Below are 55206 nucleotides of genomic sequence, written 5' to 3'. Positions count from 1 at the left end.
AAGCGCTGGTCGAAAGCGCGCTCGACCATATCAAGCTGCTGCAGGACCAGGATTTCCACGAATATAAGGTCGCCGTGAAGGCGAGCGACGTGTTCCTGGCGGTCGCGGCCTATATGCAATTGGCCGATGCGGTCGATTGCCCGCTGCATCTGGGCATCACCGAAGCCGGCGGCCTGATCGGCGGCACGGTCAAGAGCGCGATCGGCATCGGCAATCTGCTCTGGGCCGGCATTGGCGACACGATCCGCGTCTCGCTTTCGGCCGAACCGGAAGAGGAAGTGCGGGTCGGCTATGAGATGCTCAAGACGCTCGGCATCCGCACCCGCGGCGTCAAGGTCATCTCCTGCCCCAGCTGCGCGCGGCAGGGCTTCGATGTGATCCGCACCGTCCAGGCGCTGGAGGAACGGCTGCAGCATATCAACACGCCGCTCTCGCTCTCGGTGCTGGGCTGCGTCGTCAACGGTCCGGGTGAAGCGCGCGAGACCGATATCGGCCTGACCGGCGGCGGCAATGGCAAGCATATGGTCTATCTGTCGGGCGTCACCGATCACACGATCCAGGATGCCGACATGGTCGACCATATCGTCAGGCTGGTCGAGGCCAAGGCGGCCGAGATCGAAGCCGCGGCAACCGACGCGGGACAGGTACAGGCGGCGGAATGACGGACAGCGCCGACCGGTCCGCCATCGCCCATGGCGCAGGCGCCACGGGTGCGCAGGCGGTCGGCGCGTCCGCTATTGGGACATTGGCTCTGGGCGCGATTGCATTGGGGGCAATAGCGGTTGGCGCCTTGGCCATCGGTCGCCTGCGCATCGGCAAGGCACGGATCACCCGGCTTCATATCGACGAATTGCATATCGGCAGGATCGTCGGCCCCGGTCGCGACTGATCCCGTCACCCGTCGATGGATCGTCCGCTTTCCTCTCCCCGCAGCCCGTCCGTGCTGCTGCCCTTCCTCATCTGCTGCCTTGGCGTCGCGCTCTTTTCGGTGATGGACGCGGCGATGAAGGGGCTCAGCCTCTCGATCGGCCTTTATAACGCGCTGCTCTGGCGCGCGATCACCGGCAGCCTGCTCGGGCTGGTCCTGATGCTCGCCACCCGCCAGCGCTGGCCCAACCGCTCCGTGCTGCGCCTGCATCTGCTGCGCGGCGTGGTGGTCGCGCTGATGGCCAGCTTCTTCTTCTGGGCGATCATGCGTCTGCCGCTCGCCGAAGCCATTGCCCTCTCCTTCATCGCTCCGCTGATCGCGCTCTATCTTGCGGCCTTGCTGCTCAAGGAACGGATCGGGCGGCAGGCGATTGGCGCCTCGCTGCTCGGCCTGGTCGGGGTAGGCGTGATCCTGTCGGGGCGGATGCGCGGCGACTATGATGGCGACGCGCTGATGGGGGCGGGCGCGGTGCTGCTCTCGGCGATGCTGTTCGCCTGGAACCTGATCCTCCAGCGCCAGCAGGCCCAGCTTGCCTCGCCGATCGAGGTCGCCTTCTTCCAGCATCTGGTCATGCTGGGCGTGTTTGCGATCGGCGCGCCGGCCTGGGCGATCGTGCCGACCGGAGCGGCGGTGCCGCTGGTGCTGCTGGCTGCCATCCTGGCCTTCACCTCTCTCGCCGCGCTCGCCTGGGCCTATGCGCGTGCGGAGGCCCAGCGGCTGATCCCGGTCGAATATACCGCCTTTGTCTGGGCCGCGATCTTCGGCTCGCTCGCCTTTGGCGAGCAACTGACGCTCACCACCCTTGCCGGTGCCTTGTTGATCGTCGCCGGCTGCCTTATCGCCGCGCGCACGAAACGGGCGGATATCGCCCATGTGGAAGCGGGAGCGGCATGAGCCAGGTCATCATCAGGGACGCGCAATCGACGGATATCGATGCAATCGCGAATTTCATCCTGGCGCTCGCCGATTATGAGAAGCTGGCCCATGAAGTGAAGGCCGACCGTGAGACGCTGGCCCGCTATCTGTTCGGACCCCGGCCGATGGCGGAGGTGCTGATCGCAGAGCATGATGGCGCGCCGATCGGCTTTGCCCTCTTCTTCCACAATTTTTCGACCTTCGAGGGGCGTCCGGGCCTCTATCTGGAGGATCTGTTCGTGCTGCCCGAAGCGCGGGGATTAGGCGCCGGCAAGGCGTTGCTCGCCCGTCTCGCCCAATTGGCGATCGCGCGCGACTGCGCCCGGCTCGAATGGTCGGTGCTCGACTGGAACGCGCCGGCCATAGCCTTCTACCGGGCGATTGGCGCCCGGCCGATGGACGAATGGACCGTGCAGCGCGTCGATGGCGACGCGCTCAGCGCCCTCGCATCGCATCCTGCAGGCTGACGCCCAGCAGCACGATCGCAAAGCTGCTCAGGGCAATCACGACAAAGGCGGGATAGAAAGAGGCGAACATGACGACATCTCCTTTCGCCGCCCATTTTGCGCCTGCGCCCCAGGCGCGCGACATACGCAATGTTGCGGATGGGGCGGGACGAGCCGAGGGGCCGCAGGCTTGACGAGGACTCCTGGCTCGGCGCATTGTGCCGGAACGGAACATTTGGGGGACATTTGACCATGGCTGTCAGCCGCGGAGCCAAGCGCGCGCCGGAATGGCGCGAAATGCTCAAGCGCAGCATCGTGCGCAGCGGCGCGCTGATCGGGGCGATCTCGCTGTTTCTGGCGACCCTGTTCCTGGCGCTGGCGCTGCTGAGCTATCAGCCCAGCGACCCGTCGATGAACACGGTGGCGGGCGATCATGTCGCCAATATCATGCGCGCGCCCGGCGCCATGGTGGCCGACATGCTGCTGCTGCTGTTCGGCGTGCCGATCGCGCTGCTGCTGCCGCTGATGGGGATCACCGCCCGTCGCCTGTGGGGCGATCATGAGATGATCGGGTGGAAGGCGCAGTTCGGCAAATGCCTGGTCGGCATCATCCTGATCGGCATCGCGCTCGCCCTGTTCCAGCCCGATCCGCTGGTCGGCCTGCCCTCCGGCTGGGGCGGCATGATCGGCCTTGTCACCGCCAAGGGGGTGATGAGCCTGACCGCCCAGGCGCCGGCTGCGCAGGGCTGGATCATCGGCATATTGGTGGTCGTGGCCATGCTGGCCGGCCTGTTCGTCTGGTATCGCAGCCTGGCGCTGGAAAAGCCGATCTTCACCATCCGCCGTCCGACCCTGCCCCGGCTCAGCCTGCCGCGCCCCTCGCTCGCCTTTGCGGGACAGGGAGGAGCGGCCGATCTGGACGAGGATGATGACGGCCCGGTCGAACGAGTGATCGCGCCGCGCAAGCAGGTGTCGAACGAGCCCAAGCCGCCGATCACCATCCAGGCGCCCAAGCCCGCCCCGGTGCAGCGCTCGACCGCGCCGGTGTCGCAGGATGATCTGTTCGGCCACAGCTCGCTGCCGTCCGCCGACCTGCTCAATCCGATTCCCGCCAATCAGGGGCAGAAGATCGACAAGGCGGCGCTGGAACGCAACGCCCGCCTGCTGGAGAGCGTGCTCGACGACTTCCATGTGAAGGGCAATATTGTCGAGGTTCGCCCCGGACCCGTCGTCACCATGTATGAGCTGGAGCCGGCACCGGGCATCAAGGCGAGCCGCGTGATCGCGCTGGCCGACGATATCGCTCGCAACATGTCGGCGCTGTCGGCGCGCGTCGCGACCATTCCCGGCCGTACCGTCATCGGCATCGAACTGCCCAACACCAATCGTGAGGGCGTGTCCTTCCGCGAACTCATCACCAGCGAGCAGTTCGGTGCGGAAGCGACCCTGCCGATCATCCTGGGCAAGAATATCTCAGGCGAGCCGATCATCGCCGATCTGGCGCCGATGCCGCATCTGCTGATCGCAGGCACCACCGGTTCGGGTAAGTCGGTCGGCCTCAACGCCATGATCCTGTCGCTGCTCTACCGCATGACGCCGGACCAGCTGCGCCTGATCATGATTGATCCCAAGATGCTGGAACTGTCGACCTATGACGACATTCCGCATCTGCTCGCCCCGGTCGTGACCGAGCCGAGCAAGGCGATCCGCGCGCTCAAATGGGCGGTCGAGCAGATGGAGGATCGCTATCGCATGATGGCGTCGATCTCTGTCCGCAACCTCGCCAACTACAACGAGAAGGTTCGCGCCGCCAAGGCCAAGGGCAAGCCGCTCGGCCGCCGTGTCCAGACCGGCTATGATCCCGAGAGCGGCAAGCCGATCTATGAGGAGGAGCAGCTGGATTTCCAGCCGCTGCCGCAGATCGTGGTGGTGGTCGACGAGCTGGCCGACCTCATGATGACGGCGGGCAAGGAAGTCGAATTCCTGATCCAGCGTCTGGCGCAGAAGGCGCGTGCTGCCGGCATCCACCTGATCCTAGCGACCCAGCGTCCCTCGGTCGACGTCATCACCGGCGTCATCAAGGCGAACCTGCCGACCCGCATCAGCTTCTTCGTGACCAGCAAGATCGACAGCCGCACCATCCTGGGCGAACAGGGCGCCGAACAGCTGCTGGGCAAGGGCGACATGCTCTACATGCATGGTGGCAAGGGCCTGATGCGCGTTCATGGTCCCTTCGTTTCGGACGATGAAGTGCGCGTGGTCGCCGACCATTGGCGGGCGCAGGGTTCGCCCGATTATATCCAGGCGGTCACGGAAGAGCCGGAAGAAGGCAGCTTCGCGCTCGACGGCGTGGACCTGGGCGATGACAGCCCGGACGCGCAGCTGTTCCGCAAGGCCTGTCAGCTGGTGTTCGAGAATCAGAAGGCCTCGACCAGCTGGCTGCAGCGCCAGCTGCGAGTCGGCTACAACAGTGCGGCACGCCTGATCGAACGGATGGAGGAAGAAGGACTGGTCGGCCCGCCCAACCATGTCGGCCGCCGTGAAGTGCTGCGTGACGAGAATGGTAATCCGCTCTGACGCTACGAAATGCTTGTTTTCCTTGAGCGATTGCGTTCCGTGCAACCATGCTTGCTGCCTTCGCATTTGTCGTGACAGGGGCTTTGGGACATTAGGAACAGGCCTTTCAGGCATCCTCTCCTAAAAACTTTTCAGGCTGATCTTCGGATCAGCCTTTTTTTTGTCCGCGAATCGGTCTAGGCAGGCGTCGCTGCTGCCGCGCCGATAAACATAATTGGAGCGGTGCCGCCGGTAAGACCGGCATGGCGAGGCGGGAGCACGGGGGATCGAGCCAGCCATTTCACGGCCGCTCTCCCCCGTCTGGTCTTTCCGATCGATCCTTTCCCTGCGATGGAACAGCAAGGTTCACAGCGGGTTCAAGCCCCACCCCCTATGCCCCCTTTTCCGAACAACCCGGAGATGATTGCATGAAGCGCATCCTCGCGCCTGTCGCCCTGTCCCTCGCCACCGCGCTGGTTGCGGTGCCGGCGGGCTATGCCCTTGCCCAGCAGGCGGCACCGTCCGACCTCAATCAGGTCAATGCCTATATCCGCGCCGTCACCACCCTGACCGCCGATTTCAGCCAGACCGACCGCAATGGTCAGGTGCTGACCGGCAAGCTGACCCTGAAACAGCCGGGCAAGATCCGTTTCCAATATGAAAAGGGCGTGCCGTTGCTGATCGTGGGCGATGGCAAGGCGCTGACCCTGATCGACTATGAAGTGCGCCAGGTGCAGCGCTGGCCGATCGGCAATTCGCCGCTGGCCGCGCTGATCGACCCGACCAAGGATCTGTCGAAATTCGGCACCGTCGTCCCCACCGGCGACCCGACCGTGCTGAGCGTGCAGGCAAAGGATCCCAAGCGGCCCGAATTCGGCACCATCACCATGATCTTCAAGCGCAAGCCTGCGTCGCCGGCCGGACTGGAGCTGTATGGCTGGGTCGCGCTCGACGCGCAGAATAATCGCACGGCGGTGCGCCTGTCGAACCAGCAATATGGCGTGCCGGTCGCCGATTCCGCCTTCCGCTGGACCGATCCGCGTCCGCGCGGCCGTCCAAACGGCTAGGGCGGGCCGCAGGAACGATGGGCTGAAAACTTTCTGCCATCGTTCATCTGCCGCTCATATCGGATCGCCTAGATAGAGATCACGGCGAGAGACGCAGACCGGGATTTCCCCCCTGTTACCCGGCACAACGCTCCCGTCGCAAAGCGCTTCAAGGGCGCGATCGAGACCCCCGTTCCACGCCCCCGGAGCGGGGGTCTTACTTGTCTGGCTCCCCTTGGGTCGCTTGCACAACGATCCGCGCCCTCCTAGGTGGCGGGACATGGCCGACATGCTTTCCATCTGCTCCTGGAACATCAACAGCGTCCGCGCGCGCATCGACATCGTCGAGCAATTGCTGCGCGAGGAAGCGCCCGACATTCTCTGCCTTCAGGAAACGAAGGTGGTGAACGACATCTTCCCGCGCGAGATGTTCCGTCGCATGGGCTATGTCCATCAGGTGCTGAACGGCCAGCGGATGCACCATGGCGTCGCGATCATGAGCAAGGTGCCGATCCATGAGGACGACCGCTTCGACTGGCAGGCGAATGGCGAGGCGCGGCATGTCGGCGTGCGGCTCGACAATGGGGTGCGGATCGAGAATGTCTATGTGCCGGCCGGCGGCGACGTGCCCGACCGCACGGTGAATCCGAAATTCGGGCAGAAGCTCGATTTCCTCGAACGCATGATCGAATGGTCCACCGCGCTCGACGACAAACCGACCATCCTCACCGGCGATTTCAACATCGCCCCGCTCGAATGCGATGTGTGGAGCCACAAGCAGCTGCTCGACGTCGTCAGCCATACCCCGGTGGAATGCGAGATATTGGGCCGGCTCCAGGCGTCGAACGACTGGGTCGATATCGGCCGCCATTTCCACCCCGCGCCCGCCCGCCTCTATACCTGGTGGAGCTATCGCGCGAAGGACTGGGCATTGTCGGATCGCGGCCGCCGGCTCGATCATATGTGGATGACGCGCGATGTCGCGGAAAAGGCGGTCAGCCATCGGGTCGTCGAACCCGCGCGCAGCTGGGGCAAGCCGTCGGACCATATCCCGATCATCACGCAGTTCGCCTTCTGATGACGGGGAAGGACGCCGCCCGCGCGATCGACGCGCTGCGCCGCGGCTGGGCGATCCGGCTGACCGCCGCCGATGGCGCGATCCGGCTGATGGCGATCGAAGGGGCGGACGCGGTGACGCTGGCCGGCTTCGATCCCGAAGGGCGCGCCGATATCCTGATTTCCGCCGCCCGCGCCGAGACGCTGAAGCTCGCCAACCAGCTCGCCGCCGCCGATCCCGACTGGCCGGTGCTGATCGCGCGCGCGCCCTGGATCGACGCTGACGTAGCGACCGCCATTTCCGATCCGGTGCTCGACCTCGCTTCCCCGCTCAAGGGACCGTTCCGCGCCCGGACGCTGCCCGCGCCACAGGCCGCCAAGGCGGCGCTGCGCCTCGCTCGGCTCGCCGGCATCCTGCCCGCCTATTTCCTGCTGGAGGGCGACGGCCCCGTCGAGGCGGAGGTCAGCGCCGATGCGATCGCTGCCTATGACGACGCCGTCCATCTCGCCATCGCGACCCGCGCGCGGTTGCCCGTATCGGCGAGCGAAAGCGCCGAGATCATCGCCTTCCGCAGCCCCGACGAGCCGCGCGAGCATGTCGCCCTTGTCGTAGGCCAGCGCGACGCCTCCCCGCCCGTCATCCGCATCCATAGCGAATGCCTGACCGGCGACGTGCTGGGCAGCCTCAAATGCGATTGCGGCCCGCAACTGCATCAGGCGCTGCACCAGATCGCGCAGGCGCGCTGGGGCATCCTCCTCTATCTGCGGCAGGAGGGGCGCGGCATCGGCCTCGTCAACAAGCTGCGCGCCTATGCGCTCCAGGATCAGGGGTTCGATACGGTCGACGCCAATGTGCGCCTGGGTTTCGCGATCGATGCGCGCGATTTCTCGGTCGCGGCGCGGATGCTCGACCTGCTGGGCGTCCGGTCGGTGCGCCTCCTCACCAACAACCCGAACAAGGTCGCGGGGCTGGAAGCAGCGGGCGTCACGGTGGTCGAGCGGCTGCCGATCATCCTGCCCGCCAACCCGCATAATGAACGCTATCTCGCCACCAAGCGCGACCGCACCGGCCACCAGCTATGAGCGTCGTCCGGGTGGAGAGCGCGGAAGGCCGGCTGCGCTTCGGCGCTCTCACCATGGCCTGTGCCATCGGCCGGGGCGGCGCCTGCTCCGCCGCCGACAAGCGCGAGGGCGACGGCTGCACGCCGCTTGGCGCCTGGCCGCTCCGCGCCGTGCTGCTGCGCCCCGGCAAGGTCTCGGCATCGGGGATAAAACTGCCGTGGCGGTGGATCAGGCCAGACGATGGCTGGTCCGACGATCCATCCGATCCCGCCTACAACCGCCCCGTCCGCCTGCCCCGCGCCTTCTCGGCCGAAAGCCTGATCCGCGCCGACGACGCCTATGACGTGATCGTGATTCTCGGCCACAATGACGCGCCGCCGGTCCCGGGCAAGGGCAGCGCCATCTTCTTCCACCTGTCCGAAGGCCGCCCGACCGCCGGCTGCGTCGCGGTGGCGCGCGCCGACATGCTGCGCCTGCTCCCGCTGCTCGCGCCGGGTGACATGATGGAAATCAAAGAACCCCGTTCGCCCTGAGCCTGTCGAAGGGCGCGCGCGCCCTTCGACAGGCTCAGGGCGAACGGGCCTTGGGTGTCCTAAGCCATCTCCAGCGCTTCGCCCACTTCGCCGCCGGCCGCTTCCAGCAACCGCCGCTCCAGCGTCTGGAGCCGCGCCTTGCTCTCGATCTTCCCGCCCAGCAAATCGGTGATGTAGAAGGTGTCGACTGCACGCTCGCCATAGGTGGCGACATGGGCGCTGTGGACCGTGACCTTCGACTGGAACAGCGCGTTGGCGAGGCTGAAGAGCAACGCCGGCCGGTCGCGGGCATTCACCTCGACCACGGTGAAGCGGTTCGACGCCTTGTTGTCGATCAGCACATTGGGTTCGATGCGGAACGCCTCGGCCCGGGTGCGCGTCAACGGCCGCGCCGACAGCTTGGTGATGAGGCGATGCCGGTTGGAGAGCGAATCCTCGATCGCGTTGCGGATGCGGGTCAGCTGCTCGGGGCTGTGGAACGCCCCGCCGAACGGATCCTGCACCAGGAAATTGTCGATCGCCACGCCATCGCGGGTCGTATGGATGCGCGCGTCGATGATGTTGCCGCCGGCAAGGTGGATCGCGCCCGCGATGCGGTAGAACAATCCCGGATGGTCGGCGGCATAGACCGTCACCAAAGTCGCGCCGCGCTGCGGATAATAGCGCGCCTCGATCGAGAGCGGCGCGTCGCCGGCGGCCAGGATATGCCGGGCATTGTCGAGCAAGATATCCTCGGGCTCGGCGATCCAGTAGCTTTCGGGCATCCGCCGGCTGAACGCCTCGAACGCGGCCATATCCAGCCCCAGCGCCTGCCGCAGCGCCTCCTGCTTGGCGATCACGCGCTCGCCCCGGCCCTTCTGCTTGTGGCCCAGCCGCAGCACCTCTTCGGCGGAATCGTAGAGGTCGCCCAGCAGCTGCCGCTTCCAGCTGTTCCATACCCCCGGTCCCACCGCGCGAATGTCCACCACCGTCAGGCACAGCAGCAGCCGCAGCCGTTCCGGGCTTTGCACCACGTCCACGAAATCGAGGATGGTCTTGTAATCGGCCAGATCGCGCTTGAAGGCGGTGGCCGACATCAGCAGGTGATAGCGCACCAGCCAAGCGACCGTCTCGGTTTCTGCCGGCGTCAGGCCAAGGCGCGGGCAGAGATGCTCGGCCACTTCCGCGCCCAATATGCTGTGGTCGCCGCCGCGCCCCTTCGCGATATCGTGCAGCAGCACCGCGACATAGAGAACCCGCCGCGACAACAGCTTGCCCATCAGCTCGGTCGCGAGCGGATGGTCGGTGCCAAGCTCGCCCTTCTCGATCCGCGCCAGCAGCCCGACCGCGCGGATGGTGTGCTCGTCGACCGTATAATGATGATACATGTCGAACTGCATCTGCGCGACGACGCGGCGGAAATCGGGCACGAAGCGGCCGAATACGGTCGATTCGTTCATCCAGCGCAGCACCGTTTCGGGATCGCGCGGGGATGTCAGCACCTCCATGAAGGCGGCGTTGGCGCGTGGATCGCGGCGCACCTTGGCCGAAATCAGCGCTGCGTCGCGGCTCGCCGCGCGCATCGCGCTGGGGTGGATCTGCAAGCCATGCTTGTCCGCCACGGCGAAGATTTCCAGCAGCCGCACCGGATCGGCCTGAAAGAAATCGTCGCTCGGCAGGCTCAGCCGTCCTCGGTCCAGCACGAAACCGTCGAGCTTCTTGGGCCGGCGGAAGATGGCGGGAATGTAGCGCCGCCCCTTCGGCCCCATCTGGTCATCGAGATGCGCCAGGAACACGGCGGTCAGGTCGCCCACCGTCTTTGCATTGAGGAAATAATAGCGCATGAAGCGCTCGACCCCCGACCGGCCGGCGCGCGCGATGAAGTGCATCCGCGTCGCCGTTTCGAGCTGAAGGTCGAAGGTCAGCCGGTCCTCGGCGCGCCCGGTGATGCTGTGCAGGTGACAGCGCACCGCCCACAGGAAATCCTCGGCCTTCTGGAACTGGCGCAGCTCCGCCTGCGTCAGCAGCCCGACATCGACCAGCTCGGCGACCGACCGCACCCGGTTCACATATTTGCCGATCCAGAACAAAGTATGGAGGTCGCGCAGGCCGCCCTTGCCTTCCTTGACATTGGGCTCGACGACATAGCGGCTGTCGCCCATCCGCTTGTGCCGCTCTTCGCGCTCCTCCAGCTTCTCGGTGACGAAGGCGCGGGCATTGCCCTGCATCACCTCGGCGTCGAAGCGGGCGGAGGTTTCCTCGTAAAGCGCCCGGTCGCCCCAGATATAGCGCGCCTCCAGCAGGGCGGTGCGGACCGTCAGGTCGCTCTTCGCCATCCGCATCGTCTCGTCGACCGACCGGCTGCTATGGCCGACCTTCAGGCCCAGATCCCACAGCGAATAGAGCATGGATTCGATCACCTGCTCGGTCCAGCCGGTCGGCTTCCAGGGAGTGATGAAGCCGATGTCGACGTCGCTGTGCGGCGCCATCTCGCCCCGGCCATAGCCGCCGACGGCGATCAGCACGATCCGCTCGCCGGTGCTGCGGTTGCCCGAAGGGTAGAGATGGTGCGTCGTCGCGTCGTAGAGCAGCCGCAAAATCTGGTCGATCAGGAAGGCGAAGGCGGTCACCGCCTCGCGCCCGCGCGTCGGCCGCGCCTCCAGCCGCCGCGCGACCTCCGCCCGGCCCTGCTCCAGCGCCGCCTTCAATTCCTTGACGATCAGCCCGCGCAGCCGCACGCCGTCGCCCTCATGCGTCTGCGCAAGGGCGTCGATCGTGTCGGAAATAGCGCGCCGGTCGATGATCGCGCGGCGCGATCCCAGCGCGGGGAACTGCATGACCATGGCTGCTATCTAGTCATGGCGGCGCTGCGCGGCCAGTTGTTTCAGCCGATATATGTGATCGAGTGCTTCCCTTGGGGACAGGGCATCGGCGTCGATCGCCTCGATCGCGGTCAGCAGCGGGTCGGGCGCGGCCTCCTCCTGCGCCATGGCGGCGGCGAACAAAGGCAGATCGTCGAGGCCCGCCGCGATGCCGCCGGTCCTGGCCTTGCCCGCCTCCAGCCTCGCCAGCACGTCCTTGGCGCGCTTGAGCACGGCGGGCGGCAAACCGGCAAGCCGCGCGACGGCCAGGCCATAGCTGCGATCGGCCGGCCCTTCGGCGAGTTCGTGCAGCAGGATGAGGTCGCCCTTCCATTCGCGCGCGCGGACATGGTGAAGCGACAGCGACGGCAGCGTCTCGGCGAGCCGGGTCAGCTCATGATAATGGGTCGCGAACAGGCAGCGGCAGCGATTGACCTCATGCACCGCCTCCACCACCGCCCAGGCGAGCGCGAGCCCGTCATAGGTGGAGGTGCCACGGCCCACTTCGTCCAGGATCACGAAGCTGCGCTCGGTCGCCTGCGCCAGGATGGCGGCGGTCTCGACCATCTCCACCATGAAGGTGGAGCGCCCCTTGGCGAGATTGTCCGACGCGCCGACCCGGCTGAACAGCCGATCGACCAAGGTCAGCGTCGCGCTTCGCGCGGGCACATAGCCGCCCGCCTGCGCCAGGATGACGATCAGCGCATTCTGCCGCAGGAAGGTCGACTTGCCGCCCATATTGGGGCCGGTCACGAGCCACAGCCGGTCGCTTTGCGACAGGCGGCAGTCATTGGCGACGAAGGGCTGCCCCTCGCGCCGCAGCGCATCCTCCACCACCGGATGCCGCCCGCCGACGATGTCCAGGCACTGGCCCGCGCCATCGGCGGGTACGAAATGCGGCCGCTGCCAGCCGCCCTCCGCCGCGCGTTCGGCCAGCGCCGCCGCGACATCGAGCCGGGCGAGCGCATCGGCTGCCCGCGCAATGTCGCCCTTGCGGTCCAGCACCGCCTCGATCAATCCTTCCAGATGTGCGGCTTCGGCCACCAGCGCGTGCGCGCCGGCCTGTGCGACGCGCCCGGCCTCTTCATGCAGGTCGATCGAGTTGAAGCGCACCACGCCGGCCAGCGTCTGCCGGTGGGTGAAGCCGCTCTCGGGCTGCATCAGCGCGTCGGCGACCCGCGCGGGCACCTCGACATGATAGCCGAGAACGCCATTGTGCCGGATCTTGAGCGCGGAAATGCCGGTCTGGTCGCGATATTTCGCCTCCAGCGCCGCGATCGCCCGCCGCCCGTCGCCCGCCATGCGCCGCAGTTCGTCCAGCGCCGCGTCATAGCCATCGGCGATATAGCCGCCGCTGGCCGTCTCGGTCGGCGGCGCAGGCACCAGCGCGCGCGACAGGGCATCGACCAGCTCGCCATGCCCGTCGAGCGCGGGCAGGAGTTGCGCCAGCAGCGGCGGCATGTCGCTGAGCCGCCCCAACCGCTCACGCAGCAGCCGCGCTTCGCCCAGGCCATCGCGCAGCTGCCCCAGGTCGCGCGGACTGCCCCGCCCCACCGCCACGCGCCCCAGCGCCCGGCCGATATCGGGCAAGGCCCGCAGCGCACCGCGCAGCTGGTCGCGCAGCCCCGGATCATCATGGAACAGCTGCACGAGGCCGAGCCGCGCCTCAATAGCGAAGAGGTCCATCAGCGGCGCGGAGAGATCCTGCGCCAGCAACCGCGCGCCCGCGCCCGTCACCGTGCGGTCGATCGCATGGAGCAGGCTCCCCGCGCGCGTGCCGGCGGTCGTCGCCACGATCTCCAGGCTCTCGCGCGTCGCCGCGTCGATCGCGACATGCGCGCCGGTCGCCTTGCGCAGCGGCGGCGCGAGGAAGGGCAGCGTGCCCTTGCCCGCATGGTCGAGATAGGCGACGAGCCCGCCCATCGCCGCCAGTTCCGCCCGGCCGAACTGCCCGAAGCCGTCGAGCGTCGCCACGCCGAACAGGCGTTTGAGCGCCTCCTCCGCCCGCGTGCTCGAAAAGGCCGCGCGGTCGAACATATGGCAATCGGCGACGTCCAGCGCCGATCCCTCCGCCACCACCGTCTCGCTCGGCCGCAGCCGCGCCAGCTCGGCGGGCAGGTCGCCGATCGGGCAGGTCATCGTCTCGAACCGGCCGGTCGAAATATCGGCGGCGGCGATCCCGATCTCGCCGGATGCTTCCCCGCCCAGCTGCGCCAGCGCGACCAGCATATTGTCGCGCCGGCTGTCGAGCAACGTCTCCTCGGTCAGCGTGCCCGCCGTCACATAGCGGACGATCGCGCGCGCGACCAAAGCCTTGCCGCCCCGCGCTTTCGCCTGCGCCGGGGTCTCGGTCTGCTCCGCTATGGCGACCCGGTGCCCCGCCTTGATGAGCCGCGCGAGATAGCCCTCGGCGCTGTGCACCGGCACGCCGCACATCGGGATCGGCGCGCCGCCATGCTCGCCCCGGCTGGTGAGCGCGATATCGAGCGTCGCGGCGGCCATCTTCGCGTCGTCGAAGAACAGCTCGAAAAAGTCGCCCATGCGGTAAAAAAGCAGGCAATCGCGCGCTTCGGCCTTCAGCGCCAGATATTGCGCCATCATCGGCGTGGCCTGCGCGCCGCTGTCGGTGGGGGACGTCATGCCAGCAGCCGATAGCCCGAAGTCGCGTCCGGGGCCAGAGTGTCGCAACGACCCATTGGCGTCACAGACATATCTGATATGGTTGCGCTATCCAAATGGCGCGGGATCGATTCCGCGCGCTCTTCGTAATGACAGCGGAACGAACAGGGAGGACAACATGCCGTCGGATCATGTCACGCGGCGGGGCATATTGCGCGGGGCGGCGCTCGCCGCCGCGGCAGGACCGGCCCTGTCTCCCGCCCATGCGGCCGAGCCAGCCAAAGCCAGCAAAGGAACGCCGATGACCCCTGTCGAACTCACCGTCAACGGGCGAGAGGTGCATCTTCAGCTCGATCCGCGCACCAGCCTGCTCGATGCGCTGCGCGAACATCTGCACCTGACCGGCACCAAGAAGGGCTGCGATCACGGCCAGTGCGGCGCCTGCACCGTGATCGTGGAGGGGCGGCGCATCAACAGCTGCCTGACGCTGGCGGTGATGCACGATGGCGAAAGCGTCACGACGATCGAGGGGCTGGGCACGCCCGACCGGCTGCACCCGATGCAGAAGGCGTTCATCGTCCATGACGGCTATCAGTGCGGCTATTGCACGCCCGGCCAGATCTGCTCGGCCGTCGCGGTGCTGGACGAGATCAAGGCGGGCGTCCCCAGCCATGTCACCCCCGACCTCGATGAGGTTGCACTGAGCGACGCCGAACTGCGCGAGCGGATGAGCGGCAATATCTGCCGCTGCGCCGCCTATCCCAACATCATCGCCGCGATGAAGGATGTCGCGGGGGAGGCCAAGGCATGAGACCCTTCACCTACGAACGCGCGACCAGCGTGGAAGGCGCGGCGAAGGCGGCCGCCTCGGTCCAGGGCGCGCGCTTCATCGCCGGCGGCACCAACCTGCTTGACCTGATGAAGCTCCAGATCGAAACCCCGACCCATCTGATCGACGTCAATCATCTGGGCCTCGACCGGATCGAAATAACGCCCGAAGGCGGCCTTCGTATCGGCGCGCTGGTCCGCAATACCGATCTTGCCGCCGACAAGGCGGTGCGGCGCGACTATGCGGTGCTGAGCCGCGCGCTGGTGTCGGGCGCGTCGGGCCAGCTCCGCAACAAGGCGACGACCGGCGGCAACCTGCTCCAGCGCACCCGCTGCCCCTATTTCTACGACACGCGGATGCCCTGCAACAAGCGCCAGCCGGGCAGCGGCTGCGGCGCGATCGGCGGCATCAGCCGGGGGCTGGCGATCCTCGGCGTCAGCGACGCCTGCATCGCCCAGCATCCGAGCGACATGGCGGTGGCGATGCGGCTGCTCGACGCGCAGGTCGATACGGTAGACGGAGCCGGCGCGCGCCGCTCCATCCCGATCGCCGATTTCCATCTTCTCCCCGGCGATACGCCGCACAAGGAAACGGCGCTGAAACCGGGCGAGATCATCACCTCGGTCACCTTGCCCAAGCCTGTCAGCGGCACCCATGTCTATCGCAAGGTGCGCGACCGCGCCTCCTACGCCTTCGCGCTCGTGTCGGTCGCGGCGATCTTCGCCAAGGACGGAACGGCGCGCTTCGCCTTTGGCGGGATCGGCGCGAAGCCATGGCGCGTGGCCGCCGCAGACGCTGCGGGCAAGCAGGGCGCGAAGGCGGTGGCGGAAGCCGCGCTCGCCGGCGCGCGCACGACCGAACATAATGATTTCAAGAAGGCCTTGGTGCAGCAGACCCTGGTCTCGCTCTACCGTCAGCAGGAGGCGCGGGCATGAAGTTCGACACCCCGGCAACGACCAACCCGATCGACAAGGGCCGCGTCGTCGGCGTGGCCCAGGACCGGATCGACGGCCCCGCCAAGGTAACGGGCACCGCGCCCTATGCCTATGAACGGCACGACGCCGCGCCCAAGCCCGCTTATGGCTGGATCGTCGGATCGGCGATCGCCAAGGGGCGGATCGTATCGATCGACAGCCGCGCCGCGCAGGCCGCGCCCGGCGTGCTCGGCATCGTCACCCACGCCAATGCCGGAAAGCTCGGCAAGGGCAATATGAACACCGCGCCTTTGCTCGGCGGGCCGCAGGTCGATCATTATGACCAGGCGGTGGCTTTGGTCGTCGCCGACACCCTCGAAAATGCGCGCGACGCGGCCAAGCTGCTGCGGATCGACTATGCGGCCGACGGCGGCAAGTTCGACCTCGCGGCCGAACGGCTGAACGGCACCATGCCGCCCTCGATCTTCGGATCGCCGGCCGACACCAAGGCGGGCGATTTCGACGCCGGCTTCGCCAAAGCGGCGGTCAAGATCGACCAGAATTACACCACGCCCGACCATAGCCATGCGATGATGGAGCCGCACGCGACCACCGCCGCATGGAACGGCGACAAGCTGACGCTCTGGACCGGGAACCAGATGATCGCCTGGGGCGTCGGCGAAGTCGCCAAGACGCTCGGCATCCCCAAGGAGAATGTGCGCCTCGTGTCGCCCTATATCGGCGGCGGGTTCGGGGCGAAGCTGTTCCTGCGCGCCGACGCGCTGCTCGCCGCGCTCGGCGCGAGGCAGGTCGGCCGCCCGGTCAAGGTGGCGCTCGCCCGGCACCAGATCCCCAACAACACCACCCACCGCCCCGCGACGATCCAGCGTATCCGCATCGGCGCGGACAAGGACGGGGTGATCGATGCCATCGCCCATGATGTCTGGTCGGGCGACCTGCCGGGCGGCGGGCCGGAAACGGCGGCGATGCAGACCCGGCTGCTCTATCGCGGGCCGAACCGCCTGACCACGCATCGGCTGGTGACGCTGAACCTGCCCGAGGGCAATGCGATGCGCGCGCCGGGCGAGGCTGTGGGCCTGCTCGCGCTCGAAGTGGCGATGGACGAACTGGCCGAGGCCTGCGGCGTCGATCCGGTCGAACTGCGCATCCGCAACGATGTGCAATATGATCCCGAAGCCGGGCCGCAGCGCCCCTTTTCCAGCCGCAAGCTGGTCGAATGCCTGCGCGCCGGGGCGGATCGCTTCGGCTGGAGCAAGCGCAACCCCAAGCCAGGCCAGGTGCGTGACGGCCGCTGGCTGGTCGGCATGGGCGTGGCGGCGGCGTTCCGCAACAATCTGGTCGCCAAATCGGGCGCGCGCATCGGCGTCGATCGCGCGGGCAAGGTGATCGTCGAAACCGACATGACCGATATCGGCACCGGCAGCTACACGATCATCGGCCAGACCGCCGCCGAAATGCTGGGCGTGCCGCTGGACGATGTGACGGTGCGCTTGGGCGACAGCCGCTTTCCCGAATCCGCCGGCTCGGGCGGCCAGTGGGGCGCGAACAGCGCCACCGCCGGCGTCTATGCCGCCGCTATGGCGCTGCGCACCAAGCTCGCCGAGAAGGCCGGTTATCCCGCCGACCAGGCCGATTTCGACGACGGCCTCGTCAAATATGGGAACCAGACCCAGACGCTCGCCGCGCTCGCCGGACCGGACGGGCTCTGGGCGGAAGACGCGATGGACTATGGCGACCTCGACAAACGCTATGCCCAGGCGACCTTCGGCGCGCATTTCTGCGAAGTGGGGGTCGATATGGACACGGCCGAAGTCCGCATCCGCCGCATGGGCGGGGCCTTCGCCGCCGGGCGCATCCTCAATCCCAAGGCGGCGCGCAGCCAGGTGATCGGCGCGATGACCATGGGCGCGGGCGCGGCGCTGATGGAGGCGCTGGAGGTGGACACACGCTTCGGCTTCTTCGTCAATCACGACATGGCCGAATATGTTGTGCCGGTTCATGCCGACATCCCTGAGCAGGATGTGCTGTTCATAGACGAGCTGGACGACAAAAGCTCGCCGATGAAGGCCAAGGGCGTGGGCGAACTCGGCATCTGCGGCGCGGGCGCGGCGGTGGCGAACGCCATCTACAATGCGACCGGCATCCGCCTGCGCGACTATCCGCTGACGATCGACAAGCTGTTGAAAGCGCGCGCCGCCTGATACCCGCCTTGGCCGACCCGCGCCGCCGCGCTACCGTAGCGCGGCGCGCGAAGGGGGGCCTGGCCGATGGAGCCGACATCTTTGTTTGAACTGATGGTCGTCATGCTTCTGGCGATCATCCTGCTCCATTATGCGGCGCATCGCCTGCGCCTTCCGCCGGCGGTCGCGCTGCTGAGCGGGGGCGCGCTCTTCGCCTTCCTGCCCGGCCTTCCGGTCATCACGCTCGATCCTACGTTGGTGCTCGTCATCTTCCTGCCGCCGCTGCTGATGGACGGCGCGTGGTTCATCGCGCTGCGCCACCTCCACCGCCACATGATCGGCATTGCGGGGCTGGCGGTCGGCGCGGTGATCTTCACGACGGTCGTCGTCGCGCTCGTCACCCACTGGCTGCTGCCCGGCCTGCCCTGGGCCGCCTGCGCTGCGCTCGGCGCGATCGTCTCGCCGCCGGACGCGATCTCGGCCCGCGCGATCCTCCAGCGCGTCCGCCTGCCGCGCCGGCTGGCTATCCTGCTGGAGGGCGAAAGCCTGTTCAACGATGCGAGCGGCATCGTCCTCTTCCGCTTCGCGATCGCGGCCGGCGTGACGGGCACGTTCAGCCTGGTCGATGCGCTGCAGAACTTCGCCCTGCTCGCGATCGGCGGCGGGCTGATCGGCGCGACGGTCGGCGCGGCCTGGGTGCTGCTGGTGCCCCGGCTCGACGACAAATATCTGATGATCGCCGCCTCGCTGCTCGCCCCCTGGGCCTCCTATCTGCTGGCGGAGGCCGGGCATCTGTCGGGCGTGATCGCCACCGTCACCACCGGGCTCATCTGCGGCTGGTATCAGCATGTCGTCTTTTCAGCGACGGTGCGGATGAACGGCACCGCCTTCTGGGCGGTGATGATCTTCCTCATGGAAGCCTTCGTCTTCCTGCTCATCGGCTCGTCGCTGCGCGGCGTGATCGACCGCGTCGGCGGCTTCGATGTCGTGCTGCGCGACATGGCGGGGCCGGTGCTCGCGGTCCTGCTGGCGCTCATCCTCGCGCGCTTCGCCTGGGCTTTCGGCGCGGACGGGATCATCCGGCTGCTGCGCGGCATGGGACTGAAGCGCTACCAGCCCATGGGGGCGAGAGCGGCGACCGTGCTCGGCTGGGCGGGGATGCGCGGCGTGGTGACTCTGGCGGTGGCGCTCAGCGTGCCGGAGGATTTTCCCGGCCGCGATTTCATCCTGGTGACCGCCTTTGCCGTCATCATCGGCACGGTGCTGGTGCAGGGCACCACGCTCGGGCTGGTCATCCGGCTCCTCGGCCTTGAAGAGCCCGACGCCGATCGCCCCCGCATGACGATGAGCCAGGCCGAAGCGGCGATGGCGAAGGCCCAGCTTGCCGTCGTGGAAGTCCATGCCCGCGATGCCGACGGCACGGTCGTCCACCCGCGCCTGCTCGACCGCTATACGCGCCAGGCGACGATCGCCCACAGCTATGCCGGGCAGGAGGCGCATTTCGCCGAAGCGCTCCACGCCCATTTCGACCTGATCCTGAAGGCCGTCGCCGCCGGCCGCGCCGAACTGCTGCGACTCCACCGCAATGGCGACATAGACGAGGATACGCTCCAGGAACTGGAGCGCGATCTAGATATCGAGGAACTGGGCGCGCTGGCCGCGAAAAACTAATCAGGGCTGCACGACCCGCCCCGCCGGCTCGACATTCACCGGCGACGCGGGATCGACGAAGGCGCGCACCAGGAAGATCAGCGCCACCAGCAAAATCGCCAGCGCGCCTGCAATCAGCAAGGGTCGTCTGCTCGGCGGTCTGTCCATATCAGCGCTCCATCCTGCTGCTCGAAAACGGCGCGGGTGGCGCGGCCGTTCCATCAGCCAGGACCAACCTGAGTCAGCGTTCGGACGGGAAAGAACGGGAAATGGTGCTGCCGGTGAGGATTGAACTCACGACCTCAGCCTTACCAAGGATGCGCTCTACCACTGAGCTACGGCAGCACTTATTCAGCCCGCGGCGCGCATGCGCGGCGGAGGCCGGGCCTATGGCTGGCCCGGTGCGGGATGTCAAGGCGGGTTGCGGGCGGCCGCGCATTTTGCTTTAGCGGGCGCCATGGCAGAGACGCAGGACGAGAAAAAGGCGCGGCTGGCGCAGGCGCTCCGCGACAATCTGCGCCGCCGCAAGGCGCAGGCGCGCGCGAGCGCGACCCCGCCGCCCCCTGTCGAGCCGCGCGAATGATCCGCCCCGCATGATCCGCGCCCGCTTCGGCACCGTCCGGGGGCTGGTCCGCCTCGCTCTCTCCTATCCGCAGCTGCTGCTCGGCCGCGCCGCCAGCCTGCCGCCCGATCCCGCGCAGGTGCGCCGGCTGGTGTTTATATGCCAGGGCAATATCTGCCGCAGCGCCTTCGCCCAAGCCGTCGCGCGGAAGGCGGGCTGCAACGCCGTCTCGATCGGCCTCTCGGCCGCGACCGGCCGCCCGGCGCACGGCCCGGCGATCGAAGCCGCCCGCGCGCTCGGCCATGACCTCGCTGCCCATCGCGCGACCGACCGCGCCGACTATAATCCCCTGCCCGGCGACCTGCTGCTGGCGATGGAGGTGCGGCAGCTCCACCGGCTCGCCGCCGATCCGCGCCTGTCCGCCTTGCCGCGCCTGCTGCTCGGCCAATGGGCGCGGCCGCCTATCCCCCATCTCCACGATCCCTATGGCCTCGACGAGTCCTATATGGCGGTCTGCCTCGCCCGGATCGAGCGCGCGGTGCTGCGCCTCGTCAGCGCCTTCCCCGGCGCACGACTTTCCTGACGATCTGCGCCATGTCGCTGAGGAACGGGCGCGGGTCCGACCGGCTGAACACATAATAGCGCGCGCGCGGATTGAAAAAGCCCGCGACATAGCTGACAAGGTCCGCGATCGGCCGCCGGCGGAAGAAGGGATCGCCGATCCGCCCCGGCCGGAACAGGATGCGGAAAAGCCGCTTGGTCTCCGGCACCATATAGCGCGCGCGCAGATCGTCGCGCGGCGTAGGCGCGGCCGCCCGGTCGTTCAGCACCGCCCGGCGATAGGCTTCCCAGGCGAAGCGCGCCCCGCAATGGCGCGCGAGCGGCAGGCTGCCCCAATAGCGGCCATTCACCTCCATCAGCCAGTAGCGCCCGCTTGCCGCATCGTACCGATATTCGACCATCGCCGGCCCTTCCCAGTCGAGCGCGCGCAGCAGCGCTTCGGACAGCGCCATCTGCGCGCCATGCGCCGCCGCCGGCTCGGCCCGGCAGAGGGTCGATATGCCCCCCTCGGGCGGCCATTCGTGCAGCCGCCGATGCTGGAAGCGCAAAGTCGCCCGGCCATCCTCCATATGCAGCATCTGCCCCAGCCCGACGCCGGGGCAATAGCGCTGGATCAGCGGCCAGCGCCCGACCGGCGCATAGCGGTCGAGCAGCGCGCGCAACTCTTCGGCATCGTGCACATATTCGGTCTTGATCCATTCCAGCCCCGCCTGCGCCAGCAGCGGCGCGATCTCCGGCGGGTTGGCCCATTTGGCGACCAGCGGATAGGGCAGGGCGGCCGCCCGCCCCGCGAAATCCTCGCCGGCCAGCGGCTGCCAGGTCTCGGGCACATGCAGCCCCAGCGTCGCGGCGGTCTCCAGCGTCCGCATCTTGTCGATGACGCGCAGCAGCCGCTCGCGCGGCGGCACCAGCAGCACGCAGTCGCCGATCCGCGCGGGCAGGGCGGACAGCGCCAGCAGATCGGCCTCGGACAGGGCCATCACCGCCTGCGCCCCGGTCCGCGCGATCAGCGCCGGCAGCCAGTCCGCTGCCGGCCCCTCCGGCCGCAGCGTCACGCTGCGCACATGGCGGGAGGACGCCGCCAGCGCATCGGCGTTGCGGGACACGCCATGCACCGGCACCCCCTGCTCGCCCAGTTCCCGCACCACGGTCAGCGCGATCGCATTGTCGAGGCCAAGGACGATCGCGCCCGGCAGATCGCTCATGCAGGCACCAGCCGATGTTCGTAGCGCCAGGTGCCCCATGCCTGCTCCAATATGCGGCGGCCGGTGCGCAGCCGGCTGGGGCCTGCGCGGCTGGCGCTATCGGGCCGGTCGGCCAGGTCGGCGGGCAGGTCATTGAAGCCCGCGCCCTTCACCTGCGGCAGCCGGGCGGCCGCGCGGCACAGCGCCTCGAACCGGCCGATGACGAGGCGGTTGGGCCGCATCCGATCGCGCGAGAGCATCTCGAAACTATGCGTGACCACGACGAAGGCGTCCTGCCCCGCGCGCGCCGCATGGGCGATGCCCGCGCGCATCTCGGCCGCCGACATGGCGCAAATCTGCGCCGGGCGGAACCCGCCGGGCCGGTCGGCGATGCCCGACACCGGCAGCTCGCTCACCCCATGCAGCCGCGCCGCGCCGACCATCGCGGGATCGGCGGCGATCCGGCATTCACCGCGCAGATAGGCGGGGTTGACGCTGCTGTCCCACGCCACCCCGATCGCCGCCAATGCCCGCAGCGTATCGTCGTTCGCGCCGAAATTGCCGGCGCGGAACGCGGTGATCGGCGGCGCACCCGCTTCCTCCAGCAACCGCTTCGCCAATCCGAGCAGGATGGTCTGGTCCGCCAGCGCAAAGTCGCCGATATTGCGCCCCTGCCGCCCCTCGACCGGGGACCGCTCGGCCCATTGCAGCCATTCGCTGTGAATGTGCATCTGCACTTCATGCCCGCGCGCCACGATCGGCCCGACCACCTCGGCCAGAAAATCCGCCCCATGGACCAGCGCCGGCATGGGATCGAGGAAGAACACGCCCTTGAGGCCATGGCGCTCCAGCAGGTCCATCTGCCAGCCGATGCCGAACGCGCCCTTGTCCGTCTCCGCCCAGATCGACCGACGCAGATTCTCGGCGAGGCCGATCCCCCGCTGATGCAGCGAAGCCGACAATTCGGTATCGACGGTGATGAGCAGCGCAGTCATGGGGCGATCCGGTGCGGGACTGATATCCTGCCATAGGCCCCATCGGTTAACGAGAGCTGATCTCTTCGTCCGTCATTGCAGCAATGCGAACTCGCCATAGCTGCCCTGGAAGAAGAGCAGGGGCCGCTCGGGCCGCTCCACCTCCAGCGCGACGACCCGGCCGATCACGATATGATGGTCGCCCGCCTCATGCACCGCGTCGAGCGAACAGTCGATCCACGCGACGACATCGTCCAGGATCGGCGATCCGTTGGCGGAGACGCGATGGGCGATGCCGGCGAACTTGTCCGGTCCAGGCCCGGCGATCTGGCGGCAGAGCGGCGTCTGGTCGCTGGCGAGCACATTGACGCAGAAGCGCCCGACCGCCGCGATGCGCGGCCAGCTGGTCGAGCTTTTGGCGGGGAAGAAAGCGACCAGCGGCGGGTCGAGCGACACCGACGTGAAGGAGCCGACGACCATGCCGACGGGCGCGCCATCGGCCTCCGCCGCGGTCACGACGCATACGCCGGTCGGATAATGGCCCAGCACCCGGCGGAAGGTCGCGCTGTCGAAACTCACCTCGCTCATGCCCTGTCCACTCCCTCTTGTCCGCTCTTGCCCTGCCCTTTCTGGGCAGCGGCTGGCAAGCGAAAAGCCCTCAACATCGCTTGAACGCCGCTGATAGGATCAGAGCGCGATGCCGCCCGCGGCCAGCACCGCCAGCGTCAGCAGCTCCGATGCGTTGGACGCCATGGTCGCGATCTGCACCGATTTCTCCATGCCAACGAGCAGCGGCCCGATCATCGAGGTGCCGCCCAGTTCGCGCAGCAGCTTGGCCGAGATATTGGCCGATTGCAGCCCCGGCATCACCAGCACATTGGCCGGGCCGGACAGGCGGCTGAAGGGGTAGCTTTTCATGACGGCGGGGTTGAGCGCCGCGTCGGGCGTCATTTCGCCCTCATATTCGAAATCCACGTCGCGCGCATCGAGCAGCTTGATCGCGTCGCGCACATTGTCGAGATAGCTGCCGGGCGGATTGCCGAAATTGGAGTAGGAGAGGAAAGCGACGCGCGGGTCATGCCCCATGCGCCGTGCGACCGCCACGGTCCCTTCGGCGATATCGGCGAGTTCGGTGGCGCTCGGCCGCTCGTTGACCGTCGTATCGGCCAGGAACACCGTCTTGTCCTTCGCCACCATGACATGGATGCCGAACGGGGTGCGCCCCGCCGCCGGGTCCATCACTCGCTTCACCTCGCGCAGCGTCTGCGCATAGGGGCGCGTCATGCCGGTCAGCATCGCGTCGGCCACCCCCATCTTCACCAGCAGCGTGCCGAAGATGTTGCGATCGCGATTGACCATCCGCTCGCAATCGCGGCGCAGATAGCCGCGCCGCTGGAGCCGCGCATAGAGCAGGTCGACCATTTCGGGCACCAGCGGCGAATTGACGCTGTTGTGCAGCTCGAAACTTTCAGGGTCGCGCACGCCCAGCTCGCGCAGCTTCTCCACCACCTCGTCGCGGCCGACCAGCACCGGCACGCCATAGCCGAGTTCGCGGAACTGGATCGCGGCGCGCAGCACCACTTCCTCCTCCGCTTCGGCAAAGACGACGCGCTTGGGGTTCGCCTTGGCGATCTCATAGGCGCTGGTGAGGACCGAGGTGGTCGGATTGAGCCGGGCTTTGAGCGACTGGCGATAGGCCGCCATATCCTCGATCGGCCGCTGCGCGACGCCGGTTTCCATCGCCGCCTGCGCGACCGCGGCGGGCACGACTTCCATCAGGCGCGGGTCGAACGGGGCGGGGATGATATAGTCCGGGCCGAAACTGTGCGCGCGGCCATAGGCCTTCGCCACTTCCTCGGGCACCCGCTCGCGCGCCAGTTCGGCGATCGCCTTGGCGGCGGCCAGCTTCATCGGCTCGTTGATCCCGGTCGCCCGCACGTCCAGCGCGCCGCGGAAGATGAAGGGGAAACCCAGGACATTGTTGACCTGATTGGGGAAGTCCGACCGGCCGGTGGCGACGATCGCGTCGGGCCGCGCCGCCTTGGCGTCGGGCGGAAGGATTTCGGGGTCCGGGTTAGCCATCGCGAAGATGATCGGCTTGTCCGCCATCGACGTCACCATCTCGGGCGTCATCGCGCCCGCGACCGACAGGCCCAGGAACACGTCCGCGCCCTTGACCGCTTCGGCCAGCGTCCGCGCGTCGGTCCGCACCGCATGGGCCGATTTCCACTGGTTGAGGCCTTCGGTCCGCCCCTGGTAGATCACGCCCTTGCTGTCGCACATGATGACATTCTCATGCGGGACGCCCAGCGCCTTGATGAGTTCGGTGCAGCTGATCGACGCCGCGCCCGCGCCATTCACCACCACCTTCATATCCTTCATGTCGCGCCCGGTCAGCAGCGCGGCATTGAGCACGCCCGCCGCCGCGATGATCGCGGTGCCATGCTGGTCGTCATGAAAGACCGGAATGTTCATCCGCTCCTTCAGCGTCTGCTCGATGATGAAGCATTCGGGCGCCTTGATATCCTCCAGGTTGATGCCGCCGAAACTCGGTTCCATCAGCTCGACCGCGTCGATGAAGCGGTCGACATCCTCGGTCTTGAGTTCGATATCGATCGAATCGACGTCGGCGAAGCGCTTGAACAGCACCGCCTTGCCTTCCATCACGGGCTTCGACGCCAGCGCGCCCAGATTGCCGAGGCCCAGGATCGCCGTGCCGTTGGAGATCACGGCGACGAGGTTGCCCTTGGCGGTGTAGTCATAGGCCGTCGCCGGGTCGGCCGCGATCGCGCGCACCGGCACCGCGACTCCGGGCGAATAGGCGAGGGAAAGGTCGCGCTGCGTCGCCATCGGCTTGGACGCGATGATCTCGATCTTGCCGGGCCGCCCGGTCGAATGGAAGAACAGCGCCTCGCGCTCGGAAAACTCCACATTCGATCGGTCGGACATTGCGTACTCGCATCTTTGGAACAGCCGCCCCGGCCCTAGCGGCAAGAATATCTTGTGGGCAAGTGCGAGAAGCGCAATTTGCTGTCGGGAATCCCCCGCGCAAGTCGGGGCCGCGGCCCTGCCAGGGCTCGACGGAAGGCGCGCCGCGACGTAGCATGAACGGCCGTGAAACAGGGGATTCGGCGGCTTTTCGACATCCCCAAGCTAAGTCATTGATTTACATAGGGTTATAGGAGAATTTCCGGAGCGAAAAGCGCGATTCAGCTGTTCACTTCGCTGTTCGCTTTGCCCGCGCGCCAGGCGCCACGAGACAAGAACCGCGCGCCCCTTGAAGCCCCGATCGCCAGCAATCCCCGCCCCCGCCGCGCAATTTCATTTTTGTGCAATTCTACCCTTGCCCACAACAACAACCGCTGCTAGTTCCCCGCCACCCGCCGAGAGGGACATATCCTCCGGCCGCCAGAGCGGGCGTAGCTCAGGGGTAGAGCACAACCTTGCCAAGGTTGGGGTCGAGGGTTCGAATCCCTTCGCCCGCTCCAGTTTTCCTAAGAAAATCAGATAGATGCCCCCTTCGGTGGAAGGGTTTTCCCATTACGTTGGACAATCGCAAGCGTCGCGTAATAAGGACGTAATAAGCTCGGAGCGTGTATCTGGGCTATTCTGGCGCACATTCGGCGTCCTCGGCTTGGAAGTGGTGACGGAGGGGAAAGCCTTCCCCTGACGGTGAGCCGATGTCTCACCGTACCCCTTCGAGCGGGGTTCCGCCCCGCAACGCCCCATTCAGCAATCCGCCTCGGCGGATTTGTGTTTTCCTGAAGCTTCGGTGATCGGGCCAGGGCTACGCCGACCCGATCACGTCGTTGGTGGTTGCACTCCCGCGATGGGGTGGGCGTCACTTCCCTTTAGGCCCGCCGCGCCGGGCCGCAACGCGCGCAGGCGCGCTTACCTTCTCTGCGTTTCGGCCCTGCGGGTGCTGCCCGGCTCGGCCGGCGGGCCTTCCGGTCGCTCTTTCGCCGCCCACCCCATTCCGGGGTGCGTGTGGTTTTGAAGGAGAAGTGTGATGAACGCTGTTACCGAAACTGTCGCTGCCGAAGCTGTGTCGGGCGTCGAGATTTTCGTGCCGCTCGCGAAGCTCAAGAAGTCCCCGCGTAATGCCCGCAAGGTGCCGCATGGCGAAGCCGCAATCGAGGCGCTGGCCGCTTCGATCCAGCACAAGGGACTGATCCAGAATCTTGTCGTCGAGCCGGAGGTCAAAGAGGACGGCACGCCGACCGGCTACTATCTCGTCACCGCTGGCGAGGGCCGCAGGCTGGCGATGCTGCTGAGCGCCAAGCGCAAGCAGATCAAGAAGTCCGAGCCGGTGCGCTGCTGGCTGGATACGCTGAACGATCCCTCCGAGATCAGTCTGGACGAGAATGTCACCCGGACGCCCATGCACCCCGCCGACCAGTTCGAGAGGTTCGCGGAGCTTTCCAACGACAAGGGTTGGGGCGCGCAGGAGATCGGCGCGCGGTTCGGCGTGTCGGCTTCCGTGGTGAAGCAGCGGCTTCGCTTGGGCGCTGTCAGTCCCAAGCTGTTGCAGGTCTATCGCGAGGATGGGCTGACGCTGGACCAGCTAATGGCCTTCGCCATCACGGAGGATCATGCCCGTCAGGAGCAGGTGTTCGAGGGCCTGCATCACAACCGCGAACCGTGGATCATCCGTCGCGACATGACCGCCGCCAACGTGCCTGCCGATGATCGCCGCGCGGTGTTCGTCGGGGCCGACGCCTATGTCGAGGCGGGCGGAAACATCATCCGCGACCTGTTCAGCGAGGATCGGGGCGGGTTCTTTGAGGATGCGGGCTTGCTCGACATGCTCGCCTCCGAGAAGCTGCGCGAGATCGCGGGCGAGGTTCAGGCCGAGGGCTGGAAATGGGCCGAGGCGCATATCGACTATCCTCACGCCCACGGGATGCGGCGTTTCTATCCGCAGCCCGTCGCCCTGTCCGACGAGGAAGAGGCGCGGCTGGAATTGTTGTCCGCCGAGTATGACGAACTTGCCGAAGGCTATTCGTCCTATGACGAAATGCCCGAGGACGTGGCAGCGAAGCTGGAGGCGGTGTCCGACGAGATCGACACGATTTCGGCCAAGCGTTCGGCCTACGACGCCAATGTGATCGCGCATGGCGGGGCATTCGTCGTGTTGCACCATGACGGCAGCGTTCGGGTCGAACGCGGTTTCGTGAGGGCAGAGGACGAGGCGCTGGCCGATCCGGAGCCGGAAGCCGAAGGCGATGCGACCGAGCCGCAAACCGGCGAGGACGAGCAGCCGGAGGATGGCGACGAGGACGTGCAGGACGTCGAGGAGGACGAGGAACCGGGCAAGCCGATTTCCGATAGCCTCACCCGCGACCTGTCCGCCCATCGGACGCTGGCGCTTCGCGTGGCGCTGGCCGAGCAACCCGATACGGCGTTGATCGCGCTGACCCATACGCTGACCGCGCAACTGTTCTACAGCTATGCGGAGGCGGGTTGCCTCGAGGTCCGCCCGACTGTGACGCCTTTGGGAAGCCACGCGGACGGGATCGAGGACACGCCCTTGGCGGCGCGGTCGAGCGAGCAGCACGAGGTTTGGGCCGAGCGGATGCCGCGGGATGTGGCGGACCTGTGGGACTTCATCGCCGGACTGACGGACGAGAAGCGGACCCTGCTGCTGGCGCATTGCGCGGCTCGCACCGTCAACGCGCTGCGTCTGCCGTGGGACCGCAAGCCCCGCTCGCTGCAAACGGCGGACAGGCTGGCGACCGCGCTGGCGCTGGACGTGGCGAAGGATTGGACGCCGACCGTGGACAGCTATCTTGGCCGCGTCACCAAGGCGCATATCGTCGAGGCCGTGACCGAAGGGGTGTCGGAGGACGCGGCCCGCCGTATCGCGGACATGAAGAAGCCGGACATGGCGCAGACCGCCGAGCAGCTTCTGGCCGGGACCGGCTGGCTTCCCGCCGCGCTGCGGACGCCGAAGGCGGAAGCGGATCAGCCCGCGCCCGTCGAGGTCGAGGACGTGGGAAGCGTGGAACAGCCGTCCGAAGCGGAGGCTCCCCATACCGGAGCGCAGGACGGCGAAGCGTCCTTTGCCGTCGCCGCCGAATAGCAGCACGGGCCGGGGCCGCGCGAGCGGTCCCGGCCTTCCTTTTGTTGTCGACCAAAAATCGCGGCCGCGCCCTTGCCGGGCGCGGCCGCTTTTCGATCAGGTAGCGGCTTGAAGGTCCAGCAACGTGCGTTGAGCCTTATCCAGACGGTCGGGCTGTCGGCTTTCCTTCATCATGACCTCGAAATAGCGGGTGGAACGAAGCATCGCGTCGAGTGCGAAGGACAGTGCCTTGGGGATCTCCGTCTCAAATGGACCCAGAGTATTGGTTACGCCTCCCTTGCCGTTCCTCTTCTTCAGCCCGTCGAGGCTGCTGCTGGACAGATGGCCGTAGAAGGCACTGGCCAGCCGATATTCGAGATAACCCGACCGCTTCGGCATGGTCTTGGCGATCTTTTTGATGCTGAGGCTCTTCCGTTTGGCCAGCTTCGAGACGTGATGCGCCTCGCGCTTCAGTGACGCCGCAATAACGGCCGCGTCTGTGGGATGCTCTTCGCGCAATAGCGCCTCCCGCTGGATCGCGTTGTCGTGCTCGTCGACCTCCAGCGCTTCGAGCGCTTTGAGCGGATCGGTAGCGAGCAGGCTAAGCCAGAAGCCGACTTCATAGATTGCGCGCACGGCGCCCGCCGCTTCGATGGCCATGGCGCGCTCGGCCAGCATGACCGAAGCCGCGAACGCATTCATCGCGCGCCCATACATGCGGACCGCCGTTGGGGCCTGCGCGTTGGCCGGCCCACCGTTGCCAGCGTCCTGATGCTCTTGGAAAAGCCAGGTGGCGTAACGATTGACGTCACGCGCCAGGTCGAACCACGGCGCATAGTTCTCGATGTAGATCGCCCGCCAGTCCTCGATCAGGGGCGATAGCAACCCTTCCTCCGCCAGTCCCTCGCGAGGGTCTTGGTCTTCCTGCTGGTCGTCGCGATTCGTCACCGCACTGGCGTAGCATCTTCGCGGGGATTGATGGGTATGACTACCATGCGGCTCCGCACTGTGTGCGCGACGACCGCCATGTCTCTTCTGAAGTTCCTAGCCCGGTGCTGCCCAAACGGCCTCTCCAATGGCTTGTCTGACCGAAGCCGATCGCCTTCCCGCAAGGGCGTCGTTCGGCTTTTTTCCGCCGCCTTCGGCTTTGCATCGCGAAACAAAAAAGCCGCCCGCCGTCCAACCTCCTCTGCGTTCCGGCCGCAAGCGGTGCGGGTCGATCGTGCCCCGGCCGGCGCCGAGCCATCGAGGCCGCGATGGGCGCGGTCCGAGCAGACAGGAGATCACGACATGGCTACGATCGGCACCTTCACCGCCAACAGCAAGGGCGAGTTCACCGGCGTCATCAAGACGCTCACTCTCAACACCAAGGCGGTCCTCCGCCCGGTCGACAAGGACGGCGAGAAATCCCCCGACTTCCGCATCAGCACCGCTGACATGGATATCGGTGCCGCCTGGAAGAAGACCAGCCGCGAAGGCCGCGACTACATTTCGGTCAAGCTGGACGACCCGAGCTTCCCGGCTCCCGTCTATGCCACGCTGTCCGAAACCGAGACCGCCGGCGAATACGCCCTCATCTGGTCGCGCTGACCGGCCGACGACGCCCCGCTCCCTGGAGCGGGGCGGACGCCGACGTTCGGAAAGGACTCTGCGGCTTCCCAAATCGGGTAACTGTCGTTCGCGGTAAAATGATCCGCCGGCATCTCGACGATCCGATGCTGCTGCAAGCCAGGCGGGAACCATTGAACGGCGAGTGCGCCGGCGGTCCCGGCGGCTAGCTCCCAATGTTTCGACTCTCGCGAAAGAATCCGGACCAGTTGGAGATAGTGGAGATAGGGGCGGTGCGCCTCGCGCGCGGCAGCGAAGATGTCGATCCAGGGCTGGTCGAGATGAACTGCGACCTTCTTTTCGATGACCCTGACATAGTCATCGTCGTCGCGTTCGATCGGGAAATAGAGATTCCTCGGGTTGGGGAGACCGGCGGATTTGCGCGCCGCGGCCGTGACATGATCGAGCGCGTGGACAAGATTGTTGGCGACGTCGGCCAGGATCGGCTTGGCCCTGCGCTGCGCGCCTCGGTCGATCCGCAACTCGGCGCGATGCAGGCCTTCGGGCGAGGTTGAGCGTGCTATGTTCCACAGCAGGCCGTGGCCGGCTCCGAGGAGTCCACCAAGCTCGCGCTTGTGTGCCTAGGCGCGCGCGAACAGCAATTGCGCGTCGTCGAGAAGATCGGTGGCCGCCATGGTTCTGCCTTAACCGCCTGGGCGTCTCCCCGCCATCACAACCGGACAAACAGCGAACTAGAGTCATGATGCGCCGCCGACGCGGCGCGGTGCTTGGGGCGCCGCCCCCAGCGCCCTTCGGAGCGGCTTCCGCCCAGCTTCCTCCACGCTTCGCGTTCCGTGCAGCCGGTTCCCCGCGAAGCCGCCCACTCCGGTTGCACCCCCGGTCTCGCCGACGGGCAGGGTTTCAGCGCGGCGCTTCGCTGCGCGAAACCCAGACCCAAGGAAGGAACCGACCATGTATTACCAACTCGCCACCCGGTTCGGTCGCAACGCCCACCAGATCAGCGGATATGAAGCGCTCGACAATGAGGCGCTATATCGGCACGTCCCGTCCATCTTCGCCCGCGAGGCGCACGACAGCCGTTCGGAGCGCTATGTCTATGTCCCAACCATCGACATCGTGGAGGGGTTACGCCGGGAAGGATGGTTCCCGTTCTTTGCGGTGCAGTCGGTCCCGCGCGACGGCAGCCGTCATGGCCATGCCAAGCACATGCTGCGCCTGCGTCGGGACGAGGGCATCGGCAAGCCGGAGGCCGCCGAGGTCATCATCGTCAACAGCCATGACGGAACCAGCGCCTATCAGATGTTCGCCGGAATGCTGCGGTTTGTCTGCACCAACAGCATGATCGCGGGCGAGCGGTTCGAGGAGGTCCGCGTGCCGCACAAGGGCAACATTCAGGACGACATCATCGAAGGCGTCTACACCGTTGCCGAGGACTTCCCTCGGCTGATCGACGCCAGCGACAGCATGAAGGCGACGCGGCTTTCCGACGACGAGCGCCGCTTGCTCGGAGAGGTCAGCCTTGTCGCCCGCTATGGCGAGGACGAAAGCCCGGTTCGCCCCGAGCAGATCATCGAGCCACGCCGCCGGGAGGATGTGGGCAATAGCCTGTGGAACACATTCAACGTCATTCAGGAGAATGTCATTCGCGGCGGGTTGCAGGGCCGCAAGCGCAATGCCGAAGGCCGTATCCGCCGCAGCCAGACCCGTGCCATCAACGGCATCGACCAGAATGTGACACTCAACCGTGCGCTCTGGACGCTCGCCGAGGGAATGCAGCGCTTGAAAGCGGGATGACCGTATCCGCCGCAGGGCTGGGCTTTCGGTCCTGCGGCGAACCTCCCCATTACCGCATAACCATCGACCCATCGACGACCGCGCGTCCCGATGGTCCGCGCGGCCGTAAACGAAGCGGGCTCGCCGGGCGGATGCCCGGCTCGCGATTTAGATGTTTCCAATATTCAAGGACGACTATAATAGTCGTTTTCATGGCGTATAGCACTCGGCTCGTGAACGTGATCGTACATGATCACTTCCCGCCAGGTGCGGGCCGCTCGTGCGCTTCTCGGTTGGACACAGGAGATGCTTGCGGACAAGGCCCTTGTTGCTCTGACGGCACTCAAGCGTCTGGAGTCCGAGAACAAGCTGCCTGTGCGAGAGGATACACGCCATCAGGTGGCAAAGGCGCTGGAAAGTGCAGGGATCGTCTTTCTCGATTCGGACCGTGGCGAGGGTGTGATGGTGGTCCGCGGCGCGGCGAGCAAACCGTCAAAGTAAGATGCGCCGTCGCTCGGGTTATCCCTGAAGCATCAACGGTCCATAGCGCGAGCGGTCTAATTACTTCGCTCCATTATGGTGTATATTCTGTGAAGCAGCGTCTGCGGGGGGCGGGCGCTGAAATCGGAGCTTGGCGATGGCGATAGCCTCTTTCGAGGGTCACGCTCCCGATGCGCCGCATGTCACCGACTATGACGAGCGCCACCATCAGACCTATTGGCGGCTGCTCGATGCGGCTGCGGAAAAGGCGGACTGGTGCGAGGTCGTTCGGATCATCTTCGGTATCGATCCCGCCGCCGAGCCCGAGCGCGCGCGCCTGATCTATGACTCTCATCTCGCCCGCGCGCGATGGATGACCGAGACAGGTTATCGCCACTATCTGAAACCGCCGCGTCTGTAGCTTTCTTGGCCGCATCCCTTTGATTAGCTTCCCATATGCTGACTTCGCGCCGCTATGGGGCGCGACGGCCGACAGGACTTCTCCCCTTCTCTCCAGCCGGGAAATTCTTGCGTGCGCTCGGCCGGATGTCGGGCTGGGAGCTACCGAATGCCGTCTGCGAAGGACTGGCGCACGCCGGTGGACGAAACCGGCGATGACGCGCTTCAATATCGCGACATTGCCATGGGCTATCTCAGCCGCAATTCTCGCTATCAGGCTGACTACGTCCGCGCGCTGCGCCGTGTGAAGCGCCGCGAAATCACGGCCGACGACGCCACGAGCGCCTTGGTACGCCGTTGGGGCATGAGCTTTCATGCCGCGCCGTCTTCGGCTTTCGACCCAAAACTTGCGATAGCGCGACCTGACCTCGCACCCGATAACATCGTCCTAGCCCGCGCACCGCCGGACCTCGCGTCAGCGCAACCTTTCGATGTAGCGGCGTTGGGCTCCGTCCGTGCAAAGATGGCGCTTGAAGGCCGTCTTCATGTCATTCTGGCCGACGCTGATGGGGACGCCCACATATGGGTACTTGATTCACCTGACCGGCCCCTTGCGGCGATGTTGCCGTTCGGTGCAAATCTCGCCATCGGTTTGGCTGCGGTCGAGCGTCTGCGTCGCCGCTTGCGCGGCCTTTCGGCAGGCGCTCCGCCGCTTAGGCCGCCGCCGTCCCGCCGTCGGCATCTTTTGACCCTGCTTCGGGTTCTGGATGGCCACCAGATAGGCGCGAGCCGCAGGGAATTGGCCGCCACGCTGATCGATGCAGCGGTGCGCGCGTTCAGCGCAGCCGAATGGGTCGAAAGCCGCGAACGCAAGCGGATTAGCCGATGGCTTACCGAGGCCATCGAGCTAAGAGACGGCGGCTATACCCGCCTGCTTTGCGGCGACTAGGGGGACATTCCCAGACCCCCCAGATGCTGTCCCTTCTCCGCGGCGGGGCGAATTCGCCACCATGCCCTCCTGTCCGCCGGTCCCGCTTTCCGGGGCCGGTCATCATCAGGAGGATCATCATGGACCAGCCTGTTGCCGTTACGACGCCGCGCTATCTCAAAACTCCCGACGCCGCGATTCACCTGGGGTTGTCGGCACGCACGCTGGAAAAGCACCGCTGCTATGGCACTGGTCCGGTGTTCCGCAGGCTCGGCGGTCGCATCGTTTATGCGATCGACGACCTTGAGGCCTGGGCGGCGCTCGGCACCCGCCGATCGACCTCCGATCCGGGCATCGGCGTCGTGCATCCGGCCAAGCGCCTGTCCACCGATTGCGTGCGTCGCTGACGATCATGCGCCGCGCCAACCCTTTTTCCGGGACGCCCAGCGTCGAGCGAACGCAGCTTGAGCTGTTCCGCTCGGTCCCCGGCGATCTCGCGCCCCGTGACGCGCAAGACCTCATGGCTTGGCCGTTCTTCAGCCTCGCCAAGACCCGGCGAGCTGTCCCGATCGAGTTCCGTATGGGCGCAACATGGATCTCGGTCGAGGCTGTCGCCGAGCATGGCATGGCGACTATTTGGGACGCCGACGTGCTGATCTGGGCGGCGAGTCAACTCATCGAGGCGCGTGACGCCGGGCGGCCGACCTCGCGCCTCATGGTGACGACGCCGCACGAGATATTGGCGTTCACGCGGCGCGGCACCGGCAAGGCGAGCTACGAGCGGCTGAAAGCCGCGCTCGACCGCCTGCAATCCACCACTGTCGCCACCTCGATCCGGCAGGAGCATCAGCGGCGGCGGCATCGCTTCTCGTGGATCAACGAGTGGCGAGAGTTGGCGGATGGCAACGGTCGTGCGCTCGGCATCGAACTGATCCTGCCTGACTGGTTCTACGCCGGCGTGCTGGACCGCGCGCTCGTGCTGACTATCGACCGCGCCTATTTCGAGCTGACCGGCGGCCTTGAACGCTGGCTCTACCGTATTGTGCGCAAACATGGCGGGCGGCAGCAAGGCGGCTGGAGCTTCGATGTTCCGCACTTGTATCTGAAATCCGGCGTGCTTTCGCCGCCGCGCCGGTTCGCGTTCGAGTTGCGCACCATCGTCGCGCGCCAAGCGCTCCCCGGTTACGTCCTTTCGCTCGAACATGCGCTCGGCCGCGAGCGCCTGAGCTTCGCGCCTGTGCCGCCCGATCCGTTCGACGCCGCCATGCGCCGCGTCGGTCTCAAGCCTGTGGAGAACCGGCGATGAGACTCGGACGATCGGGAACAGCCGGATTCGGACCATCGGGAACGCGAAACACGGACTATTGGGAACGCCAGAGCTTCGGAAAGCCGCAGGAATCCTCGCGGAATCGAGGCCCCTCTAACAGTGCTAATAGATTCGAATCCTTCGGATTCTTGCTAACGGTGCGCGCGGCTGTGGACATTCTGGCCCCGTTCGGCGTGTCGCGGTTTGGTCAGCGGACCATCCGCTGGCTTCGCACCGTCCCCATCGCGACCCGCATCCCAGGAGACTCTCGATGATCGACGACCGGCCCCCGGCCGTGCGCGGTGGCGGCGTGTTCAGCGCGCTCGCCCGCGACAGCCTCACCCATATCGAGCTGACCTGGATCGAGAAGAGGCTCGAGCATTGGATACGCTTCGGCCGGATCGCCCAGGATCGCATCCTGACTCGCCGCACGCGCATCGTCTGCTTCCGGCCGGGCGCTGTCTTCGCCTTCGTCCGTTGGGCGTCGAACGACTTCGGAACCATCATTTCGCGCATTGACGTGGTGCGCGCGGTCGCGGCCAACGAGGCATACACGACGCTGCCGTTCGTGCGGCCTGGCGGAGACATCCTGCTCAAGATCGAAGGCTGGCCCAAGGTCCAACAGGTGCTCGCCGCCATCGACGCGGTTGAGTCGGCCGGCATCGATCCTTGCGATGCAGCCGCCGATCACTGGCGCCATGTCCACAACCGTATCGTCGCCGGCCATCAGCCGAGACCTTACACGGCGGAGCGCCATCGCGCCTGGCTCAAGCGTCGGGAGATCGAGGGATGACGCGCCGCCGCTATGTCATGGCGACGGCCATCGCTGCATCCATCTTCGCGGTTTCGTTTGTCGCCATTGCGGTCGCTGATCCGTTTCCCCGCGTCATCTGGAACGCTAGCGCGAGTGCGCCGATCGGACTCTACCGCATCCATCCCGATCGTGATCCACCTGGTGGTGTTCTGGTCGCGGTCATGCCACCCCGGCGGTGGGCGCGATGGATGGCCGAGCGCGGCTATCTGCCCGAGGGCGTGCCGCTCCTGAAGCATGTCGCGGCGAAGGCCGGGCAGAGCGTCTGTCGGATCGGCGACGTGCTGAGCGTCGATGCGCGGCCGGTTGCCATCGCCCTTGCGCACGATCGTCGTGGCCGTTCACTGCCGGTCTGGCAGGGTTGCCGCACGCTGCGACCGGGTGATTTGCTGCTACTCAATCCTGCCCATCCCGACAGTCTGGACAGCCGCTATTTCGGACCGCTGCCGGCGTCCGCCGTTGTCGGACGCGCGACGCCGCTACTCCTGCGCGCGCCGTCCCCATCGCATCCACCCGCCAACCACAAGGAGACTGGCCGTGCCCACCACGCACTTTGAATCGACCGGCGATGGCTATGCAGGCCGCATCAGGCTGTTCGGCATCGACGAGGCGATCGTGCTCGTTCCGCTCGAACCGAACGACGCTGAGAATGCGCCCGACTACCGCATCCATCTCGATAGCGAGGATGGCCCCGAAGTAGGCGGCGCCTGGAAACGGGTCGGCGAACGGGCTGGCGATTACATCGCGCTGGAGATCGACAGCCCGATCTTCCCGGCGCCGTTCCGGCCCGTCTTGTTCCGCGCCGATGCCGAGGGCCGAGCGCTTTGGCTGTCGTGGCGGCGTCCGCGACCGCGTGAAGACCGGAGCTGATCGGTGCCTGTTGCGATCATCCCTTTGTTCGCGGAAAAGCCGTCTCATCCCTTCGTCCCGCTCGGTCGCAGGTCGGCCGGCGCGCACAGCGAAGGTCAAAGGCGGCCCCCGGCCTGCGCTTCGCGCGAACCCTTTACCGCAGCGAGCACGCTGGCAGGCTGGCGTCAGAGCGGGGGCGGATCGGCCGTCGTGGCCGCGATCCTGTTGCTGCTCGCGCCGGGCGCCGCGCTGGCACAGAATGTGTCGGCCGAACGGGTTGCGGCGAGCCATCCCTATGTCGACCATGTCGTCGATGCGGCGCAGCGGTTCCGCATCCCGGAAGCCTGGATATGGGCAGTGATGCGCGTCGAAAGCAACGGCAATTCCCGCGCTGTCTCGACTGCCGGGGCGATGGGTCTGATGCAGATCATGCCCACAAGTTGGGCGGGTCTACGCACGCGCTATCGGCTCGGCTCCGATCCATTCGACGTGCGCGACAACATCATGGCGGGCGCGGCCTATCTGCGCGAGATGTTCGACCGCTACGGCAATGCGACCGCCATGCTCGCCGCCTATAATGCGGGGCCGGGCCGCTACGACGAGCATCTCTCGCGCGGTCGTCCGCTGCCCGCCGAGACACGCGCCTATCTCGCAAAGCTCGCGTCGATTGCCGGCATCTCGGACACCACCCAACTTGCCGCTGCACCAGCTCCCGATTCGCTCGCCTGGCGTCACGCCGCGTTGTTCGCAGCGCGTTCAGGACCGGCTTCGACCATGCCGGTGGATGCCGAAAACGATGCCGGTGCTGCGCAACCCGGACGCCCGCCAGCCGGTCTCACGGAGGTTGCAATAGTCGCAGCCACGTCGCCCTCGACCGGTCTTTTCGTCCCGCTTTCCGGCCGGTCTCCGCCATGAGCCGCTCTCGCGTGTTCTGGCGAGCTTCGTCGCAGCCTTTCGCAGCGCCGGAAGGGGGAAGGCTTCAGCTTTTGCAGGGGAAGGGGCGAGGGCAAGATAAAACAGACGATGTGCGGAGCCAATTCGCCACGGTCGGAGCATTGTTTCACAAGGCTTTGCGGCGTTCCGCCGCGAGGTGCGGGCCAATGCCCGCGATGTGGACCTTTTGCCGTTTCCCCCTGTTCCCGCCGCCTTGCCGCACATCGCGGGGCTGGCGGCCATGAAAGAAGAGGATAATTTCTGTATCCGTCCGGGCCGCATCCGCTCGCGAGGAAGCCAGCGGGGGCGGCCCGCGATTGCCCAGGCGCTCGCCGCCGCACAGCGCGCCGGAGGCATCGGCGCGGGGCGCTCCAGATCGTCGGGAGCCAGCTTCTCGACCTTCGGGCGCGGCAGGGTGGCGAGCATCCGGTCCACCCATCGCCTCGGCCACGGCACGCGCAATGTTGTCGTCAAGGCGCGCGTGGTCCGGCATGGCGGCCGCTCGTCGCTCGCCGCGCATCTCAATTACCTCCAGCGCGACGGCGTCACCCGCGACGGCGAGCGCGGCGTGCTGTTCGGCGCTGACAGCGAGATTCTCGACCGCAACGAATTCGCGGTGCGGTGTAAGGAAGACCGGCATCATTTCCGCTTCATCGTCTCACCCGAGGACGCCGAGCAGATGCGCGACCTAAAGGGCTTCACGCGCGACTTCATGGCGCGGATGGAGCGCGATCTCGGCACCCGGCTCGACTGGCGGGCGGTCGAGCACTGGAACACCGACAATCCCCATGTCCATATCATCGTGCGCGGCGTAGCCGACGATGTTCGCGACCTTGTCATCTCGCGCGACTATATCCGCGAGGGGATGCGGGCGGCAGCGCGCGAGATCGTCACGCGGGAACTCGGCCCGCGCACAGATCTCGACATCCGGCAATCGCTGGAGCGGCAGGTCGAAGCCGAACGCTGGACCGACATCGACCGCGCGCTTGCGCGCGAGCGCGACCGCAACGGCATCATCGACACCGCGCCCGAACGCGGCGTTCCTCCCGGCCCCGATCACGGGCAGCGCATCGGCCGGCTGCGCAAGCTGGAGGGGCTGGGCCTCGCCAGCGAGATCGCGCCGGGCCAGTGGACCATGCGCGGTGATGCCGAGACGGCGCTGCGCGAGTTGCAGACGCGCGGCGACATCATCAAGCGGATGCACGAAGCGATGACGGAACGCGGCATCGACCGCGGTGCGGCCAGCTATGTACTCGAACCCGATCCCGGCCAGCCGGTGATCGGCAGGCTGGTCGATCGCGGCCTTCATGATGAACTGACCGGCAGCGCCTACGCCATCGTCGACGGGATCGACGGGCGGACCCATCACGTCCGCTTCCCCGACATCGAGGCGACCGGCGATTGCAGGCCGGGCGCGATCGTCGAACTGCGCCATTTCGAGGACCGCAAGGGGCGGCAGCGCATGGCGTTGGCGGTGCGTTCCGACATGGATCTCGATGCGCAGATCCGCGCGCCGGGGGCGACATGGCTAGACCGCCGCAACCTGTCCGGCGACGGGCGCGACCTCGGCGGCGGCTTCGGGGCCGAAGTGCGGCGCGCCATGGATGAGCGCGCGGAGCATCTGGCCGATGAAGGACTGGCACGGCGGCAGGGCCAACGGATCATCTTCGCGCGCAATCTGCTCGACACGCTGAAACGGCGCGAACTGTATGCCGCCGCCGCGAAGCTGTCCGCCGAGATCGGCCTGCCGCACACGCCGTCACAAACGGGCGACTATGTCATGGGCGCCGTGCGCCAGCGCCTGACGCTGGCCTCTGGTCGATATGCGATGATCGACAATGCGCTTGGCTTCCAGCTTGTCCCGTGGTCGCCCTCGCTCGACCGGCAGATGGGCAAGCACATCTCCGGCGTCATGCGTGGCGACGGCGGCGTGGACTGGTCGTTCGGTCGTGGCCGGGGACTGGGGCTGTGATGTCATGGATCGGGTGGTCTGCAGATCGTGAGTTTCGGATTCTCCGATGTGACAGCCGCCGTCTATGCGCAGGGCGAAGCAGCGGGATAATCGGTAATGGCAAAGCGATCAGAATACCGATTGAACGCCGTCAATTCGGCAACACGTACAGGCGCCTCATATTTGTAGATCTCCCGGCGAAGATAGCTGACTTCTTCCGCCAGGCGATCATCCGACAGGTCGATCCACCAGGCGCGGGGCAGGCCGTTATCCTCGCCATTCCAGCGATAGCCACGCCCCTTGAGTATGTCCTTCGCATCGAATGGCGAATTGTCCGCCCAGCAGCGCTTACTGTTACGTCGCGCCGAGGCAAGAAGTTCCTGTAAGGCCGTCTGGCCCGCCGGCAGGCAAGGTCGTCCGAGTAACTCTATCACGGCATGACAATCGTGAACCGCCCGATGGCGATCGTAGAAGAAGCCGCTGCTGAGCGCGAGATAGGCGAGCTTCGAGCTTTCAAAGCCGGCTTCCCGCCAGTCAACTTCGGTCATTGAACAGGCCCACGGATTGGCGGCCAATGCTGGGCAAAATCGCTCCAGAAAGCGGCGATCGAATGCGGCATTATGGGCAATGACGAGGCTGCTGCTGGCAAAAGCGGCGACATCGGCGGGATTGATCGACCGCCCTGCCACCATCGACTGGTCAATGCCCGTCAGCTTTGTCACCTCTGCCGAGATCGGCACGGACGGTTCACGCAGCGCATTGTATGGCTCACCGATACCGACCAGTTTATCGTTCATAGAATAGTAAAAGGGCACCATCGCGAGTTCGATGATCTCGTCCTTGCTCGAATCAAGACCAGTGGTTTCGACATCGAGCAGGATCGCCCGCTTGGCACCAGCGGGAGGCGCATCCACGATCGGACCGGGTGCGAGGCGGCGAAGCACGCGATAACGGCCTGTCGCCTCCAGGGCCTCGGCCCATTGCTCATCGCGATCCCCGCTCATGTCACGGGGCCGCCGCAGCAGCACCTGCGGAATTCAATTTCAGCAGCGATGGACGGCCTGCTTCATGGAACCAGAGATCGACGATCTTGGCGTCGTCGCTGGCCGGCAGCGGTGCGGCGCTGCGAACCTTGAACGTCGTCGGCAGGTTCACCGAATTGCCAAACACCAGGGCGTGTTGCTTGGGCAGCGACGGCAAGCGGCGAAGCACGCTGTCGGAAATGAACGGCGTCATCTGCCGAATCTGCGAGAGGTCGTCGGGATTCTGGATGCGATGTACGACGAAATTGGCGCATTGCGACAGCACGGTCTTGGACAATTCGCTGGGGCGCTGTGAAGCGACCAGGAGGAACAAGCCATACTTGCGCCCTTCCTTGGCGATGCGCTCGAATATCCTGCTCGCGTCCATCGCGTAGCGCGACGGCGTTGACGCGACATAGCGGTGCGCCTCTTCAAGCAGGAGATGCACCGGGAAGCGGTTGCGAGGGTCGGCCTGCCGCAGAAGACGGAAGATCATGCGCGACACGACCGCGCTGACCAGTTCGACCACTTCGTCCTCGACGGCGTTCATGTCGATGATGATGATCTGAGCCGCCTTGGTATGGCCGCCGTCGATCGCCGTCAGGCCGAGGATGCCGGACAGGAAGCTGGCTACATCGGTATGGCTCTCGTCGGCGTCGTGCCGGAGAAAACCATAGTCCGACCGCTCATCCAGCGCCTTGAAGCGCGTCACCATCTGCGCGCAATAGTCGCGGATTTGCCGGTTGCCGTGCGCTTCCTGATAAAGCAGCGCCAGGTCGATCGCGTCGCCGAGCGCCGTGAAGTCGAATGGCGTCCCGTCATAGTCGGGAAATTTGAGGTCGGGGTCGATGAAGCCGCCCGCGCCGTCCTTGCCCGCGAGGAAATCATATGCGCTTTCGAGCGCCGTCATGTTGCCGAACTTGACGGTGATCCAGGAATTGAGGGCGGCGATGTTGATCTCGGCCGTCCTGAAACGCTGGAGGATGCCGCGGATGCGCGTCTCCTTGGCACCGGGAGGGGTCTCGTCGCCGAGGATTTGGGTCAGGCACGTCGCGAGGATGTGGTTGCGGTAGGTGTTCAAAGCGCTCGCACTGTTGGTGCCGAACAGCGTCGCCATGCCGAGCGCCATGCGCAGGATCGGAACTTGGGTCCGCTCGCTGGCTTGCAGCAGCAATTCCCATTCGGAGAGATCGAGGAACCAATGTGGCACCCGGAACACGCCATCGGCGGCGGTGCCGTCGAGGATCACGCGCTGGACGCCGATGTCGGCCTTGTCGGGCAGCTCGGCGAACGCGCGGTGGTATTCGCCGTTGACGTCCAGCACGACAAATGTGGCGCCGCGCGCATGATGCTCGTCGGGCTTCTCGAACAGCGCCTGGAGGACGGACGCGATGGTGCAGGACTTGCCGCTGCCAGTATTGCCCAGCACCGCGACATGGCCGCCGAAAAAGTCGTCGATACGGACCTTAACTTCATAGTCCTCGAAGATCACCGACTGGCCAATGGCAAGGTTGCGGAACCGGGTGGCGTCGGCCGGATCGCAGGGTTCCTCGCCGGGACCGATCGACGGAACCACAGCGGCGTCGGTGTCGAAGATGCGATCGAGTTCGCTATCCAGAGCGTAGAGAACATCGGCATAGAGCGAGGGAAAGAGCGAAACGCCGAACCGGAATTTGCCCGCGCCCTGCATCGGCAACATGCCTACGGGCACGACGTCGAGATATTTGGCCGAGTTCACCTTGTCGAGCTGGCCATCGGAGACGCCGCCGCCCGAGGTATCGCGTTCGCGCAGGCCCACGACTTCGGCGACGACATATTCGGCCTGCGCCGGGATCATCAGAAAGGAGCCGAGCCGCGCGACATAGTGAACATCGTCAAAGCCGACGACGGTGAAATTGTCGGTGCCGCTGTGCATCTCGACGACGAAGCGGTCGGCGGCGACGGAGACTACCTTGCCGATTGCGCGCTTGCGATCGTCAAAACTCATCGGCAGGCGCCTTTTGCGGACCCATGCTTTCAAGCACGAGCCGGATCGCCTCGTCGATCCGCTCGGGCGGGCGCTGCGGCATGAAATGCTCGACGATTGTATCGAAATAGTGCGCGCGCGTGTCTTCGGCCGGTCCGTCGCCGCCGATGATCCAGATGCGCGGATCGCCGAGAGCGCGCAGCTTCGCGATCTCGCCGCCGGCCTCGGGGTCCGCGAAGATGATGAGGCGAAAGGTCGGGATCGTCAGCGCCTGATAGATAATGTTGTTGAGATGCTCGTCGCCGAAGGCGAAGCCTGCGGTGACGAGTACGCTCTGCTCGCGGACGATGCGGGACTGAAATTCGCGGAACAGGTCGGCATAAGGGGAGCCGAGGCTGGAGTTCTGCTTGGCCGGGGTTGGATAGACCATGACCTTGGTGGGCGCGTCCTGCGGCCACAGCTCGCGGACGGGGAACAGGCCGTGATCGTCCTCGGTCCAACTGATCGAGCCGTGCAGCTTGCACAGATAGACGAAGCCATCGACCGCCGACCATTTCCGGCTGGTGAGATCGAGCTGTTCAGCGAGCGCGTAGCGGAAAGTCGCGGGATTGAAGCGGCGTTCGACCACGCCGGAAAAGCCGTTTGCGTAGGGCAGACCAAGCCGGTCCATCGCCCGTTCGTTAAACAGGTCGTAGTTAGTGGTGAACACCCAAGGTCGGGGTAGCGAGCGATCACGCAGTACGAGCTTGCGGTAGAAAGCCTCGTAGAGATCAAGGACAGAGGTGTCGCCGCTGGCGAATGCGCCGTCCGTACACCGTTCCCAGATAAAACCCTGCACCTTCCTGATGATCGCTTCGACCTTGGCCTTGCTAGCGATATGAGGTTGATTCTTGCTCCGCTCGAACACGAACCGCAGACTGTGGAGCAATTCCATCAGCCGTTCGAGATTGCGGGCGTATTCAGTTCCGGCGAGCTTCGCGCCGAGCTTGTCGAGGAAAGCGACATCGTCGGCATCCAACGCCCAAGCGGGTGGTTCGGGCGGGTCCCATGCCGCGTCAGCGTCCGGCGCGAGAGGATAGCCACAAAATTCCTCGGCGAGTGGCGCCATTGTCGAAATCCCGACCTCAACCTTGTTCTTCATCAGGGAGGAGCAGCCAGCGCCAAGGAGAAAAGCGACATTGCGAGCGTTCAGAGATTCCCCGATCGCTTTCCTGACAAGATCAGGCCCGCGCTCCCAATCAAGGTCGGACGAGATCGTATCGCCATGCCGAATAAAATGAAACCGGCGCGCGGTAATTGCCGCATCCTGGTCAGCCATGCGGATTTGCCAGCCAAACGATCTGGGCGTTCGCCCGGTTGGTCCGATCCAATCGGGTTTGTTCTCTTTCGATTCGCACTCAGCTCCCCCCTCTTGCATGAAGGTATCTAAGCCGGGCCGAGCGAGAATAGAAGATAACTACGCTATTTCCTGTCTTTCTTCGCCACGCTGCGATGGGCGCGAATAGCGCTTGAATCGCCAGTTCCTGACCTTCTCCTTGCGGGAAGGAGGCCATATGTCCGCAACCAAAATTCTCTGGGGCCAGGTCATCGCCGTTTTCCTCATCGTGCTTTCCAGCATCTGGAGCGCGACACAATGGACGGCCTCAGCACTCGCGTATCAGCCCGAGCTTGGCCCGCCCTGGTTCATGGTCGGCGACTGGCCGATCTATCCGCCGCCAGCCTTCTTCGGGTGGTGGTTCTCGTTCGACGCCTATGCGCCCGACATCTTCCAGACCGGCGCTTACATCGCTGTATCCGGCGGCTTCGTGTCGATCGCGGTGGCCATCGGCATGTCGGTCTGGCGCGCGCGTGAGTTGAAGAACGCCGAAACTTTCGGCTCGGCGCGATGGGCGAGCGAAAAGGAAATCCGCAAGGCCGGCCTGCTCGGTGGCGATGGCGTGGTGCTGGGCCAGTTCGGTCGGGCCTATTTGCGCCATGACGGACCCGAGCATGTGCTGTGCTACGCGCCGACCCGTAGCGGCAAGGGCGTCGGTCTCGTGGTGCCCTCGCTCCTGACATGGCCCGGCTCTGCCATCGTCCACGACATCAAGGGCGAGAACTGGACCCTGACCGCCGGCTTCCGCTCGCAGCACGGGCGCGTCCTGCTGTTCGATCCGACCAACGCAGCATCGGCGGCCTATAATCCGCTGCTGGAGGTGCGGCGCGGCCAGTGGGAAGTGCGCGACGTGCAGAACGTCGCCGACGTGCTGGTCGATCCCGAAGGCTCGCTCGAACGTCGCAATCACTGGGAAAAGACCAGCCACGCGCTGCTGGTCGGCGCGATCCTGCATGTGCTCTACGCCGAACCCGACAAGACGCTGGCCGGGGTGGCCGCATTCCTGTCGGACCCGGCACGACCGATCGAGACGACGCTGGACCGGATGATGGCGACCCCGCATCTGGGCGAGGCGGGCGTGCATCCCGTGATCGCCTCCGCCGCGCGCGAACTGCTCAACAAGAGCGACAACGAGCGGTCGGGCGTGCTGTCCACCGCGATGTCCTTCCTGGGGCTTTACCGAGATCCGGTGGTCGCCAAGGTGACGCGCTGCTGCCAGTGGCGCATCGCCGACCTTGTCGACGGCCCCGAGCCGGTCTCGCTCTATCTGGTGATCCCACCTTCGGACATCTCGCGCACGCGGCCGCTCATCCGCCTGATGCTCAACCAGATCGGACGGCGGCTGACCGAGGAACTGGAGAGTGGCGCGAAACGCAATCGCCTGCTGCTGATGCTCGACGAGTTCCCGGCGCTGGGCCGGCTCGACTTCTTCGAGTCCGCGCTGGCGTTCATGGCCGGCTACGGAATCAAGGGCTTCCTGATCGCGCAGAGCCTCAACCAGATCGAAAAAGCCTACGGCCAGAACAACGCGATCCTCGACAATTGCCATATCCGGGTCAGCTTCGCGACCAACGACGAGAGGACGGGCGAGCGCGTGTCGAAGGCGCTCGGCACCGCTACCGAAATGAAAGCAATGAAGAACTATGCCGGGCACCGGCTGTCGCCTTGGCTCGGACATCTGATGGTCTCGCGCTCCGAAACGGCCCGCCAGCTTCTGACGCCAGGCGAGGTCATGCAACTTCCGCCCGACGAGGAAATCGTTATGGTGTCCGGCGTCAATCCGATCCGCGCGAAGAAGGCAGCCTATTATACCGACGACCGCTTGGCCGCCCGCATCATGGCACCGCCCGATCCGTCAGCTTGGGTCGATCGGGAAATCCGCCCGGACGACTGGCGCAACTTGCCGCCCATCGCGCCTGACGATGCGACGATGCGGGCGTTTGCACGCAAGCGCGAAGAAGCGAAGGGAACCGGGCAGGCTGGCAAGGCGGAAGGAGGGAAGCCCGATACCGCGGGCGAAAGCGAGGCGGTGGCGGATATCCGTCAGGAACCCGAGCAGGAACAGCATCTCGATATTGCGCCCAAACCCCGGCCCGCGCCGGCCAACGAGTTCGACCCCGACGAGCCGGAGCCCGACGCGGACGCCATACGCAACCGGGAAATCCAGCGCGAACGGGCAATTAACGCGCGCCGGGCCTCGATGGACCGGGATGACGGGATCGAGCTATGAGCAAGGGCAGGCTTTCGGTCTATCTCGACCGCGACATCATGCAGGCGCTGGCCTCCTATGCCGACCGGCGCGGGCAATCCCGCTCATTGGTCGCGGAGGCGGCCATTGCGTCGTTCCTCTCGCCCGATGGCGACGAGCGGCGCGAGGCGGCGATTGCGAAGCGCATCGACCGGCTCGACCGCAAGGTGGCGCGTCTCGAACGCGATCACGGCATCGGAGTCGAGATGATCGCACAGTTCGTGCGCTTCTGGCTGACATCGACCCCGCCGCCGCCCGAGGGGGAACGTGCTGCCCTACGCCGACTGGGGAACGACCGTTACGACGCCTTCATGGAAGCATTGGGACGGCGACTCGCCAACGGGCCGAGAGTGCGTCAGGAAATCGGTGAAGATTTTCCCAAGTCTGGGGAATAGCGCATTACTCGCTCTGTTCAGGACGCAGCCAGCAGTAATCGCCCTCTGTGGCAATGACTGCCAAATACGTTCTCGGACGCGATATGCCAACATAAGCCATCTCGAAAGCGACCATATCAGAGGGGGTGACAACAAGAATGACGGCAGGTCGTTCAAGCCCCTTGAAGCGGCGCACCGTGTCGATGATCACAGTATCACTAGTCAGGTCATCACAAGTCGCGAAATCGAAATCCGATCTTGCTGCTGCGATTCTGAAAGGCTCGAACCAGTCTGCAGATGGAAAGAGGATGGCAATGTCGGAAGGCGCAACCTCCTCGCGATGGACGAGTCGGCGCAGCTCCGCATAGGCTGCTTCAGCGAGCTGCTGTCGCGTGGCTACCGGGATCCAGCTAACAGGGTGGCCTTCAGGTCCCTGGGGTTCGATATCGGGGCCTTCGTAATGCGCCTGGGCGGCGCTGTGGATTGCCCTCGTATTCCTCAGATTTCGTTTAAGCCTGATGGGGACAAGTTCGAGGTCCGCACAAGGCACACGTCCGGTGGCATAAACCCGCTGGTTTGAATCCGACATTACGCGCAGCGTGCCGCCAGGCGCGAGAGCTGTCGAAATCGCCACCCACCAGGTCGGCAGGAAGTCCTGGCCTTCATCGACGACGATCGCGTCCCATCTCCCTCCCGGATTAAGATCGATGGCGTCGATAAGGGCGGCGGGTAACAATTCATCGAACAATTGCTGGTCGTTCGCAGCGGTGCCTATTGCCAATCCCGCTCGAGCCGCCACCTGACCGCATACCGAGTGAAAGCTTGAAATAGTGAGGTTCTCTATGCCGGCCAGCCGGCGCCCAAGCTCGGCTGCCAAAGGGCTACTGTAGCAGGTAAGTAGTGTCCGCTTTCCCGACGACGCGAGGCGCATGGCCTCTTCCGCCGCGATCACGGTTTTTCCGGTCCCGGCGCCACCCCTGATCTCGGCGCGGGTAATGTCGGCGATATGGTCGAGAATATGAAACTGGGTGGGCTCGAGAACGCCCATATGCTCCGCCGCATCCGCCATGGCCGCCGAGACACTGAAATGAAGCTGGAAAGGGCTTGCAAGGATTTGGGTGAATGCCGCCAGTCCGTCCTGACCAAGCGGCTCGCAGGCCGGCGGATTGCGGCCCTCATCAAGCCGCCTGCCGATCCATTGCCTCAACCCGTCGGCGAATTCACGCGAGCAGCAGAAAATGCGCGTAGGCCGGTCGGTGCCGAGATCTCTCGGCGGTGCCACGGCATCAGGGAAGATGACACCGTGGCTGATGTGGATGAATCGCTCGCGCCAACGACCGGACGCCTTGAGTTTCTTCAGCAGCTCGTGTTTTGCGCTCCGGGCCTGATTGACCGGATCCTTGATCTTGTGGCGGAAATGCTGGGCGTCGGTGCTCCACCATTGTGCCGCCTCGGGGTCGAACGAGATCCCGCCGCCTTTCACCTCGATCGCAAGATATCCAAGGCGCGCATGCGCGACGAGGAAGTCGCACTCGCCATCCTTCTCCGCGCCGAGATGGTCAGTACCGAGCCAGGGGCTCGAATAGAACACCGTGAAGCTGTCATCGAGAATGGCTGCCAGCTTGTCGTAGACACGAACTTCCGCGCGCCGGCGGCGGTCCTGCCGGATCGATACCGGCAGATCCCTTGGCCACATGACCGCCATCAGGCCGGCCTCATCAGGCCGTCAAAAAAGCCTGTCTGCGGATTGCCCGGCAGGCCTGTCAAAAGACCACGGTCAAGGTAGCTGTTGAACGCCTCGCAGGATGTTTCCGGGGCAAGGACGCAAGCATGGCAAGCCGAATGGGAGAAGGTCGCCTGCGCGCCCATCATGTCCGAAATGCACAGCGGGTCCGACGAGCACCACTCGATGGCAAAGAGCGCGCGCGTGAGGATGCCTGGAATCCGTTCCGCCTTGCCCTGCCGTTGAAGACCGCCGAGCGTTCCGTCGGAATCGGGGGTCGCGGTATAGATGAGGACGCCAGCCATGGGATCGTCGCCCGCTGCGGCATAGATCCGCTCCTGGAGCGAGGCGCTCGAATAGCCGCATTCCAGAGTCAGCTGCCGCATGAGGGCGTGCGCCAGCGTATGACACAGCATGTACCGCGCCGTGATGATACGCGGCGGCTCGGTGTCCTCGCCATGGCGCGACTTCCAGTCAGCGCGATACAGCGCGTGAATTTCGGCCGCACGCTGCTGGACAAGTGGCTGCGATTCCCATGCCGAAAGCCGCTTCTCGTCGAGCGCCAGGAAAATGCCTTCTCCACGAACCTCGATCGCAGGCAGCCACGGAAGTCTTGTTTTCGAGAGCTGGGCTACCTCGGGAGAGTCCGGATCGCCGGGCGGATTGATCCGCGTGAATCCGGTGATCGCCCTCACTTCGCGCAGGCGCACCGCCCTTACGATCGTCGCGACCCAGGGCCGGATCACTTCGGGGACAGTTTCCCGCCTGATCTCGAATTCCAGATCCTTGTCGATCCGGTCGCCGGGATCCTCGACGAATTGGCGGAATTCGGCAGGCCGCAGATCCGACGTGTCGATCTCGGCGTATTTTTCCACGCGACGATCGATCGCGGCCGCGAGCTGCGCGGGCGTCATTTTGAGCTCTTCGAGCACCGGTCCGAGTTCACCCTTGGCCATCATGTCGATGAACAGCTCGCGCTGGGAGGGATCGATATTGACCAACGTGTCCCAGAACGTGCCGAGGCACTCCTGCAGACGGTCGGACCATGGCGGAATGCTGAGTGCTGACTGGGTGACGGCGAAATAGAGATTGGAGGCGCCGCGCTGGACGGCGACCAGCTGCTCGGTGCAGGTCTCGTCCGCGTCGGAGAGCCACGGCCGTTTGCCCGGACAGCGTGAAAAGCGTTCCCAGGTCTGCTTCGCGAAGATGCCGTCCATCGACTTCGATGCCTTGCACTTCGGACATTTCAGGATGAGTCCCGCGAGACCGGCGTGCTCCGCTCGCAATGTCAGCGATCCCCGCAGATTAGTGCAGTCCGGCTTGTGTCCGACCCACCAGTGCCAGGGGAACTCGTCGACGTGTCCGCGGGCGCATGCCATCACGAAGCGCACTGGAATGACGAAGACCTTGCGGCCGCCCGGACTCTTGGCGGTGCAGTCCGGACAATACCGGTAGGCCTTGCCGGGATCGTCCGACCAGTTCTTCATTGGCCCGATGCGGTCGCACTCGGGACATTGCAGCCATTGCGGGAAGCGAACCGCAACGAGACGGCGGGTGTCCGGGTCCTCTTCCTTCCGCCTCTCCTCGACTACGGGAGGCAGGCGGAAGCCCTGGACGCCCAGCTTCTTCTGCAGTCGTGTCTCGCGGACGGTCTGTGCGTTCGCGAGCCCTGCCGGCGGAAAGGAACGATCCCATTCCTCCAGCCCGGCTGCCATGCCCGACACTGCGGCGTTGTCGGCGCGGAAATCGATGACCGAACCGGGGCCGAAGGTGGAGACCACCGTACTGCGCCGCAGGTCCTGAAGATCATTCGCCATCGCTTCCCCCTCTTGGCCGCAAGACCGGAGCCATGCGGAATGGCGTTCCTGCTTCCACGCTGCGCATCGAATTCAGGGTCGGCCACGCTGCACCGGCCTGTCGGCCAAGCGCCTTCTTCCATGCCGCGCGCTCCGCGCTCTGCAGGAGTGACTGGGAATCCTTGTAGTCCTGCCAGTAGAAGACCGGCACCCGCGCCGTCCACCGCGTAAGCCGTCGTTCAAGTTCCGCCCGGACATCCTTCTCCTCCGGATCGATCCGCCGCGCACGCTCAACGATCAGATCGATCAGGTCCTGTGCCTTTGCCAGCGCCGCATCGCTGAGCACTGGCCTATCGAGCATCCCTGGAATCAGATGGCGCACGGCGGCGACCAGCGCGGCATGCAGCGCCCGGTCGCGCGCCCGGGACGCGAACGGTGTGACACTGGTCGCCTCGACGTCACGGTACAGTGTCTGGTGCCAGCCCGCGAAGGTTTCGAAATGGGAGCGGTCCCGAGCCTTGGCGTTGTTGAGGATCGTGACGACAAGTCCGCTCACCTCGCCGCGTCCGACGCGGCTCGTCGACTGAATATATTCCGCGATCGTCTTGGGCTGGCCGTTGACCAGCATCAGCCCGAGCCGCGGTATATCCACGCCGACACTGACCATATTGGTTGCCAGCACCGTGTCGAGCGCGCCGGCCTGTCCGACACGGATGGCGAGGGTATCGAGCATTTTCAGGATCTCGTCCTGCGTCCGGCGAGAGGTCAGCTCGTCGACATTCTTCATCGGCCTCGCCGGTTCGACGCGTGCATCGGCATAGAGCCTGATGCTGTCGGTGACGTCGTCCTGCATAAGAACGAGCGCGCCGCCGAGCTCGCGCAGTGAATTGAAATAGCCCACGAGTGTCCAGTACGGATCCTGCGACTTCGGCGTGGCAAAGGCTGCAGCAGCCGACTGGAGCAGGGAAGCGGCCACCGCCTGAAGCGAGAATTTGGCTGACCTGCCAGCCGTTGAGACACCGATATAGCGACGGCCCGTCGACGCAGGATTGTGCACCGCGAAGCCGGAGTCATCATGGTCGATCGCCGGTGGCGGGAACTGGCAGGCAATGCGGTCGAAAAGATCGCGGACCTGTTCCGAGGCACGCCGGATGGTCGCAGTCGAGCCGATCACCTTGGGCACCGCGCCGCCTGCGGAGAAGAGCAGGTCGAAAGCCGCCTCGTAGGTTCCGGCGACGGTTCCGAGGGGTCCGGAGATAAGGTGCAACTCGTCCTGGATAACAAGGTCCGGCGGTGTACCTGCCGCAACACCGAACAGGCCGTTGGTGGCCGGATTTCGCACGATCTGGGCGAATTTATCGACGGTGCCCACCACCAGCGTAGGTCGCTCGCGGTAGACATCGTCGTCCACTGTCCAGACCGGCAAAGGTCCGTGGAGCGGACAGCCTGCGGTCGTGCAGCTGGCGATCACCGGAGAGGCCACGCTGGCCTGATTCCAGGCAATGCTGGTGTGGCAGGCGGGGCAGTTAGCCAGCTGCTTAGGAGATGCCACCTCCTTCGATCCCTGCAGCGACGCCCAGGCGATCGAAAGGCGGTTCGGGGTTGCGTCGCCTCCGACCCACAGGCCGGCCGAGAAGGGCGCGCAGCCTTCGAGACGGTCGCGATGCGGTGCCGCGATGCGTCCGGTCCGTATCGCCTCGCACGCGAGGATCATGGCGGTCGAACGCGCGAACTGCTGGGTGGTGAGCAAACGGAGGGTGTAGCGCATGATCGCGGCCACACCGTCTCCCGCTTCCCGGCCGTCGAGCCGCCGGTAGAATGCCACCAATGCTATGAGCGCGAGATAGGCTTCGGTTTTGCCGCCGCCGGTCGGAAACCAGAGCAGATCCATGATTCCGCGATCGGCATGCCCGGAGAGCGCCGAGGATGGCGCGCTGAGCAGAAGGAACCCCAGCTGGAAGGGCCGCCAGCGAAGCTCACCGTGCCTGGCCTTCTCGGCATCCCAACCGTGCTGGATATGCATGGCAAAATTCGCCAGCTGAAATGCCTGGCGGAGATCGCGGTTGTCGCAGATTTCCGTTGCGGCCTTGCGCATACGATCGAGCACCATTTCGCAGGCGCGGATGTTCGCCTCTGCGGCCGTCTGTTCGCCTTCGGTGAGCTTCGGATACTTCGCCCTCTGAAGGCTGATCCAGTCAGCATAGCATGTGCAGAGCCGACCGAGCGCGTGACGGAGCCCGGCTTCGTCCGCCATTGCGAGGCTTCTGGCGCCGAGGGGGTCCACGCCGCCTGCCGGCGCTTTCAGTCCGGCGAAGGCTGCATGGCCGGAGGGGTTGACCCCGGAGAGGATCGACGAGGGAAGCCAGCTTGTCTCGATCCAGCCGGTAGAAGGCTCGCCGGTGTCGGCCCCGTGAACCTCGTCCCACACCGCGGAGCAGGTATGGCCAGCGGCAAATTCGTGGACGTCGCGAAACAGAAGTGCCGCAGACTGCTCGTCCGCATGCTCGTCAGGATCGGTCCCGCCCCGTCGCGTGGGCTTCGGCACCAGCCTGGTGCCGGGGCCGGGCGTAATCCGGAGGGAGGTCTGGAACATCGTAGCGAGTTCGAGTCCGTCGCGGCCTTCGCCCGGATTCACGCCGTTGATCAGCGATACGGTCGCAAGCTTCCGGTCTCCTCCGTCGATGGAGCGGATGTGGAGCTGCGTGCCTGCGGCGTCGGGGTTGGCAGCACCCAGATCTACAAACCTGCTGCCGTCGCTCAGCTCGAGATTGTCGATATCAACCTCGATGCCGGTCCTGTGCCAGAGCTTCCCGCCTTTCTCCGCATCCTCAACGAGCCGGTAGCGTGCAAACCGGCAGACGAGGCGGACCCGGGCCGGGCCTTTGGATGCGAAGCAGAAACTGATACCGGCGACTGACGGCTTCTGGATCGATGTGACCGGCACCGAGGCGGCTTCCGATTCTTGCCCGTCGTCTGCGCCCGAACTCCCCCCGACCGCCAGGCTGTCGTCATCCTCGCCTGCCATCTCCGTCCGCTGCGGCCAGAGAATACCGGTCAGGTAGAAGTCACTCGGCCTGTCCGTCAGTATTTCGTCGGGCGAGCGCGGCCCGACGAGATCCTCGTGCAACCGAATGGCGAGAACGTCGCGGTCCGCCGAACTGTCGGCTCTCATTGGCGGCCTCCCCAGAAGTACGCGGTCGTGAAAGCAGCCACCCTGGGCACGAGCAGGAATCCGGATTTCGACCAAGGGGCATGCAGCCGTTCGATCGCGGCGTCATCGTCGGCGACTACCAGCGTCCGGCAACCCAGTGCGCGGACATGGCGCACGTTCGATGGCGGCTGCAGTTTTGATCCGGTCTTTTCGGACAGGCGGTTTGCGACTTCCCAGAGATCATCGCGGAAACGGGGGGTGAGGATGGCAAGCGTCGCAGCGTTTTCAGGATTGCACAGTCGGTAATTCCATTTGAGTTCGCCGTCGCGCTGCAGCTCGAAGTTCATGATCACGCCGGCGTGCTGGCGAAGCCACTCCTGAGCGGCGTGCGCCTCGCCAGCCGTCGAATGGTTATTCCCGACAAGTCCGGCAGCCGAGAAGTCCTCGTCCCGTCCAATCTCGACCATGGCCTTCCGGGAGGAGTTGCCGCCCGTCTTCCGGTAACAGCGGCCCGATCTGAGGCTTGAGCCCGGATATTTGATCGCCTTGCCGATTTTCAGGTTGAGGCGCGCGCGTGTCGATCCCACAAACAGCACGCGGGTCTCCTCTTCCTCGGCTTCGGCCGACTTGAACTCCCTGTCCTCGGCGGCCAGGAGCAGCACGCTGTCAGCCTCGCGTCCCTTGCTCGCGTGAATGGTACCGATCACCGGACCGGGTAGGCCGAACTCGGCGGTTGCCAGTTCGACCGGTGCACTGCGACGCGCGAGCACACGGCGAAGCCGCGCAATTTCCAGTGACCCGTCCACTGCGCCGCCGAGACGGGTCAGCTTTGCCCATGCCTCATCAGGCCCGTATCCGGGTGGTGCGCCGGGATCGACGCGCGAGGCCCATCGCGCCATGAACTCGTCACGCCCCATGAAGGCCGCCAGCCAGTCATGGAAGCAGATGGCAAGCCAGGGCGGAAGGTTGGCGCCATAACCGGACAACCGGAGGCTATGCGGCACTTCGCAGAATTGCGATGCCATCAGCGCCTCCGATCGCGTGCGGAACAGCACAAGCGAACCGGCGGCGAGCGTTTCGAATGCGAGCTTGGTAGGCTGCAGATCATCTCCGTCCGCATGGCTGGCAATGCTTTGCCGGATCCGGGCAAACATGCCATCACCTTCGCCCCGCGCGCCGAGCACGGCCGCCCGGACATCCGAAAAGATCGAGCGGAGGCCCTTGGCCGAGGTGCGGTGGATCGTGTCGAGCGCGGCACCTGCGAAGTGATAGGAAGGATTGGAGCGCAAGCGATCGAGAAGCTCCTCCGGTCTGTCTCCGGTCAGAAATTCCTCGTCCTCCGAGAAGCCGTAAATCGCTTGCGCCTCATCGGCGAAGACAGTCACACCGCATGAAGGGTCGAGACGCGCGATAATCGCCTCGACCAGATCTGCCCGCAGACCGACTAGGTCCTGGGCCTCGTCGATGATCAGATGCTCGACGTTCCCAAGATAATCGATCACGTCATCATCACCTTCGACAAGCGCCAGCACCCGCTCGATATTTTCCTCGTATCGTCCGGTAATACTAACGCGCGCTGGGACTGACTCACGGGAGGGATTCCCAAGCTGCTGAA

General features: G+C 65.6%; 46 protein-coding genes and 2 tRNA genes. 31 read left to right on the top strand and 17 right to left on the bottom strand.

The window, feature by feature from the left end; all coding sequences use genetic code 11:
* The 9 genes from V2B31_RS14065 to V2B31_RS14025 all read left to right on the top strand — a co-directional run.
* A partial coding sequence (locus V2B31_RS14065) for a flavodoxin-dependent (E)-4-hydroxy-3-methylbut-2-enyl-diphosphate synthase (RefSeq protein ID WP_328279556.1) occupies positions 1-662 on the top strand: 662 nt, incomplete at its 5' end.
* Complete coding sequence (locus V2B31_RS14060; protein WP_097384940.1) at positions 659-889, top strand: hypothetical protein; 231 nt, start codon at positions 659-661, stop codon at positions 887-889. The genes V2B31_RS14065 and V2B31_RS14060, both read left to right, overlap by 4 nt.
* 15 nt (positions 890-904) lie before the next feature.
* Positions 905-1822, top strand: a complete 918-nt coding sequence (locus tag V2B31_RS14055; protein ID WP_328279553.1) for a DMT family transporter — start codon at positions 905-907, stop codon at positions 1820-1822.
* Positions 1819-2310 (top strand): GNAT family N-acetyltransferase, encoded by a 492-nt coding sequence (locus V2B31_RS14050; protein WP_161732571.1) that lies wholly within the window; start codon positions 1819-1821, stop codon positions 2308-2310. The genes V2B31_RS14055 and V2B31_RS14050 overlap by 4 nt, the downstream gene beginning before the upstream one ends.
* Positions 2311-2541: 231 nt before the next feature.
* Positions 2542-4866: an FtsK/SpoIIIE family DNA translocase gene (locus V2B31_RS14045; RefSeq protein WP_037508930.1), complete on the top strand. Its 2325-nt coding sequence runs from the start codon at positions 2542-2544 to the stop codon at positions 4864-4866.
* 407 nt (positions 4867-5273) lie between these two features.
* The gene (locus tag V2B31_RS14040) at positions 5274-5912 is read left to right on the top strand and encodes a LolA family protein (protein ID WP_004209221.1); all 639 of its coding nucleotides are present in this window, start codon (positions 5274-5276) and stop codon (positions 5910-5912) included.
* 259 nt (positions 5913-6171) lie between these two features.
* Positions 6172-6969, top strand: a complete 798-nt coding sequence (locus V2B31_RS14035) for an exodeoxyribonuclease III (RefSeq protein WP_328279548.1) — start codon at positions 6172-6174, stop codon at positions 6967-6969.
* A complete protein-coding gene (ribA, locus tag V2B31_RS14030; protein ID WP_328279546.1) occupies positions 6969-8030 on the top strand; it encodes a GTP cyclohydrolase II in 1062 nt (353 codons plus the stop codon). Before V2B31_RS14035 ends, ribA begins: the two co-directional genes overlap by 1 nt.
* Positions 8027-8542, top strand: coding sequence for a L,D-transpeptidase family protein (locus V2B31_RS14025; RefSeq protein WP_328279544.1), 516 nt, complete (start codon positions 8027-8029; stop codon positions 8540-8542). Before ribA ends, V2B31_RS14025 begins: the two co-directional genes overlap by 4 nt.
* 59 nt (positions 8543-8601) lie before the next feature.
* Here the strand turns inward: V2B31_RS14025 and V2B31_RS14020 are convergent, their stop codons facing one another.
* Together V2B31_RS14020 and mutS are read right to left on the bottom strand one after the other, a co-directional pair.
* Positions 8602-11364 carry a [protein-PII] uridylyltransferase gene (locus V2B31_RS14020; protein WP_328279541.1) on the bottom strand — a complete coding sequence of 921 codons (2763 nt, stop codon included), beginning with the start codon at positions 11362-11364 and terminating at the stop codon, positions 8602-8604.
* 9 nt (positions 11365-11373) lie between these two features.
* Entirely contained in the window at positions 11374-14022 is a 2649-nt protein-coding gene (gene mutS / locus V2B31_RS14015; RefSeq protein WP_328279539.1) for a DNA mismatch repair protein MutS, read from the bottom strand.
* A 157-nt stretch (positions 14023-14179) separates the two neighbouring features.
* Here mutS and paoA point away from each other — a divergent pair, with 157 nt between their 5' ends.
* The 4 genes from paoA to V2B31_RS13995 all read left to right on the top strand — a co-directional run bounded on the left by paoA (position 14180) and on the right by V2B31_RS13995 (position 19616).
* The gene (gene paoA / locus V2B31_RS14010) at positions 14180-14812 is read left to right on the top strand and encodes an aldehyde dehydrogenase iron-sulfur subunit PaoA (RefSeq protein ID WP_328279537.1); all 633 of its coding nucleotides are present in this window, start codon (positions 14180-14182) and stop codon (positions 14810-14812) included.
* The gene (locus V2B31_RS14005; protein ID WP_328279535.1) at positions 14809-15765 is read left to right on the top strand and encodes an FAD binding domain-containing protein; all 957 of its coding nucleotides are present in this window, start codon (positions 14809-14811) and stop codon (positions 15763-15765) included. The genes paoA and V2B31_RS14005 overlap by 4 nt, the downstream gene beginning before the upstream one ends.
* Positions 15762-17966 (top strand): aldehyde oxidoreductase molybdenum-binding subunit PaoC, encoded by a 2205-nt coding sequence (gene paoC / locus V2B31_RS14000; RefSeq protein WP_328279533.1) that lies wholly within the window; start codon positions 15762-15764, stop codon positions 17964-17966. Before V2B31_RS14005 ends, paoC begins: the two co-directional genes overlap by 4 nt.
* Before the next feature lie 93 nt (positions 17967-18059).
* A complete protein-coding gene (locus V2B31_RS13995) occupies positions 18060-19616 on the top strand; it encodes a Na+/H+ antiporter (RefSeq protein WP_328279531.1) in 1557 nt (518 codons plus the stop codon).
* Here V2B31_RS13995 and V2B31_RS13990 read toward each other — a convergent pair whose 3' ends face one another.
* Positions 19617-19763: a hypothetical protein gene (locus V2B31_RS13990; protein WP_328279529.1), complete on the bottom strand. Its 147-nt coding sequence runs from the start codon at positions 19761-19763 to the stop codon at positions 19617-19619.
* 102 nt (positions 19764-19865) lie between these two features.
* Positions 19866-19940, bottom strand: a tRNA-Thr gene (locus V2B31_RS13985).
* Between the two features lie 112 nt (positions 19941-20052).
* Between V2B31_RS13985 and V2B31_RS13980 the strand changes: the two genes are divergently transcribed.
* Together V2B31_RS13980 and V2B31_RS13975 are read left to right on the top strand one after the other, a co-directional pair.
* On the top strand, positions 20053-20178 hold the full coding sequence (locus V2B31_RS13980) for a hypothetical protein (protein WP_328279527.1): 126 nt from the start codon (positions 20053-20055) through the stop codon (positions 20176-20178).
* Positions 20179-20188: 10 nt separating this feature from the next.
* Positions 20189-20740: an arsenate reductase/protein-tyrosine-phosphatase family protein gene (locus V2B31_RS13975; protein WP_328279525.1), complete on the top strand. Its 552-nt coding sequence runs from the start codon at positions 20189-20191 to the stop codon at positions 20738-20740.
* On the opposite strand, the gene V2B31_RS13970 is transcribed toward V2B31_RS13975, so the two are convergent.
* The 4 genes from V2B31_RS13970 to V2B31_RS13955 form a co-directional block, all read right to left on the bottom strand.
* Positions 20709-21923, bottom strand: a complete 1215-nt coding sequence (locus V2B31_RS13970; protein ID WP_328279523.1) for a carboxylate--amine ligase — start codon at positions 21921-21923, stop codon at positions 20709-20711. The genes V2B31_RS13975 and V2B31_RS13970 overlap by 32 nt on opposite strands.
* Positions 21920-22897, bottom strand: coding sequence for a polysaccharide deacetylase family protein (locus V2B31_RS13965; protein WP_328279521.1), 978 nt, complete (start codon positions 22895-22897; stop codon positions 21920-21922). Before V2B31_RS13965 ends, V2B31_RS13970 begins: the two co-directional genes overlap by 4 nt.
* A 72-nt stretch (positions 22898-22969) precedes the next feature.
* Positions 22970-23464 (bottom strand): flavin reductase family protein, encoded by a 495-nt coding sequence (locus V2B31_RS13960; protein WP_328279519.1) that lies wholly within the window; start codon positions 23462-23464, stop codon positions 22970-22972.
* A 99-nt stretch (positions 23465-23563) separates the two neighbouring features.
* A complete protein-coding gene (locus V2B31_RS13955) occupies positions 23564-25825 on the bottom strand; it encodes an NADP-dependent malic enzyme (protein WP_328279517.1) in 2262 nt (753 codons plus the stop codon).
* A gap of 464 nt (positions 25826-26289) precedes the next feature.
* On the opposite strand from V2B31_RS13955, the gene V2B31_RS13950 reads away from it, so the two are divergent.
* Positions 26290-26364 (top strand) — tRNA-Gly (locus tag V2B31_RS13950).
* A 521-nt stretch (positions 26365-26885) separates the two neighbouring features.
* On the top strand, positions 26886-28958 hold the full coding sequence (locus V2B31_RS13945) for a ParB/RepB/Spo0J family partition protein (protein WP_328279515.1): 2073 nt from the start codon (positions 26886-26888) through the stop codon (positions 28956-28958).
* Positions 28959-29054: 96 nt separating this feature from the next.
* Here the strand turns inward: V2B31_RS13945 and V2B31_RS13940 are convergent, their stop codons facing one another.
* The gene (locus tag V2B31_RS13940; protein ID WP_328279513.1) at positions 29055-29885 is read right to left on the bottom strand and encodes a DUF5677 domain-containing protein; all 831 of its coding nucleotides are present in this window, start codon (positions 29883-29885) and stop codon (positions 29055-29057) included.
* A 342-nt stretch (positions 29886-30227) separates the two neighbouring features.
* On the opposite strand from V2B31_RS13940, the gene V2B31_RS13935 reads away from it, so the two are divergent.
* Positions 30228-30527: a DUF736 domain-containing protein gene (locus V2B31_RS13935; protein WP_328279511.1), complete on the top strand. Its 300-nt coding sequence runs from the start codon at positions 30228-30230 to the stop codon at positions 30525-30527.
* On the opposite strand, the gene V2B31_RS13930 is transcribed toward V2B31_RS13935, so the two are convergent.
* Positions 30467-31027, bottom strand: a complete 561-nt coding sequence (locus V2B31_RS13930; RefSeq protein ID WP_328279509.1) for a hypothetical protein — start codon at positions 31025-31027, stop codon at positions 30467-30469. The two genes, V2B31_RS13935 and V2B31_RS13930, sit on opposite strands and share 61 nt — an antisense overlap.
* A 430-nt stretch (positions 31028-31457) precedes the next feature.
* Between V2B31_RS13930 and V2B31_RS13925 the strand changes: the two genes are divergently transcribed.
* The 11 genes from V2B31_RS13925 (at position 31458) to V2B31_RS13875 (ending at position 39957) form a co-directional block, all read left to right on the top strand.
* A complete protein-coding gene (locus tag V2B31_RS13925; protein ID WP_328279507.1) occupies positions 31458-32300 on the top strand; it encodes a DUF932 domain-containing protein in 843 nt (280 codons plus the stop codon).
* A 228-nt stretch (positions 32301-32528) separates the two neighbouring features.
* Positions 32529-32780: a helix-turn-helix domain-containing protein gene (locus V2B31_RS13920; protein ID WP_062062597.1), complete on the top strand. Its 252-nt coding sequence runs from the start codon at positions 32529-32531 to the stop codon at positions 32778-32780.
* Between the two features lie 136 nt (positions 32781-32916).
* Positions 32917-33180 carry a DUF2285 domain-containing protein gene (locus V2B31_RS13915; RefSeq protein WP_328279505.1) on the top strand — a complete coding sequence of 88 codons (264 nt, stop codon included), beginning with the start codon at positions 32917-32919 and terminating at the stop codon, positions 33178-33180.
* A gap of 147 nt (positions 33181-33327) precedes the next feature.
* Complete coding sequence (locus tag V2B31_RS13910) at positions 33328-34107, top strand: DNA -binding domain-containing protein (protein ID WP_328279503.1); 780 nt, start codon at positions 33328-33330, stop codon at positions 34105-34107.
* 119 nt (positions 34108-34226) lie between these two features.
* Positions 34227-34493 carry a helix-turn-helix transcriptional regulator gene (locus V2B31_RS13905; protein WP_328279501.1) on the top strand — a complete coding sequence of 89 codons (267 nt, stop codon included), beginning with the start codon at positions 34227-34229 and terminating at the stop codon, positions 34491-34493.
* A gap of 5 nt (positions 34494-34498) precedes the next feature.
* On the top strand, positions 34499-35392 hold the full coding sequence (locus tag V2B31_RS13900; protein WP_328279499.1) for a replication initiator protein A: 894 nt from the start codon (positions 34499-34501) through the stop codon (positions 35390-35392).
* A gap of 271 nt (positions 35393-35663) precedes the next feature.
* A complete protein-coding gene (locus V2B31_RS13895) occupies positions 35664-36185 on the top strand; it encodes a DUF2840 domain-containing protein (RefSeq protein WP_328279497.1) in 522 nt (173 codons plus the stop codon).
* Positions 36182-36760, top strand: coding sequence for a S26 family signal peptidase (locus V2B31_RS13890; RefSeq protein ID WP_328279495.1), 579 nt, complete (start codon positions 36182-36184; stop codon positions 36758-36760). Before V2B31_RS13895 ends, V2B31_RS13890 begins: the two co-directional genes overlap by 4 nt.
* On the top strand, positions 36741-37073 hold the full coding sequence (locus V2B31_RS13885; protein ID WP_328279494.1) for a DUF736 domain-containing protein: 333 nt from the start codon (positions 36741-36743) through the stop codon (positions 37071-37073). Before V2B31_RS13890 ends, V2B31_RS13885 begins: the two co-directional genes overlap by 20 nt.
* A 189-nt stretch (positions 37074-37262) precedes the next feature.
* Entirely contained in the window at positions 37263-37967 is a 705-nt protein-coding gene (locus tag V2B31_RS13880) for a lytic transglycosylase domain-containing protein (RefSeq protein WP_328279492.1), read from the top strand.
* Positions 37968-38226: 259 nt separating this feature from the next.
* On the top strand, positions 38227-39957 hold the full coding sequence (locus V2B31_RS13875; protein ID WP_328279557.1) for a relaxase/mobilization nuclease domain-containing protein: 1731 nt from the start codon (positions 38227-38229) through the stop codon (positions 39955-39957).
* 62 nt (positions 39958-40019) lie between these two features.
* On the opposite strand, the gene V2B31_RS13870 is transcribed toward V2B31_RS13875, so the two are convergent.
* The 3 genes from V2B31_RS13870 to V2B31_RS13860 are packed head-to-tail and all read right to left on the bottom strand — an operon-like array spanning position 40020 to position 44341.
* Positions 40020-40940: a 3'-5' exonuclease gene (locus tag V2B31_RS13870; RefSeq protein WP_328279490.1), complete on the bottom strand. Its 921-nt coding sequence runs from the start codon at positions 40938-40940 to the stop codon at positions 40020-40022.
* A gap of 1 nt (position 40941) precedes the next feature.
* Positions 40942-42945, bottom strand: a complete 2004-nt coding sequence (locus V2B31_RS13865) for an ATP-binding protein (RefSeq protein WP_328279488.1) — start codon at positions 42943-42945, stop codon at positions 40942-40944.
* Entirely contained in the window at positions 42935-44341 is a 1407-nt protein-coding gene (locus V2B31_RS13860) for an SIR2 family protein (RefSeq protein WP_328279486.1), read from the bottom strand. The genes V2B31_RS13865 and V2B31_RS13860 overlap by 11 nt, the downstream gene beginning before the upstream one ends.
* Positions 44342-44477: 136 nt before the next feature.
* On the opposite strand from V2B31_RS13860, the gene V2B31_RS13855 reads away from it, so the two are divergent.
* Positions 44478-46529: a conjugal transfer protein TraG gene (locus V2B31_RS13855; protein WP_328279484.1), complete on the top strand. Its 2052-nt coding sequence runs from the start codon at positions 44478-44480 to the stop codon at positions 46527-46529.
* Positions 46526-46942: a CopG family transcriptional regulator gene (locus V2B31_RS13850; RefSeq protein WP_328279482.1), complete on the top strand. Its 417-nt coding sequence runs from the start codon at positions 46526-46528 to the stop codon at positions 46940-46942. Before V2B31_RS13855 ends, V2B31_RS13850 begins: the two co-directional genes overlap by 4 nt.
* Positions 46943-46946: 4 nt before the next feature.
* On the opposite strand, the gene V2B31_RS13845 is transcribed toward V2B31_RS13850, so the two are convergent.
* The 4 genes from V2B31_RS13845 to V2B31_RS13830 all read right to left on the bottom strand — a co-directional run.
* Positions 46947-48626, bottom strand: coding sequence for a nuclease-related domain-containing DEAD/DEAH box helicase (locus V2B31_RS13845; RefSeq protein WP_328279480.1), 1680 nt, complete (start codon positions 48624-48626; stop codon positions 46947-46949).
* Entirely contained in the window at positions 48626-50461 is a 1836-nt protein-coding gene (locus V2B31_RS13840) for a DUF1998 domain-containing protein (RefSeq protein ID WP_328279478.1), read from the bottom strand. Before V2B31_RS13840 ends, V2B31_RS13845 begins: the two co-directional genes overlap by 1 nt.
* Positions 50451-53612, bottom strand: a complete 3162-nt coding sequence (locus tag V2B31_RS13835; protein WP_328279476.1) for a helicase-related protein — start codon at positions 53610-53612, stop codon at positions 50451-50453. Before V2B31_RS13835 ends, V2B31_RS13840 begins: the two co-directional genes overlap by 11 nt.
* Positions 53609-55206, bottom strand: a 1598-nt coding sequence (locus V2B31_RS13830; RefSeq protein ID WP_328279474.1) for a 3'-5' exonuclease, incomplete at its 5' end; no start/stop codon positions are given. The genes V2B31_RS13830 and V2B31_RS13835, both read right to left, overlap by 4 nt.

It is taken from the genome of Sphingobium sp. (assembly GCF_036170395.1).
Classification (GTDB): domain Bacteria; phylum Pseudomonadota; class Alphaproteobacteria; order Sphingomonadales; family Sphingomonadaceae; genus Sphingobium.
This window is presented reverse-complemented; position numbering and strand designations above follow the sequence as displayed.

What these genes read in the sequence shown, in the direction of transcription:
- V2B31_RS14005 (WP_328279535.1), top strand. Translation starts at nt 14,809, where the DNA reads ATGAGACCCTTCACCTACGAACGCGCGACCAGCGTGGAAGGCGCGGCG.
- V2B31_RS13995 (WP_328279531.1), top strand. Translation starts at nt 18,060, where the DNA reads ATGGTCGTCATGCTTCTGGCGATCATCCTGCTCCATTATGCGGCGCAT.
- V2B31_RS13890 (WP_328279495.1), top strand. Translation starts at nt 36,182, where the DNA reads ATGACGCGCCGCCGCTATGTCATGGCGACGGCCATCGCTGCATCCATC.
- V2B31_RS13915 (WP_328279505.1), top strand. Translation starts at nt 32,917, where the DNA reads ATGGCGATAGCCTCTTTCGAGGGTCACGCTCCCGATGCGCCGCATGTC.
- V2B31_RS13975 (WP_328279525.1), top strand. Translation starts at nt 20,189, where the DNA reads ATGATCCGCGCCCGCTTCGGCACCGTCCGGGGGCTGGTCCGCCTCGCT.
- V2B31_RS13960 (WP_328279519.1), bottom strand. Translation starts at nt 23,464, where the DNA reads ATGAGCGAGGTGAGTTTCGACAGCGCGACCTTCCGCCGGGTGCTGGGC.
- V2B31_RS13905 (WP_328279501.1), top strand. Translation starts at nt 34,227, where the DNA reads ATGGACCAGCCTGTTGCCGTTACGACGCCGCGCTATCTCAAAACTCCC.
- V2B31_RS13970 (WP_328279523.1), bottom strand. Translation starts at nt 21,923, where the DNA reads ATGAGCGATCTGCCGGGCGCGATCGTCCTTGGCCTCGACAATGCGATC.
- V2B31_RS13980 (WP_328279527.1), top strand. Translation starts at nt 20,053, where the DNA reads ATGGCAGAGACGCAGGACGAGAAAAAGGCGCGGCTGGCGCAGGCGCTC.
- V2B31_RS14040 (WP_004209221.1), top strand. Translation starts at nt 5,274, where the DNA reads ATGAAGCGCATCCTCGCGCCTGTCGCCCTGTCCCTCGCCACCGCGCTG.
- V2B31_RS13870 (WP_328279490.1), bottom strand. Translation starts at nt 40,940, where the DNA reads ATGAGCGGGGATCGCGATGAGCAATGGGCCGAGGCCCTGGAGGCGACA.
- V2B31_RS14060 (WP_097384940.1), top strand. Translation starts at nt 659, where the DNA reads ATGACGGACAGCGCCGACCGGTCCGCCATCGCCCATGGCGCAGGCGCC.
- V2B31_RS14020 (WP_328279541.1), bottom strand. Translation starts at nt 11,364, where the DNA reads ATGGTCATGCAGTTCCCCGCGCTGGGATCGCGCCGCGCGATCATCGAC.
- ribA (WP_328279546.1), top strand. Translation starts at nt 6,969, where the DNA reads ATGACGGGGAAGGACGCCGCCCGCGCGATCGACGCGCTGCGCCGCGGC.
- V2B31_RS13845 (WP_328279480.1), bottom strand. Translation starts at nt 48,626, where the DNA reads ATGGCGGTCATGTGGCCAAGGGATCTGCCGGTATCGATCCGGCAGGAC.
- V2B31_RS13920 (WP_062062597.1), top strand. Translation starts at nt 32,529, where the DNA reads ATGATCACTTCCCGCCAGGTGCGGGCCGCTCGTGCGCTTCTCGGTTGG.
- paoC (WP_328279533.1), top strand. Translation starts at nt 15,762, where the DNA reads ATGAAGTTCGACACCCCGGCAACGACCAACCCGATCGACAAGGGCCGC.
- V2B31_RS13855 (WP_328279484.1), top strand. Translation starts at nt 44,478, where the DNA reads ATGTCCGCAACCAAAATTCTCTGGGGCCAGGTCATCGCCGTTTTCCTC.
- V2B31_RS13925 (WP_328279507.1), top strand. Translation starts at nt 31,458, where the DNA reads ATGTATTACCAACTCGCCACCCGGTTCGGTCGCAACGCCCACCAGATC.
- paoA (WP_328279537.1), top strand. Translation starts at nt 14,180, where the DNA reads ATGCCGTCGGATCATGTCACGCGGCGGGGCATATTGCGCGGGGCGGCG.
- V2B31_RS13965 (WP_328279521.1), bottom strand. Translation starts at nt 22,897, where the DNA reads ATGACTGCGCTGCTCATCACCGTCGATACCGAATTGTCGGCTTCGCTG.
- V2B31_RS14045 (WP_037508930.1), top strand. Translation starts at nt 2,542, where the DNA reads ATGGCTGTCAGCCGCGGAGCCAAGCGCGCGCCGGAATGGCGCGAAATG.
- V2B31_RS13955 (WP_328279517.1), bottom strand. Translation starts at nt 25,825, where the DNA reads ATGTCCGACCGATCGAATGTGGAGTTTTCCGAGCGCGAGGCGCTGTTC.
- V2B31_RS13850 (WP_328279482.1), top strand. Translation starts at nt 46,526, where the DNA reads ATGAGCAAGGGCAGGCTTTCGGTCTATCTCGACCGCGACATCATGCAG.
- V2B31_RS13990 (WP_328279529.1), bottom strand. Translation starts at nt 19,763, where the DNA reads ATGGACAGACCGCCGAGCAGACGACCCTTGCTGATTGCAGGCGCGCTG.
- V2B31_RS13840 (WP_328279478.1), bottom strand. Translation starts at nt 50,461, where the DNA reads ATGGCGAATGATCTTCAGGACCTGCGGCGCAGTACGGTGGTCTCCACC.
- V2B31_RS13835 (WP_328279476.1), bottom strand. Translation starts at nt 53,612, where the DNA reads ATGAGAGCCGACAGTTCGGCGGACCGCGACGTTCTCGCCATTCGGTTG.
- V2B31_RS13895 (WP_328279497.1), top strand. Translation starts at nt 35,664, where the DNA reads ATGATCGACGACCGGCCCCCGGCCGTGCGCGGTGGCGGCGTGTTCAGC.
- mutS (WP_328279539.1), bottom strand. Translation starts at nt 14,022, where the DNA reads ATGACGTCCCCCACCGACAGCGGCGCGCAGGCCACGCCGATGATGGCG.
- V2B31_RS14050 (WP_161732571.1), top strand. Translation starts at nt 1,819, where the DNA reads ATGAGCCAGGTCATCATCAGGGACGCGCAATCGACGGATATCGATGCA.
- V2B31_RS14035 (WP_328279548.1), top strand. Translation starts at nt 6,172, where the DNA reads ATGGCCGACATGCTTTCCATCTGCTCCTGGAACATCAACAGCGTCCGC.
- V2B31_RS13875 (WP_328279557.1), top strand. Translation starts at nt 38,227, where the DNA reads ATGAAAGAAGAGGATAATTTCTGTATCCGTCCGGGCCGCATCCGCTCG.
- V2B31_RS14055 (WP_328279553.1), top strand. Translation starts at nt 905, where the DNA reads ATGGATCGTCCGCTTTCCTCTCCCCGCAGCCCGTCCGTGCTGCTGCCC.
- V2B31_RS13935 (WP_328279511.1), top strand. Translation starts at nt 30,228, where the DNA reads ATGGCTACGATCGGCACCTTCACCGCCAACAGCAAGGGCGAGTTCACC.
- V2B31_RS13900 (WP_328279499.1), top strand. Translation starts at nt 34,499, where the DNA reads ATGCGCCGCGCCAACCCTTTTTCCGGGACGCCCAGCGTCGAGCGAACG.
- V2B31_RS13945 (WP_328279515.1), top strand. Translation starts at nt 26,886, where the DNA reads ATGAACGCTGTTACCGAAACTGTCGCTGCCGAAGCTGTGTCGGGCGTC.
- V2B31_RS14025 (WP_328279544.1), top strand. Translation starts at nt 8,027, where the DNA reads ATGAGCGTCGTCCGGGTGGAGAGCGCGGAAGGCCGGCTGCGCTTCGGC.
- V2B31_RS13865 (WP_328279488.1), bottom strand. Translation starts at nt 42,945, where the DNA reads ATGAGTTTTGACGATCGCAAGCGCGCAATCGGCAAGGTAGTCTCCGTC.
- V2B31_RS13910 (WP_328279503.1), top strand. Translation starts at nt 33,328, where the DNA reads ATGCCGTCTGCGAAGGACTGGCGCACGCCGGTGGACGAAACCGGCGAT.
- V2B31_RS13860 (WP_328279486.1), bottom strand. Translation starts at nt 44,341, where the DNA reads ATGCAAGAGGGGGGAGCTGAGTGCGAATCGAAAGAGAACAAACCCGAT.